Here is a 46,510-nt window from a genome sequence, read left to right on the forward strand (position 1 = left end):
ACGCGTTCCTCGACGCGCTGGCGCAGCAGCGCCGCCGCACCGGTCGGCCCGGACTGTCCCTGGCCTGGGGCCTGTGGGCGGAGGCCACCGGCATGACCGGGCACCTCGGCGCCGCGGACCTGGAGCGGATCAAGCGCGGCGGGGTCGCCGCCCTGGACACCGACCAGGGGCTCGGGCTCCTGGACGCCGCGCTCGCCCGGGACACGGACGATGCGCTGCTCCTCGCCGCCGCCCTCGACGAGCCCGTCCTGCGCGCCACCGCGCCTGGCCTGCTGCCCCCGCTCCTCGCCGGTCTGTTCCCGCCGCGCCGCCGCGTCGCCGTGGCCCGCGCCGGGCGGGCGGCGGGCGCGGACGGCCGCATGGCGCTCGACTCGCGGGACGCGGTCGTGGACCGGCTGCGGTACCGGTTCGCCGGAACCATGGGGTTCGACACCACGGAGATCGACCCCGCCGCGCCGCTCGTCGGCCAGGGCCTCGACTCCGTGATGGCCATGCAGATGCGCAGCCTGATCGAGTCGGACTTCGGCCAGGCCCTGCCCGTTGGCTCGCTGTTCAACGGCGCCAGCGTCGAGAGCATCGCCGACCAGCTCATCGCGGGCGCGGGCCGGACCGTCGACGGCCCTGACGCGAGCGGGGGCACCGAGGACGCCGAGGACATCCCGGACGTCGTACGCCACCCCGCCACCCGGGACGTCGTACGCCTGCTCCGCGCCGAGCAGCACGGCACGCCCGGCGTCACCCACCACATCGGCCTCGCCGTGCGGCTCACGGCCCCGACGACGCCGGACCGCCTGGCCGAGGTGATCGCCTCGCTGACCGCCCGGCACGCCGCGCTGCGCACCGCGATCGTCCCGGACGCCGACGGCGGGCTGCGGCTGGAGGTCCGGCGTTCCCTCGACGACGACCTGGTGCGCTGGTCACCGGTGGACGAGGGCACGGACGTGGACGAGCGGCTGCGCGCGCTGATGGAGCCGCCGTTCGACCTGTCCCTCGCCCCGCTGTGGCGGTTCGAGCTGCTCGCGTACCCGTCCGGTGAGCAGGTTCTCGTGTTCGGCGCGCACCACGCGGTCTCCGATCTGGCCTCGCTGATGCTGGTGGCCCACGGCCTCGGCGCCGGACTCGGTGGCGCCGAGCCGCCCGCAGCCGTCACCAACCGCGACATCGACCTGCTGCTGCGGGCACAGGCCGAGCGCCCGGCGGACGAGCAGGGCCCGTCGGCCGCCTGGCGCGAGGACTTCGTGGGGGCCCGGCGCCTCGACCTGGAACTGGCCGGGCCGCGGCCGGTGGAGCGGTCGTTCCGCTCGGCCATGCACCTGGCCGACCTGCCGCAGGACCTCCACGAGAAGGTGGCGGCCCGGGCGAACCGCCTCGGCATCACGCCCGCCGCCTTCTGGCTCGGTGTCCTGACGGTGCACCTCGCCCGGCTGCGCGAGCGGAACAGGTTCGTCCTCGCGGTCCCCGTGGACACCCGCCTGCACGTGTCCGCCCCGGACGCGGTCGGGTACTTCGGCCTGCCCATCCCGTACGCCGCCCAGGTGGAGGCGGGGGAGGCGGCAGTCGACGTACTGCGGCGCACCGACAGCCGGCTGAGCCGGGTCCTGGAACGCGGCGTCACGTTCTTCGACGCGATGTCCGCCCTCGTCGAGGAGGGGCTGTACCGCAAGGACGCGCCGCTCGTCGAGGTCTACTTCAACTACATGCCGCCGCACGCCGGTGCCGCGGAGGGCCTGCGGATCGTCCCGGCGGGCACCGGCTACTCCGACCTCGACCTGATGGTCACCGTGATGCCGGGGCTCGGGAAGGTCGGCCTCGAATACAACGCCGACGTCCTCGACGAGGCGAACTGCGCGGACCTCGCGCGCGGCTGCCTCGCCCTCGCCGCCGAGATCGCCGACGGCCCCGACACCCTCCTCGCGCTACCGGAAGGACCCACCACCGTGGCCCCCGAGCCCGCGACGGCCATCGAGCCCGCCGTGGCCCCCGAACCCGCGCAGCGGATAGCCGTCGCGGCCACCTTCGCCCTCGGCAATCTCCCGGCCATGCTGTCGGTCGCCCTGGAGGACGCCGGTGTCGACGGCGGGCCCTTCGACGTGGCCGAGGCCCCCTACCACCAGGTCCTGGCGAGCCTGCACGACCCGGGCAGCGTCCTCGCCCGGACGCCGACGGTCGCGAGCCTCGTCCTGCTGCGTCCCGGCGACCTGACGCGCTTCGCGGACACCGGCGACGGCGGCGACCTGCTCGCCCAGCTCGCCGACGAGTACCCGACCGCCCTGCGCGCCCTCGCCGACCGCACCCGCACCCCGCTCGTCGTGGCCTTCCTGCCGGAGCGCTCCGACGATGAACGGCTGCGCGCGTGGGAGCGACAGGTCACGGCGCGCCTCGCCGACCGGCCGGGCATCGCCGTACTGCCCTCGGACACGTGGAACGACGACGACTACCCGGTGGCCGACGTGTTCGACGCGCACACCGACACCATGGCCCACCTGCCGTTCCAGGACGAGTTCCAGGCGGTCGTGGCGCTGCGGCTCGCCGATGTCGTCTGGAAGGTCCGCCGCCGGGCGCCCAAGGTGATCGTCGTCGACGGCGACGAGACGCTGTGGAGCGGTGTGGCCGGTGAGATCGGCCCCGGCAACGTCGACCTGACCGGTCCGCGCGCCCTGCTCGCGCAGCGGCTGCTCCAGTGGCGGGAGGCCGGAGTGCTGCTCGCCCTGGTCTCCAACAACGACGAGGACACGGTGCACCGGATCCTCGACCGTCCGGACAGCCCGCTGCACCGGGAGCACTTCGCCGCGATCTCCGCGGCGTGGGAGCCGAAGTGGACGCGGATCGTGAAGATCGCCGAGGAGCTGCGGCTCGGCCTCGACAGCTTCCTGTTCCTCGACGACAACCCGGTGGAGATCGCCGGGGTGCGCGCCCAGTTGCCCGAGGTGCTGTGCGTCACCTGCCCGGGCGCCGGCGAACTCGCCGACTTCGTCGCCCGGCTGTGGCCGATGGTGCCGCGGGCCGCGACGGCGGAGGACTCCGCCAGGGCCGAGTTCTACCGGCAGGAGCAGGTGCGCGGCGAGGCCCGGGCGCACCTGGGCTTCGCCGAGTTCCTGGAGAACCTCCAGCTCGAACTCGACATCGAGCCCGTGTCCGAGGAGACGGCCGAGCGCACCGTCCAACTGAGCAGGCGCACCAACCAGTTCAACCTGCGGCCCCGCCCTCTGGACGCCGCCGGACTGGAGCGGCTGCGGGAGGACGGCGAGGTGTGGACGGCGACCGCACGCGACCGGTTCGGCGCGTACGGGCAGATCGGCGTCCTGGCCGTCACCGCGGACAACGACGCACTCGAAGTGGTCGCCTGGATGATGAGCTGCCGCGTGCTCGGCCGGGGCGTGGAGGACCGGCTGCTCCAGTGGCTGGCCGACCGGGCCGAGGCCCACGGATGCGGCACGGTGCGTCTCGTCGCCGACCACACGCCCCGCAACATTCCTGCCCGGCGCCTGGTCTCCCGCCTGGGCGGCGGCGACGTCGAGGCACCGCGCCTGGAGGTGGCGGTGCCGGTGGCACAACTCCGGGAGTTCCGTTCCTGGGACCTCGGATCCGAAAACGCAGCGGAGGTCAGCAATGCCTGAGGCGGGCAGCGGCACCAGCCGCAACCGCAGTGTCAACCGCCGTCCCGAGGAGGAGGTGATCGAGCGGCGCGGCCCCGGCCGCGCCCAGGCCACCGACCTCCTGGCGCGCTTCCGGAAGACGGCCGAACGCGCCGCCCCGGAACCGGCACCCGCCGACGGGGCGGGGGCCCGCGGTGTCATGGAGGTCGCCGCGGACATCGTCGCCCGGGCCGCCCGCTTCCTGCCGGGGAACACGCCCGACGCCGAGACGGACCTGTTCGACGCCGGTCTGTCGTCGGTCGACGCGGTCGAGCTCGTCGCGGTCATGGCCCGGGAACTGGACGTACGGGTGAGCCTGGACGACGTCTTCGCGGACGCGCGGCCCCGACGCCTCGCCCAGCGCTGGGCCGCCGCTGCGGGGCTGCCCACCGCGGTGCCCGACGCCCGGCCGGACGCCCCGTCACCGAGCACGCCGACCACGTCGTCGTCGAACGGTTCGCCGTCGATCGCGCCGGTCGTCGTCCGCGCGTCGGACGGCGGGGCGGACGAGGACCTGGAGATGATCCTGGCCGACCTCGCGCTCGCCGACCGGCTGCCGTTCAGCCACCAGGCCGACCGGGTTCCGCCGCGCCGCATCCTGCTCACCGGCGCCACCGGCTACCTCGGCAGCCACCTCCTGCTCGACCTGCTGCGGCAGCGCGACGCCCATGTGGTGTGCCTGGTGCGCGCGGCGGATGACGCCGCCGCCGAACGCCGCCTGGCCGACGCCCTGGCGAGCTTCGACCAGCCCTGGTCCAGCGAGGTCCGGCGGCGGGTCACGGTGCTCGCGGCGGACCTCAGGCAGCCGCGCCTCGGCCTGTCGCCGGAGGGCTGGGAGAGCCTGGCCCAGGAGATCGACGCGATCGTCAACGTCGCCGCCGCGGTCGACTTCCTGCGCGGCTACCCGTCGCTGCGCCAGACCAATGTGCTCGGCCCGCTGGTCCTCGCCGAGCTGGCGATGACCGGGCGGCCCAAACCGCTGCACCACATCTCGTCGGTCGCCGTGTTCAACGAGGTCGGCATCGAGAAGATGGGCGAGGACGACCCGGTCGCCCACATCGACCGGCTCGTCGCGGGCTACGACAAGTCGAAGTGGGCCGCCGAGGCCGTGCTGCGGCGGGCCCGCGAGCACGGCCTGACCGTGACGTTCCTGCGCCCGGGCGCGATCGGCGGCCACACCCGGACCGGTGTGTACAACCCGCGCGACCTCAGTACCGGTCTGATCGGGGCGTTCTCCCGGTACCGGACCGTCCCGGCGTTCAAGTTCATGAACCTGGCGCCGGTGGACTGGATCAGCAAGGTGGTGGCCGCGGTGGTCTTCGATCCCCAGGCATGGGGCCAGAACTACAACGTGACCGGCCGTGCCGAGACGCTGCCGGAACTGGTCAAGGACATGAAGCTGGCCGGTATGAACGTACGGGTGGCCAACTGGCGGGACTGGCGCGACGACCTGCTTCAGCGGCATGCGGCCGAGCCGGTGCCCGAACTCGACTTCCTGGTCCGGATCTTGCGCAGCCCCACCGCGATGAAGCTGTTCGAGGCGCTGATGTTCGGCCCCGAGGCCGGATCGGAACGCACCGAGACGTTCGTGACGCGGCACCGCCTGCCGATGGCCGAACGGTACGGCGGCCAGGCACAGTTGAAGGCATTCGAGCGGATGGCGAAGGACGGCGTGGCGCGGCTGCCCAGCCGCGAGGACCCGCCCTACCTGTCGTTCCGCGAGCGTACGAAGGGCCATGTGGGCCCGATCGGGGAGGATCGCGACACCAGGTGCCGGATGGCCCTCACCCTGTCCATCGCGAGCATGTACCAGGTCGTACGGCACCGGAAGATCGACGTCCGAGGCGAGGTGACCTGCGAGCGGCTGCACCCGGAGCCGCTGACGGTGGAGGCGGGCGAGATCTGGGTCCGTCCCGACGAGGGCGTTCCGCTCCGGCACGGCAGTGACCACCCCCTGCTGCGCTACCGCCTGGTGCTGGTGGACCGGGACGGCGGCCGCTGGTGGCTGGAGGGCTGGAAGACGGCCCGCGCCAGCCGTGACTTCTGGAAGCAGACCCGGACCATCGAGGTCACCATCGGGCGCGAGGGCGAGCCGGCCGGCCTGTCCGGTGTGGTCAAGGTGCCAGGCAAGAGCTACGTCCCGGACCAGATCGACGGGATCAGGGTCGATCCGCGGCTGTCGTCGCAGGAGCAGCGGCTCGCCAAACTGGCCTGGCTGTCGTGGTTCTTCGTCCAGGTGGGCATGGGGCTCGCCGAGCCTTCCCTGCGCGTCGCCGCCGAACTCCTGGACCTGCGCCGGGACGCGATCGACCGGGACAAGGACAAGCTGCAACGCAAGATCAGGAAGCTGATGATCAAAAGGGAGCAGACCCGATGACGCTGAGGCCCCTCCACCACGCGCTCGGGGACCGGGTCGAGGAGATCCCCTTCACGGCCTCCGACGGCACGGAGCTCGGCCTGTGCCGGGTCGCCCCCGAGGACGGTGCCACCGACCGCCCGGCCGTGCTGATCCTGCACGGTCTCACCGCCTCGGCGGACATGTTCACGCTGCCCGAGACCCGCAACCTGGTCGACGTCCTGCTCGACGCGGGCTACGAGCCCTGGCTGCTCGACTGGCGCGGCAGCTGCCGTCTTCCGTACAACGAGGGCCGGGTGCGCTACACCTTCGACGATGTGGCGCTCTACGACATCCCCGAGGCGGTGTCGCTGATCAGGGAACGGATCGACGGCCGCGAGCTGCTGGTCGTCGCGCACTGCATCGGGGCGATGTGCCTGTCGCTGAGCATGGCGGCGGGGCTGGTGCCCGGCCTGGCCGGCGTCGTCGCGCAGGGGGTGTTCCTCACGCCGAAGATGTCCTGGAAGACGCGGGCGCGCCTGCACTTCGGCGGGGAGCTGCTCCGGTCCCGGCTGGTCAACATCCCCACCGACTTCAAGAAGGTGGGCCTGTGGTCGAAGCACTCGCTGATCTTCGCGGAGGTCTCGCTGGGCGCCGAGTGCAAGGACCCCAACTGCCAGATCCTCAACAACGACTCGTGGGGCGTGGGTGGTTCGCTCTTCGAGCACGACAACCTCGATGACGTAACCCACGACCGCCTGGCCGATCTGTACGGTACGGTGCCGATGTGGATATTGCCGCATCTGCGCAGCATCGAGCTGGCCCACACGATGATGCGGTACAACGACGCCGACGGCCGTTACGACGCGCTGCCGAAGAACGCGCTCGACAACGCGGGGAAGTTCGACATCCCGCTGATGCTTCTGTCCGGCAGCGACAACCGCTTCTGGTACGACTCCAACGAGCTCTGCCACGACGTCCTGACCCGCCGGTACCCCGAGATGGACGTCCGCTATGTGGAGGTTCCGGGATACGGCCACCTCGACACGTTCATCGGCCGCAACGCGGCGCTGGACGTGTTCGGCCACATCGTGGACTTCCTCGACGAGTGCCGATCGGTCAACGCCACTGCGGTGCGGGAGTAGGTAGACGCATACGATGACGTCCGAAATCGAGCAGTCGGGTGCCGCGCCGTCCGGTGCGCGCCTGGTGATGCCCATCATCTTGCTCACCATCTTCACGGTCCCCTTGTCGATATCCGGGACAGCCGTGTCCCTGGGCGACATCGCAGACGACCTGGGGTCCTCGTCGACCGGCGAGCAGTGGGCTCTCAACGGATACACACTCACCTTCGCCTGCTCGACCCTCATCTGGGGCTCCATCGCGGACATCATCGGGCGATGGCGAGCCCTGATGTCCGGGTTGGTGATCTTCGGTGTCGGCTCCGCGATGAGCCTGGTCGCCGCGAACTACCTGGTGCTGGACGTGGCCCGGCTGGTCGCGGGGGCCGGCGCGGGTGCCGTCTTCTCGGTGGGTACGGCGGTGGTGTCATCGAATTTCGAGGGTGAGCGCCGAACCCGTGCCTTCGCCCTCCTGGGATCGGTCGCGGGTCTGTCCCTGGCCTTCGGCCCGTCCCTGTGCGGTCTGTTCACCCAGGTCGTCGGCTGGCGGTTCGTCTACGGATTCCAGCTGGGCTGCCTGGTCATCGCGTGCCTCGGCATGCCGTTGATCCGCCGGGCGGCCGCCCACGAGAAGCGGTACGCGGCCCGGATCGACGTGGCCGGAGCGGTGCTCTTCTGCGTGGCGACCACGCTGACGCTCGGTGGTTTGGCACTCGGTTCGGCGACGGGGTGGCTGTCGCTCCCCTTCCTGCTGTGCACGGCCGCCGGGTTCGTCGCTTACGGACTGTTCGCATGGCGGGAATCCACCGCGCCGAGCCCCCTGCTGAGCCTGCGCACTCTGCGGAACAAGCGCTTCTCCGGAATGACGTTGGTGGTGGCGGTGTCATCCTTCACCTTCACCAACGCGGTGGCCTACCTGCCGGTCTTCTTCCAGGGCGCCTATGGCTCCTCACCGGGCGCGAGCGGCGCGTTCTTGATGTTCCTGACCATGCCGGTGCTGATCTCCCCGCTGATCGCCGGACGTCTGGCTGCCCGGGGGACGGCCGTGGACACGATCCTGATCTGGAGCATCGCGCTGATGGTCGTGGGTCTGGTGGCCACGGGCGCGGTCGCGGAGCAGGGCCTCGCATGGATGACGTTCCCGATGGTGGTCGTCGGCGCCGGATTCGGGCTCCAGGCCGGTCTGATCGACGGCGAGGCATTGGCGCAGGTGCCCGCGAAGGAGGCGGGCATGGCGGCCGGATGGATCAATACCGTCCGGCTGGGAAGCGAGGCCATCGCGGTGTCGCTGTTCGGCTCGCTGTTCGCCAGTTTCGCGGGCAACGCCGACCACGCCTCCCGTCAGGGCTTCGCGGGCATCACGATCGGCTCCACCTTGTTCGCGGCGGTGATCGGTCTGCTGTCGATACTCCTGCTGCGCCGAGGCCGGCAGAGCGAAACGCCACCGCGGGAGCAGCGTCTCATCGCCCGGGGCTCGGGGCCTGCGCCGCGGCGCGGTGCTCGGTCGGAGTGATGCCGCGGAGCCGTTTGAAGGCGACGCTCAGCGCGAAGGTGTTGGCGTAGCCGACCTTGCGGGCGATCGAGCCGACCGTGGCGTCCGTCTCGCGCAGCAGGTCGGCCGCCACGTCGACGCGCCAGGAGGCGAGGTAGGTCATCGGTGGTTCGCCGACCTGTGCGGTGAAGCGGCGGGCGAGCGCGGCGCGGGACACTCCCGACGTGGCCGCCAGGCTCGCCACGGTCCATGGGTGGGCCGGATCGTCGTGGAGCAGTTGCAGGGCGTGGCTCACCGCCGGGTCGTCCATCGCGCGGTACCACGGCGGTGCGTGGGCCTCCGACTGGTCGAACCAGGTCCGCAACGTGGAGAGGAGCATCAGGTCCAGCAGCCGGTCGCGCATGGCCTGCTGCCCGGGTCTGTCCCTGGCGATCTCCTCGATGACCAGATCCCGCAGGGGGCGGTGGCAGTCGGCGTCGGGAAGCACCGTGACGTCGGGCAGGGCGTGCAGCAGCCGTTCGCTGATCTCGCCCCGGCCGGTGTAGGCGCCGCTGAGCAGGAGGGCCGAGCCGTCGGGGTCCTCGGCGGTCTCGTTCTTGTCGGCGTCGCGTACACAGTAATCAGCGCTGGTGATCACGGTCTGCGGTGGCGTGGCCGGGTCGTCCGCAACCGTGTACGGCGCCCGGCCGCGGAGGATCGCGATGTCTCCGGGGCCGACCGGCACCGGTTCGCCGTTCTCGGGGACGATCCACGCCCGGCCGCGCAGCATCGTGGCCAGCGTCAGAGGTGAGCCGCTGGCGAACCGCAGGGACCACGGCCGGTTCATGACGGTCCGTTGGAACAAGGCACCGCGTGCCCGCACCCCGTCCAGCAGTTCGGAGAGCACATCCATGCCCCTACCGTAGACGCGCGGACATCGAAGTGAGTCTCTGAGCCATGGACCGTCTCACGCGAAGTGGCTTGGCTGGTCTCATGACCAAGCATCCGATTCTGGTAACGGGCGGCACGGGCAAGACCGGCGGCCGGGTCGTGTCCCGCCTGCGAGCGCAGGGGGCGCCGGTCCGGGTGGCGTCGCGCTCCGGCGAGCCGCCGTTCGACTGGTTCGACCGCGCCACCTGGGACGCCGCGCTGGACGGCGTGAAGGCGGTGTACCTCGTACCGATCGACGGGGAACTCCTCACCCGCCCGTTCATCGAGCGCGCCGTCGAACTCGGTGTCGAGCGCGTCGTGCTGTTGTCGGGCCGCGGCGTGGATGTGCCGGGGTACTCCGGCGAGGCCAACATCGCGGGCGCCACCCATGTGGACGGTGAGACCGCGGTGCTCGACAGCGGTATCGCGTGGACGATCCTGCGGCCCGCCTGGTTCGCCCAGAACTTCAGCGAGGGCAGCTTCCTGGACGCGATCCTCGCCGGTGAGCTGAGACTGCCCGCCGGGGACGGCGCGGCCTCCTTCGTCGATGCCGAGGACATCGCCGCGGTCGCGGCCGCGGCCCTCACCGAGGACGGCCACGGTGGGCAGATCTACGAACTCTCCGGGCCCCGGGCCCTGACCATCGCCGACGCGGTCGCGGAGATCTCCGGGGCCACCGGCCGCGATATCCGCTACGTGCCGCTGACCCCCGAAGAGTTCGTCGCCGAACTCACCGGACAGGGATGGTCGTCGGCCGAGGCGGAGGACTACGCGGAGGCGGTGAGCCCGATCCGGCGCGGGATGGACAGCCACCTGTCCGACGGAGTGCGGCGCGCACTCGGCCGGCAGCCACGTGACTTCACCGACTACGTGAAGGCGTCCGTCAAGGCGTGGCCGTAGCACTGTCGCGCAGGAAGCCAGCGAAGGACTGGGCGGCGGGGGTGAGAGCGTGGTCGGCCATGCGCACCAGGAGGATGCGGCGCACCGGGGCGGGGGGTTGCAGGGGCAGGACGCTGACGCCGCCGCGGATGCCCTCCAGGGCCAGGGTGGGGGCGAGGGCGACGCCGATTCCGGCGGCGACCATGGCCTGGGCCTCCTGGTAGTCGTGGGCCTCGTAGGCGATCTGCGGCTCGAAACCGGCGGTGTGGCAACTGCGGGCGAGGGCCTCGGCCACCGGGTGGTGGTCGGCACGGGTGATCCAGGGGTCGTTCGCGAAGTCGGCGAGGGCGGCCATGGGGCGGTCGGCGAGGGGGTGGTCCTTGCTGACCAGGAGGGCCGGGGGGTCGTCGGCGAGTGAGGTGACGACGATGTCCTCGCGGTCGATGCGGTTCCAGTCGTAGTCCCACATCAGGGACATCTCGACTTCCCGGTTCTCCAGCATCGCCCACAGGCCCGCGATGCGCGCGCTGCGCACCGTCAGCCGTACGTCGGGGTGTGCTTCCCGGAAGGCGATCACGGCCCGGGGGAGGAGGGAGGCGCCGACGGTGGGGAAGGTGCCGATGCGGAGGGTGCCCGCGCGGAGCCCCGCGAAGTCGGCCAGCTCGTTCTCCGCGGCCGTCAGTTCGCGCTCGATCCGCTCCCCGCGCAGCGCGAGAGCGCGCCCCGCGTCGGTGAGCGTGACGCCCCGTGCGTGGCGCTCCAGCAACGGTTGCCCGGCCTCCGTCTCCAGGCGGCTGACCTGCTGGGATACCGCTGACGGCGTGTAGTTGAGCGCCCGCGCGGTGGCGGTGACCGAGCCGCGGCGGGCGACCTCGGTGAAGAGCAGGATGCGTCGTACGTCGAGCACCGCGCCGCCTCCAGCGTTAACTCCAACTTAATACCCGTGCAGATTTCCGAGATTGTACTTCACGCTCTCTGCGCCCACCGTGGATCACACCCCGCACGGAAGTGCCGTCGGGGTATCCATGAGGAGTCTGTTGTGTTGCGTCTGCAGGGCGAGATGATCCGCGGAGGAACCAGCAAGTGCTGGATCTTCGACCACCACGATGTGGTGGCGACCGGTGTGGACGCCGACACCCTGCTGCTCGCCGCCTACAACGCCGCCGACCCCCGCCAGATCGACGGCGTCGGCGGTGCCTCCTCCACCACCTCCAAGGCCGCGATCGTCCAGGCCTCGGCCGAGCCGGGCGTCGATGTCGAATACGCCTTCGCGCAGGTCGGCATCGGTGACGAGCGCGTGGAGTGGACCAGCAACTGCGGCAACTGCGCCACCGCCGTCGCCCTGTACGCCGTCCACAACGGCCTGGTGCCGATCACACCGGACACCACCACGGTGCGGATGCTCAACGTCAACACCGGCGCCCGCCTCACCGGCACCATCCCCACCCCGGGAAGCACCGCGCCCCACGAGGGCACAGCCGGGGTGCCGGGCACCGCGGCGCTCGGTGTGCCGGTCCTGCTCGGCTTCGAGGACCCGGCCGGTACGACCACGGGTCGCGCCCTGCCGACCGGCCGCGCCCTGGACACCCTGACCGGGCCCGCCGGTCCGGTCGAGGCGTCCCTGATCGACGCGGGAGCCCCGGCCGCGCTGTTCGAGGCCAAGGCGTTCGGCCTCGACGGCACCGAATCCCTCACCGAGTTCGCAGCGGCGGTTCCCGCGCTCACCGCGCTGCGCCGCGAGGCCGCCCTGGCCATGAGTCTGGCCGACCAGGGTGAACCGGTGAGCCACGCCGTTCCGAAGGTCGGCGTTGTTGCCCGATCTGTCTCCTATCACACCACTCATGGCACTCTGGTCGCACCGGACGAGTACGACCTGGCCGTGCGCATGGTCTCCATGCACGCACCCCACCCGGCGATCGGCCTCACCTCGGCCGTCGCGCTGGCCACCGCAGCCGCCATCCCCGGCACCCTCGCCCACCGCGTTGCCCGGCAGACCGCCGACGGCACGCTGCGCCTGGGCACCCCGGCAGGTGTCATCACCGCCCAAGCCGTCCCCGCGACGAACGGCGCGTGCCCCACGGTGCTGCTGCACCGCGCCGCCCGACGCATCGCCCGAGCCGAACTTCTCGTTCCCGTCCTGGAAGGACGCCCCGCATGAGCCGCAACGATGCCGCCCCGGGTACCGTCACCGCTCCACCGCACCGCATCCGCCGGCTGCTGTCCCTGCTCTACGTCCAATGCCTGGTCGGCGTCGTCGCCGGGGCTGCCGTCGGTTGGCTGTGGCCGTCCTTCGGAGCCGATCTGAAGCCCCTCGGCGACGGCTTCATCGCGCTGGTGCGCATGATGATCGCGCCGATCATCTTCTGTACCGTCGTCCACGGCATCGCCTCCATGGGCAACGCGCGCGCCGTCGGCCGGGTCAGCCTCAAGGCGCTGCTCTACTTCGAGGTGCTCACCACCGTCGCCATGGTGATCGGTCTGGTCGTCGTCAACGTCGTCCAGCCCGGCAGCGGACTGCACGTCGACACCTCCACCCTCTCCACCGAGGGCCTGCCTCCGGAGGCCACCGCGAGCCACGAGAGCTTCGCCGGCTTCGTCCTCGCCATGATTCCGGACACCCTGCTCAGCGCGCTGACCGGCCACGAGATCCTGCCGGTGCTGGTGATCTCCGTACTGTTCGGCTTCGGTCTGCACGCCAGTGGCGAGGCGGGACTGGGAATCGCCCGGGGCATCGAGAAGCTGTCCAAGGTCCTGTTCACGCTCATCCGCTGGGTCATGCGGCTGGCCCCGTTGGGTGCCTTCGGCTCCATGGCCTTCACCATCGGCAACTACGGCCTGGACACCCTGCGCCACCTCTTCCTGCTGGTCGGCTCCTTCTGGCTCACCGCGCTGTTCTTCGTCCTGGTCGTCCTGGGCACGGTCATGCGCCTCAACGGCCTGCGCCTGCTGCCCTTCCTCCGCTACATCAGGGAGGAGCTGCTGATCGTCCTGGGCACCTCGTCCACCGAGCCGGTGCTGCCGCGCATGATGGGCAAGCTCCAACACGTGGGCGCCTCCAAGCCGGTGGTCGGCATCACGCTGCCCGCCGGGTACTCCTTCAACCTCGACGGCACCGCGATCTACCTGACCATGGGCTCGGTCTTCCTTGCCCAGGCCCTCGGCATCGACCTCAGCCTCACCCAGCAGCTGTCCATGCTCGCCGTCATGCTGCTCACCTCCAAGGGCGCCGCCGGGGTCACCGGTTCCGGCTTCATCGCCCTGGCCGCCACCCTCAGCGCCGTTCCGCACGTGCCCGTCGCCGCCCTGGCGCTCATCTTCGGCATCGACCGCTTCATGTCCGAGGCCCGCGCCCTGACCAGCCTGGTCGGCAACGGTGTCGCCACCCTGGCGGTGGCCAAATGGGAGGGGCAGCTCGACGAGGACCGTGCCAAGGCCGTCCTCCGCGGCGACATCCCGTACCCCTCGGGTCCCGAGGCCGGGCCCGTCCCCGGTGAGAAGCCCGTGGACGACGGCCCGAAGGCAACGGCCGGAACCGACCGCGACCCCGTGGCGGCCGTCGGCTAAGGGGAGCCGTCGGGGCGGAGGACCAGGTCGAGCAGCCCGGGGAAGCGCGCGTCGAACTCCTCGCGGCGCAGCCGGTTGACCCGCCTCGGCCCCTGGTCGCGCTGTTCCACCAGACCGGCGCCGCGCAGGACCGAGAAGTGGTGGCTGAGCGCGGCCTTGCCGACGGACACGTCGAAGCTGCCGCAACTGCGCGTCCATTCGGCGGAGCCCGCCAGCTCGCGGACCAGCTGGATCCGTACCGGATCGGCGAGCGCGGACAGTGCGGTCAGGACGGACACCTCGGCGGGGTCGGTGTGCACCGGTGCGGCGCGGTGACCGCTCCCCGTGGCCTGGCTCGCCATGTGCCCCTCCGATCACCTTGCCCGGTGTTCGATGAATATCTTACAGTCCCCAGTGTTCGCTTTTCATTGAACACCAGCTTTTCATCGAACACTGCCGGAAGGGTGTGTTCCGTATGCGTACGGTCGCGTTCCAGGAATACGGAGGCCCCGAGGTGCTTCAGGTCGTCCGGGCCGAACCCCCGGAGCCGGGGCCGGGCCAGGTCACCATCGACGTCGCCTACGCGGGCGTGAACTTCGCGGACCTCAAGGCGCGCGCCGAGGGGTACCGGGTGGCGTCGCTGCCCTACGTCCCCGGTCTGGAGGTCTCCGGGCGGATCCGGGCCGTCGGCCCCGGTGTCGAGGGGCTGCGCCCGGGGCAGGACGTCGCCGCCCTCGTCGGCGGTGGCGCGTACGCGGAGGTGGTGGCCGCCGAAGCCGCCACCGTCTTCCCGCTCCCCGAGGGCCTGGACCTGCGGACCGCGGCCACGCTCCCCACCGTGCTGCCCACCGCGCACGCGCTCCTCCACGAGGTGGGGCGGCTGCGCGCCGGGGAGAGCGTGCTGGTGCACGGCGCCGCCGGAGGCGTCGGCACGGTGGCCGGACAGCTGGCCCGGGCGGCGGGCGCGGGTGCGGTGTACGGCGTGGTCTCCTCGGCGGCCAAGGCCGGGCACGCTCTGGAGCACGGCTACGACGAGGTGTTCACCACGGACACCTTCCCCGGCGACGTCCACCGCGCCACCGGCGGCAGGGGCGTCGACCTGGTCCTCGACCCGGTCGGCGGGGACACCCTGCGCCGCGGCCTCGACGCGCTGGCCGTCTTCGGGCGCCTGGTGTCCTTCGGCAACGCGAGCGGGGCCGAGCCGTGGCACGCGGGGCAGGCGGACCTCGCCGCGCGGGGCCGTTCCGTCGCGGGCTTCTCCATCCTGGCCCTCGCGCAGACCGCGCCCGAGGCGCTGCGCTCGCTCACCGAACGCGCCTTCCGCACGGCCACCGACGGCACCGTGACGCTTCCGGTCACCGCGGAGTTCCCGCTGGCGGACGCGGCCGAGGCCCACCGGCTGATGGGCGGGCGCACCTCCACGGGCAAGTTGCTGCTGCGGATGGCCGATTGAACGCGACCGCCGTGCGCAAGCCGATGGAGATGTGGACCGAGAATGACTGACAGCAGCGTGACCCGGGGCTTCACCAGGGTCGCGGGGAACATACCCGCTCCCGCGCTCGTGCTGGGCGGTGTGTGCGGCATCCAGTTCGGCGCGGCCTTCTCGCCCCAGATATACCCGCAGGTGGGCGCGCCGGGCGTGGTGTTCCTCCGGCTGCTGATCGCGGGTGTGCTCCTGTGCCTGGTGTGGCGCCCGCGGCGGCAGGCGCTGGACTCGGTGAAGGGCGCGTGGGGGACGGTGATCGGCGCCGGGGCCCTGCTGGCGGGGCATCACCTCGCGTTCTACGAGGCGGTGAACCACATCCCCCTGGGGGCGGTGGCTACGATCGAGTTCCTCGGCCCGTTCGCCATCGCCCTGGCCGGATCGCGGCGAGCGGTCGACCTCCTGCCCGCCTGCCTGGCGGCCGCCGGTGTCCTCCTGCTCGGCGGTGGCGGCGTCCCCCTCGACCCGGGTGGCCTGGCCCTGGCCGCGGTGGCGGCGTGCTGCTGGGGCGGCTACATCCTGGTCTCCTCCCGCATGGCACGACGCCTCAGCGGCGGCCAGGGTCTGGCACTGGCGGTGCTGTGGGCGGCGCTGCTGAGCACCCCGTACGGCCTCGTCCGCGCCGGGAGCGCCGTCCTGGACCCCCATGTGCTGTGGGTGGCCGCCGTGGTGGCGGTGGCGTCCAGCGTGCTCCCGTACTCGCTCAACCTGGAGGCGCTGCGCCGGATCCCGCCACGGGTGTTCGGCGTGCTGACAAGCCTGGAGCCCGCCGCCGGTGCCCTCTTCGGACTCCTCATCCTCGGTCAGCGGCTCGCCTGGCCGCAGTGGCTCGGCATCGCCGCGGTCGCCTGTGCCTCCGTCATCGCGACGTTCCTGGGGGCCGGGGGACGGCGGAACTCCCGGGTGAGGGCCAAGAGCGCCTCGCCGGATGCCGGGCAGCCTGCGCTGTGTGAGACCGGCCCGGCGAGGTGATGCACGGCGCGCCGTCGACACCCGCGTCCATGATCGCGGTCATGGTCGAGCGGGGTGGCGTGCGGCGGCCTCCCGGACTTCTTCCGTAAGGCGCTGGCGCGTCGAGGAGCGCCTGACGGTCGATGAAGTGGCTGCGGGGCGCGCCTCCGCCATCCCCGACGCGCTCGCCTTCGAGCAGGCGGCCGTCCTGCCGCTCACCCTCTCGACCGCGGCCACCGGCCTGTTCCAGCAGGACCACCTCGGACTCGCCCGCGGGGGGACAACGCGGTCGGTCCCGCGATCTACGCCGGCTTCCTCCCGGCGGCTCTCGCCACCGGCGCCTATCGCGCCGCACCGGACGCGGTCGTCGTCGGCGTCGGCCACGGACTCGACCGCAGATCGGAGAGGTCACCCGGAGCCATCAGGATCCGTACTACAGGCATGGGTCTTCCTGATGTGCCCTTCTTTCCCGGGCCGCGCCGGACCTAGTGTCCAGCGGAACACGGTCCATGCCGGACCGGTTCGCGTGAGCGTCCGACGCCGTTCGGACGTCGTCCCGACCCCTGCGGGAAAGGAGCCTCACTGTGCCTGTTGTCGATCTGGTGGCCGACCTCGGAGAGAGTTTCGGGGCCTACACCATGGGCAATGACGCCGAGCTGCTGGATCTTCTCACCTCGGCGAACGTCGCGTGCGGATTCCACGCGGGCGATCCGCGGGTGATGGACGCGACGGTGCGTTCCTGCGTGGAGCGTGGCGTCGGCGTCGGCGCTCATCCGAGCTTTCCCGATCTGGTGGGCTTCGGGCGCCGGGCGATGGACCTGGCGCCGAACGAGGTGCGCACCGACGTCCTGTACCAGATCGGGGCGCTGTCCGCGTTCACCTGCGCGCACGGCACCCGCATCAACCATCTGGCACCGCACGGCCGCCTCGGCAACCTCGTGGTCGTCCGGCGGGACTACGCCGAGGCGGTGGCGGACGCGGTGGAGGCGTTCGACCCGTCCCTCGTGATCCTGATGCAGGAGGGCGAGATGGCGGCCGTCGCGCGTGAGCGGGGTCTGCGGATGGCCATGGTGGGCATCGCGGACCGGGCGTACGAGGACGACGGCACCCTGGTGTCCCGGTCCGAGCCCGGCGCCGTGCTCCACGACCCGGACGAGGTCACCCGCCGGACCATCCGAATGGTGACCGAGGGCGTGATCACCAGCCGCCACGGTACGGACCTGCCGGTCCGCACGGACTGCGTCCAGCTGCACGGCGACGGTCCCGCGGCGCTGGAGCTGGCGCGGCGCATCCGCGGCGAACTGCTGGAGGCCGGAGTCGGACTGGCGCCACTGGACGAGGTGCTGGATGCCCGCGCTCAGGCGGCATGAGCCGAGCGCCATGACGGTCATGCGGACGACGGCCAAGATCGACATATCGCCGTGCGGTGACGCCGCGCTGCGGGTCACCGTCGACGGCGACGACACCGACGTGGTGTGGGCGGCCGTGCACCGGCTCGCGGGATGGCTGAACCGTGGCGACATCCACCCCACGGTGTCCGCCGTGCCGACGTACGACGCGGTGCTCGTGGAGTTCGACCCGTACCACACCACGGGCGACGCGATCATGTCGTACATCCGCTCCTGGGACGCCGCCCCCGACGTGGCGAGCGCGGTGCCGTCCGGGGTCATCGACGTGCCGGTGCTGTTCGGCGGCGACGCGGGTCCCGACCTGGAATGGGTCGCCGGTGTGGTGGGTGCGTCGGTGGCGGAGGTCGTCCGCCTCGTCTGCGCGAAGGAGCACCTCATCCGCTGTCTCGGCGGGCCCGCCGCGTCGGCCATGACGGACGGGCCGGAATTCGGGGTCCCCGTTCCCCGGCTCGCCACGCCCCGGCTGCGGGTGCCGCCGGGCGCGATCTCCGTCGCGGGACGTCAGGCGGTGATCGGGCCCGTCGCCGCGCCGAGCGGCTGGCGGCAGATCGGCCGTACGCCGCTGACCATCCTGCGGACCGATGGGAGCGGCCACACCGGCAGCGACTCCGTCGTGCCGTACCGGCCCGGGGACCGGGTCCGGTTCTTCCCGGTCGACGAGGGCACGTACGCCGCCCTGCTCGGCGTCCCGATGCGGTACCGGAACCATGACTGACCGCCCCGAGCTGTCCGTGGAGGCCGCGACGGCGTGCGTGGTCACCGACCTCGGCCGCACCTCAGGACCCGCGCGCGGTCTCGCGGTCAACGGCGCGCTCGACCAGTTCGCCGCGCGCGCCGCGAACGCCCTGGTCGGCAACGCGCCGACCGCACCGCTCATCGAGGCCACCGGTTTCGGTGTCACGCTCCGGCCCAGCCACGACATCCTCCTGGCCGTCACCGGCGCGCCCGCCGAACCGGCCGTCGACGGACTGCCGCACCCCGCGTGGTCACCGCTGTCGGTGCGGGCGGGGGAGACGGTGCGGGTGGGCATCTCCGATGCGGGGCTGCGCGCGTACGTCGCCGTGCACGGGTCGTTCGACGTGCCGATGCTGATGGGGAGCTGCGCGCCGGACTCGATGATCGAGTTCGGCACCCCGGTGACCGCCGGTATGTCCCTCACCCTGCACCGCTCCCACCCACCGCTGGTCAACCGGCGTTTCGGGGCCACGGTCTTCGACTTCGGCATCCCCCGCGACATCGGCCGGGTGCCCGCGGTGCTGGATGTGATCGAGGGACCCGACGCCGCGGAGTTCGGCACCGGGCTCCAGCGGCTCTTCGACTCCCCGTACACGGTCACCCCACGGATCAACCATGTCGGCCTCCGCGTGGCCGGGCATGTGCCGCAGCGCACCGTCACCGGGGAGGTGCTGTCGCGGGGCGTGCCGGTCGGGGCGGTCGAGGCCCCCGCGGGCGATGAGCTGCTCGTCCTGATGCGCGGCCGCGGGATCACCGCGGGCTACCCGGTGCTCGCGGTGCTCACCTCGCGCGCCCTGGATGTCGCGGCGCAGCTCAGGCCCGGGCAGGAGATCCGCTTCCGCCGGACCAGCGCCACCGCAGCCACCGCCGCCTATCTGGAGCGGCGGCGGCTCCTGGACCGGGTCGCGCTCCGCGCGCGCACCGCCTTCGCCGCACTCTCCTGACCACACCACTCCGCTGACACCACCATCCACTGCACACGCACCATCGAAGGAGGAAAGGGATGTCCTTTCCCGACGTACTGCGCACCCCCGTGCTGGCCGAGCGGATGTCGCGCGTCAAGGAATCGCCCAGTTCCCGGGTCGCGGACCGGGTGCGCGCTTTTCAAGCGGCGGGCCGCAAGGTTCTTCCGCTGACGATCGGTGAGCCCGATTTCGATACGCCGGACCATGTGAAGGACGCGGCGATCAAGGCAATTCGCGAGGGCGAGACGAAATACACCTCGGCGAACGGCACGCCCGCGCTCCAGAAATCGATCATTTCCCGGCTGGAGCGCAAGACCGGACAGTCCTACGGCACCGGCGAGATCTGCCTGGGCGGCGGCGCCAAGCAGCTGATCTTCCTGGCGTTCGTGGCGACGCTCGACGAGGGCGACGAGGTGATCGTCCCGGCGCCGTACTGGGTGTCGTACCCGGACATGGTCACGGTCAACGGCGGGCGTCCCGTGGTCGTCGACACCACCGCGGCGGACGGCTACAAGCTCACCCCCGGCGGGCTGCGCGCGGCCCTCGGCGACCGGACGAAATGGGTCGTGCTCAATACGCCCAACAACCCCACCGGCGCGGTCTACAGCGAGGAGGAACTGCGGCAGCTCGCCGATGTCCTGCGCGCGCATCCGCACGTCTCGCTGCTGTGCGACGAAATCTACGACGAGATCAACTTCGGTGCGGACCCGGTCCCCAGCGCCGTGACCGTCGCCCCCGACCTGCGGGACCGTATCTTCCTGGTCAACGGCGTGTCCAAGGCGTACGCCATGACCGGCTGGCGCATCGGCTACGGCGCCGGGGCCGCGCCGTTGTGCGCGGCGATCGGCACGCTTCAGTCGCAGAGTTCGTCGTGCCCGTCGTCGGTGAGCCAAGCGGCCGCGGTTGCCGCGCTCGACGGCGGCCGGGAGTTCATCGACCGTACGGTGCGGATCTACCGCGAGCGCCGGGACCTGCTCGTGTCCGGGCTCGACGCGATCGAGGGACTGCGCCCGTCCGTCCCCCGGGGCGGCTTCTACGTATGGACCGACGCGTCCGCGCTGACGGGCGCCGTGACCCCCTCGGGGTCGACGATCACCTCCGACGCCGACTTCGCCGGGCACCTTCTGGAAACCTCCGGCGTCGTGGTGATCACGGGTGACGCCTATGGCTGCCCGGGCCATTTCCGGGCCAGCTTCGCATTGGACTCCGACACCATTCGAGAAGCGGTCTCCGGACTCGCGCATTCGGTATCCCTGCTGCGGCACCCATGAATTCCTCCCGCCTCCTCCCTCCGGCGGCCCGACGGCCGTAAATTTCCTTCCGGTGGCGGTGACGTCACCCATGAGAAAGGTAGTCCTCGTGAACAGCAAGGTCTCCGAAGCCCCGCCGCCCGTACCCATGTCCCCGGCGCCGAAGACGAATGCCACGAAAGCAACGAGAGCATCGATCTTCGGTGGCCTCATCGGCGTCTTCGTCGAGCTGTACGACAACGCCGTCTACGGCTTCGTGGCCGGGACGCTCGCGGTCGTGTTCTTCCCCAGCGATGCCCCCGCCACGAGTGTCCTGCTGACGTTCCTGGCCTTCGCCATTCCGTTCTTCTTCCGCCCGCTGGGCGCCGCGGTCGCCGGGTCGTGGGGCGATCGGATCGGCCGCAAGAAGGTCCTGCTGGTGCTCATCGTCCTGATGAGCCTGTCCACCGGCCTGGTCGGCGCCCTGCCGAGCTACGCCGTGGCGGGCGTCTGGGCGCCGGTCATGCTGGTGCTGCTGCGCTTCGTACAGGGGTTCGCGATGGGCGGCGAGGTCGGCAACGGCAACTCGTTCCTCGCCGAACACGCCGGAGAGGGGCGCCGGGGCAAGGTGGTCGCGTACGCCAACGCCGCCACGTTCATCGCGATGCTGCTCGGCACGATGTTCACCGCCCTGCTGACCGCGGTGCTCAGCACCTCGTCCATGGAGGCGTGGGGCTGGCGGCTGCCGTTCCTCCTCGCCCTGCCCCTCGGGCTGGTGGGCCTGATCGTGCGCCGACTGGCCGACGAATCGCCCGAGTTCGCCGAGGCCGAGGAGGAGGGCCAGGTGACCCGCAGCCCGCTCCGCGAGGCCTTCTCCTCCCGCGAGAACATCCGCGCGATGGCGATGACGGTCGTGCTGCCGCTGTTCAACAGCTCCGGCTACTTCATCCTGTTCATCTTCATGCCCTCGTTCATGAAGAACGACATGCACTTCTCGGCGCTGGAGGGCCTGCTCGTCACGGGCATCATGCTGGCCGTCGGCACGTTCGCCGTGCTCTACGCCGGGCGGCTCTCCGACCGGGTGGGCCGCAAGAGGATGCTCTCCATCTCGGCGTTCGGCATGGTCGTCATCGGCTTCCCGTGCTACTGGCTGCTGACGCAGGGCTCCTTCGCCGTGGCGACGGTCGGCGCGGTCCTGATGGCCCTGTGTTTCGCCGGTACCAACGGCGTGATGCAGGTGACGCTCGCCGAGCTGTTCCCCACCCGCATCCGCACCGTGGCGTACGGCTTCGGCTACAACATCGGCACCGCGATCTTCGGTGGCGCCGCCCCGCTGCTCGTCTCCGCGCTCATCGTCGCGACCGGCAGCACCTGGATCCCGGCCATCTACCTCGTCCTCACCTCCGCCGTCGCCGGGTTCGCCGCGCTGCGCATCCGTGAGACGGCCTTCGAACCGCTCAAGCGCTGACCCGCCCCCCGCAGATCCCCCGCAGATTTCCGAAAGGACGGTGGTCCCGTGGCGACAGCGGCCACGAGCCAGGCCGGAGCAGGGCTGGACCGGCTCCGCGAACAGATGGACAAGGCGGGCCTCGCCGCCCTGCTGCTGACCTCGCCCGGAGGACGCCGGTACGCCCTCGGGTCGGCTCCCCGCCTCGCCGACGGGTCCGCCGTCCTGGTCACCGCCGACGGCACGGTGGCGAGCGCGGCGGACGGCGACCTCACCATCGCCGTCGCGGCCGCGCTGCACGCCGGTGGCGTCGCGGACGGTGCCGTCGGTGTCGATGCTTCCGGGCCGTGGGAGGTGGGCCCCGCCGGGATACGGCTGCGCCCCGCCGCCGACCTGCTCTTCGCCGAGCTGGCGAGCTACGAGCCCGGCGAACTGCCCGCGGTCGCCGCGGCCGCCGAACTCGCCGCCGTCGGCTACACCGCGGTCATGGACCACCTGTGCGTCGGCATGGACGTACGGGAGCTGTCGGGCAACGTCGACCGCTCGATCCGCCGGGCCGGTGGCCTGCTGGGGTGGTACGACCCGTACGGCACCGACGGCCTCCTCGGCGGCGACGCCACGGACGACCGGGCCGCCGGATCGGACCTGGTGACCGTCCGCGGCCACGACCCCGCCACCGCCCGGCTGATCGCCGGGACACCGGTCCGCTACGTGCTGCACCCCCTGCTGGCGGGCGTCGCCGGATACGCCGCCGCCAGCGCCGTACTCGGCAAGCCGGACGGCCCGCTGCGCGCCGCCGGGGACGCCTGCGCCGCCGCGACGGCCGCGCTGCTGGCCGCCCTGCGGCCGGGCGAACCGCTCCGCGAGGGCTACGAGGCGTTCGACCGCGAGGCCGCCGGGCACACCGCGGCCTGCCGGATCGTCACGCTGCGCGGCGGCGCGGCGGCGCCACCGCTGCTCCGCGACAGCGCGGTGGTCGCCCAGCCCGGCATGGTGCTCGGCGTACGCACGCAGGTCGCGGCGCCGGCGGTGGCGCGGATCGATCTGGCGGAGACCGGTCGTGGGGACCGGCTCGGTTCCTCCCCCCAGGCGCGGACGCCCGCTGCGCTGGTCGAACTGTACGGACCGACGACCCGCACACGAACGAGGAGAACCGTCATGGATACGACCCTCCAGCCCGGAGCGGGCCGGATGCCCACGGCCGACGCGGGCGGCCGCGTCATGCCCCTGCTCGGCTTCGGCACCCATCCGATGCGCGGCGAGACGGCCACCGAGGCCGTGCTGACCGCGCTCTCGGTCGGCTACCGGCTCGTCGACACCGCCACCCGCTACCGCAACGAAGCGGCCGTCGGAGCGGCCCTCACGGCGTCCGGCCTGCCCCGCGCCGACCTGTTCGTGACCACCAAGATGCCGCCCGACCAGGTCGGCCGGGAACGGCTGACGCTGGAGGAGAGCCTCACCGCGCTCGGCTGCGACTACGTCGACCTCTGGCTGATCCACTGGCCACCGGGCGGCTTCCCGGGCGTCACCAGCTGGCGCGAATTCCTCCGCGCCCGCGACGAGGACCTCGTACGGGCCATCGGCGTCAGCAACTACTCCATCGACCTCATCGACGCCCTGCACGACGCCACCGGGGTGTACCCGGCCGTCAACCAGGTGCAGTGGGGGCCGGGCGACTACGACGCGGACTTCGCCGAAGCCCTGCGCCGGCGCGGCGTGGTGCTCAGCGCGCACAGCCCGCTGCGCAGCACCGACCTCGACCATCCGGTGCTCACCGACATCGCGGGGCGGTACGGCCGTTCGGCACGCGACATCGTCCTGGCCTGGAACCTCCACCACAAGGTCGCCGTGACCGTGAAGTCCGCACACCGGCAGCGGATGGAGCGGAATCTGTCGGCCGTCGACCTCGTACTCGGCCCGGCGGACATCGAGGCGATCGACGGTCTCTCGACCGTCGCCGGGCCTCAGGGAAACGGGTGACATCGTGGTGTATCAAGTCGTGGTCACCCGGGGTTATGCCGATCCTGACGGGACCACCATCTTCGGCGACATCGGACTCTCCCGGCTGACCGGCGCAGGGCTCGCGTGGCGGGTGCTGGACGAGGAGGTCGAGGAGCTACGCCCCGACCAGCTCGACGAGGCGGACGCGGTCCTCGTCCTGGGCCATGAGCGGGTTACGGCAGAGTCGATACCGGACAACGGGCGGCTGCGGCACGTCGCGCGCTTCGGCGCGGGCTTCGACGCCGTGGACACCGATGCCTGCGCCCGGCGCGGGGTGCTGGTGACCAACACGGGCACCGCGGTACGACGGTCGGTGGCCGACTCCGTGATCGCGCTGCTGTACGCGCTGTCGCACCACCTCGTCGTCAAGGACCGCCTGGTGCGGGAGGGGCGATGGGCGGAACGCGGGGCGTGGCGCGGCTCGGGGCTGACCGGCGCGACGGTGGGCATCGTCGGACTGGGCGGCATCGGCCTGGAGACCGCGCGCCGGGTGCGTGCGCAGGGGCTGCGGGTGCTGGCGTACAACCGGAGCGACCGCAGCCGTGAGGCGGCCGAGGTCGGCGCCGAACTCCGTTCCCTGGAAGAGGTGTTGGCGGAGAGCGACTATGTGGTGGTCACCGTCGCCGCGAACGCCGGTACGCGCCATCTCATCGGGGACCGAGAACTCTCGCTGATGCGGCCGACCGCCCGGTTGATCAACGTCTCGCGTGGCGTGGTGGTCGACGAGGGGGCGCTCACCGCGCGACTGTCGGACGGACGGCTGGCCGGGGCGGGCCTGGACGTGTTCACCGAGGAGCCGCTGAAGGCGGACAGCCCGCTGACCGCGCTGGACAACGTCACCCTCGCCCCGCACTCCCTCTGCTGGACGGATCAGTACACCGCCGCCGTCTCGGCGAGCGTGATGGCATCGCTGATCGCCGTGAGCCGTGGCGAGCAGCCCGACGAGACGGTCAACGGGCCTTTCCCGAACGGTACGTGGCACGGCAACGAGAGGGACAGCACATGACGGACGACCCTGGCCGCCGCGGCACGGCGGTCATCACCGGAGCGGCGTCGGAGCGCGGCATCGGCCGCGCGCTGGCGGCCCGGCTGGCCGCCGCGGGCTGGAGCCTCGGCCTGCTCGACGTCGACCCGGAGGTCGAGAAGGTGGCCGCCGCGCTGGGCGCCGAACACGGTGTCGCGGCGGTCGGAGTGGCCGCGGACATCGCCGACCCCGCCTCGGTGGACACCGCAGTCGCCACGTTCGAGGCGGAACTGCCGCCCGTCACCGCGCTGGCCAACATCGCGGGCATCAGCTCGCCGGTGTCCTTCCTCGACGTGGACCTGGCCACTTGGGAACGCGTCCTGCGCATCAACGCCACCGGCACCTTCGTCGTGAGCAAGCGCGTCGTGCCCGGCATGGCGGAGCGCGGCTACGGCCGGGTGGTGAGCCTCGGGTCGACGGCGATGCAGAACGGTGGCGGTACGTACAGCAAGTCCACATACGCCGCGTCCAAGGGCGCGATGGAGGCGTTCAGCCGCGCGCTCGCGCTGGAAGTGGCCTCGTACGGAGTGACCGTCAACGTGGTCGCACCGGCCACCATCGACACCGACATCATGGGCGGCCGGATCACCGACGACCGCAAGCCCGCGTTCCTGGCGCAACTGCCGGTCGGGCGGCTCGGGACGACACGTGATGTGGCCGCGCTGATCGAGTTCCTCTTCGGCGAAGAGGCCGGGTACATCACCGGCGCGACCTACAACATCAACGGAGGTCTTCGCATTGGATAGGTCTCCCGCGCCCCCGGTGTCCGCGGTGCACACCGAGCGGCCGTCCCTGGTCGTTCCCTCCCGGCTCCCCGCGCCCCATACGCCCGAGGAATGGCCGATCGCCGCCGCCATGCTCCAGTTCGCGCCGCACGCGGCGGACGGCACCCCGGTGGAGAAGCTGGACCCCGACGAGTGGCGCCGTCTCCTCCAGCCCGTCGTCGACGAGGGGTTCACCCACCTGGAGCTGTCCACTGCCTGGCTGCCCCTCGGCGACCTGGACCGGGCCCGGCTGACGGCGCTCGGCGACGTCCTGGACGACGCCGGGCTCGCGGTGCCCGGGGTGGGTGTGGTCCGGCAGAGCGTCATCCACCCGGAGCGGGGCGAGCGCAACCTCGCCTTCTCGCACCGGACCATCGACGCGGCCGCCGCCCTCGGTGCGGACATCGTATGCCTCGGACTCCACGACACCCTGACCCCGGAGCAGCAGCGGGCGCTGTGGTTCTGGACGGTGCCGGGGGACGTGGCACCGCGTGATCCCGACGTGCGCGACCTGGCCGTACGCCGCTTCCGGGAACTCGGCGACCATGCCGCCGACATCGGCGTGGAGTTGTCCCTGGAGCTGTACGAGGACACGTACCTGGGCAGCGCCGACGAGGCGATCCGCTTCCTCGACGACATCGGACACGAGGCGGTGGGGCTCAACCCCGACCTCGGCAACCTCATCCGGCAGCAACGGCCCATCGACACCTGGGAGTACCTGGTCTCGGTCACCCTGCCGCGCACCAACTACTGGCACATCAAGAACTACGCGCGCCTGGAGGACCCCGCCACCGGCACCGTCCTCACCCACCCGGCCTCGCTCGAACTCGGCATCGTGAACTACCGCGCCGCCGTCCGCTACGCGATCGCCCACGGGTTCGGCGGCGCGTTCGTGGTCGAGCACTACGGCGGCGACGGCCTGAGCGTGGGCGCCACCAACGCCGCCTACCTCCGGCGTGTCCTGCCGCGTTCCAGCTGACCGCCCGCCCCCGACGTACGACAGGAGAACTGTGACATTCCCCCGTGAACGCACCGCGATCGTCACCGGAGCCCGCCTCCGAGCGAGGGATCGGCCGGGCGACCGCCTCCTGGCTCGCCGCCGAAGGCTGGTCGGTCGCCGTGTTCGACCTGGACGAGGCGGCCTGCCAGGACCTCGCCACCCGTCTCCAGGACGAGCACGATGTGCCCTGCCTGGGCATCGGCGTGGACATCCGCGACCGGGAGGCGGTCCGGGCGGCCGTGGACCGGGTGAACGGGGCGCTGCCGCAGCTCGTCGGCCTCGTCAACAACGCCGGGGTGAGTTCGCCCGTACCGTTCCTGGAGGTCACCGAGGCCGAATGGCAACGGGTGATCGACGTCAACCTGAACGGCACCTTCCACGTCACCCACGCCGCGGCGCAGATCATGGCCGGGCACCGGCTCGGCCGCATCGTCAACGTCTCGTCCGCCTCGGCCGAGCGCGGCGGCGGGGTGTACGGGCGCGCCGCGTACTCGGCCTCGAAGGCGGCGCTGCTGGGCTTCGCCCGCACGCTCGCCCGGGAGCTGGGACCGTACGGCATCACCGCCAACTCCGTGGCGCCCGGTTCCATCGACACCGACATCATGGGCGGCCGGCTGTCCGACGAACGCAAGGCGGTGCTGCTCCAGGAGCTGCCCGTCGGGCGGATCGGCACCGTGGACGACGTGGCGGCGGTCATCGCCTTCCTGCTGGGCGAGCACGCCGGATATCTCACGGGCGTCACCTACGACGTCAACGGCGGATCGCACATCGCATGACACACGACGACACCACCACAGAGGACACCACCGTGGACAACGACGTTCCGTTCACCGCCGACCTGACCGGCAGGACCGCCGTGGTCACCGGAGCCAGCAGCGGCATCGGGCATGCCATCGCCGACCTCTACTTGCGCAACGGCGCCACCGTGGTGGGCATCCACCGCCGCAAGGCCACGGAGCATACGGGGCGTTACGTCCCCGTGGTGGCGGACCTCGGCGATCCGGCGCAGGTACGCGCCGCCGCGGCCGAGGTGCTGCGGGACCACCGGGTCGACATCCTGGTCAACAACGCGGGGCTCAACCTCCGCCACCCCGTCGAGGACTTCCCGGTCGAGGACTGGGACCGGGTGCAGCAGCTCAACGTCCGGACGGTGGTGGAGCTGACGCAGGCGTTCGGCCGCCCGATGCTCGAACGCGGGTCAGGGGTGATCATCAACCTGGCGTCGATGCTCTCCTTCACCGGCGGGTTCACGGCCTCCGCGTACGCCGCGTCCAAGGGCGCCGTCGGGCAGTTCACGAAGTCGGTGGCCAACGAATGGGCGCCGAAGGGCGTACGGGTCAACGCGATCGCTCCGGGGTTCATCGCCACCGAGATGAACACCGCGCTCGTCGCCGACGAGACCCGCAACCGCCAGATCCTCGAGCGCATCCCGGCGGGGAGGTGGGGCACGGCGCAGGACATCGCCGGGGCCGCGCTCTTCCTCGCGTCCGACGGCGCCCGGTTCATCCACGGAACGGTGATCCCCGTCGACGGCGGCTACCTCGGCCGCTGAACCCGCTGACGTACCGCTGAAAGGAGCTTCACCGACATGAAAGCCGTCGTCGTCCACGGACCGGGGGATCTGCGCGTGGACGCGCTGCCCGACCTCCAGGTGGCGCCGGACCGGGTCGCGGTCCGCATCGTGTACGGAGGCATCTGCGGATCGGACCTGCACTACGCGGCGGACGGCCGCAACGGGCCGTACACCGTCACCGAGCCGCTGGTGCTCGGCCACGAGGTGGTCGGCGTCGTCGCGCGGTCCGGCCGGGACGTACGGGACGACGCCCCGGCCGTCGGCACCCGCGTGGCGCTCCACCCGGCGACGCCCTGCGCGCCGCCCGATGCCACCGGCGCCACCGGACTGCATCTGCGCCCCGGCGGTACGTACCTCGGCAGCGCCTCGACCCAGCCGCACACCCAGGGTGGTTTCGTCGAGCTGCTGGAGGTGCTGCCCGGGCAGCTGCGGCCGCTGCCCGACGGACTCCCGCTGCGCCGGGCCGTGCTCGCCGAACCGCTGGCCGTCGCCCTGCACGGGGTGACGCAGCTGGGCGAGCGGGTACGAGGCGCACGGGTGCTGGTCAGCGGCGCGGGCCCGATCGGCGCCCTCGCGATCGCCGGACTCCGGCACGCCGGTGCCGCCGGGATCGTCGCCGCCGACCTCCAGGACTTCCCGCTCACGGTCGCGGCGGCGGTAGGCGCGGGGGAGACCGTGAACCTGTCCGCCGGAGATTCCGTCCCGGAGTCCTCCTTCGACGTCGTGGTCGAGGCGGCGGGGGGCCGTGCCCTCGCTCGGCACCGCGTTGAGCGCGGTGCGCCCCGGCGGCGCCGTGCTGCATGTACGGCATGCTGCCGCGCGAACCGGAGCCGGTCGCCATGGCGACCGTCATCGTCAATGAGATCGCGCTGTTCGGCTCGCAGCGCTTCGACACCGAACTCGACACCGCGATCGCCGTCCTCGCCGCGGATCCGTCGCTCGACGCGGTGCTGAGCCATGAGTTCGCCATCGACGAGGCCGCGGCGGCCTTCGGCTGTGCGGCGGACGCGTCCCGGTCGTCCAAGACGGTGCTGCGGATGTCCGCGGACCCCCAAGCCTGACCCCACCGAACGAAGCCCCGAACGAAGGGAAGCCCGCCATGATTCATGTCCGTACCAAGATCGACCGCCCGTCCGCGGACGTGGTGGCCGCGCTCGGCCAGTTCTCCGCCGCCACCATCCACGAGGCGCAAGGGCGCAAGGGCGCGCTGGCGCACCGGCTGAAGCCCGTGGACCGCGCCATGTCGTTCTGCGGCCCCGCCTTCACCGTCGAGGCGCAGGCGGGCGACAACATCATGGTCCAGGTCGCGATCTCGTACGCACAGCCCGGCGATGTCGTGATCGTCGCCGGTTCGGAGTTCGAACAGGCGGGCTCCTTCGGGGATGTGCTCGCCACCGCGTGCAAGAGCAAGGGGCTGGCCGCGTTCGTCACCGACTCCGGTGTGCGCGACAGCGCGGACCTGCGGACCCTGGGCTTTCCCGTGTTCTCCGGCTCGGTCTGCATCGAGGGAACGGTCAAGGAGACCCTGGGCCCGGTGAACCGGCCGATCTCCATCGGCGGCCGGATCGTCCGGCCCGGCGACATCCTGCGCGGCGACGCCGACGGCATCGTCGTGGTCGACCCGCTGGAGGCGGAGGAGGTCGTACGGCTCTGCCAGCAGCGCGAGGACCACGAGGCCGGAATCCGCGAGCGGCACCGGCGCGGTGACGCCACGCTGATCGAGGTGCACGGCCTCGTGGAGAAGCTGAAGGCCAAGGGTCTGGTCGTCGAGGAGTAAGAGGGGTGAGAGGAGTGAGCGGCCCCGCTGTCGGTGTGATCGGCCTCGGCCCGATGGGTGCGCCCGTCGCCGGACACCTCGCCCGCGCGGGCTTCCCGCTCCAGGTGTGGAACCGGACCCGTGCGAGGGCGGACGCGTTCGGGGACCGGGCCGTCGCCCACCCCGAGGAGCTTCGCGCGGAGATCGTGCTGTCGGCGCTGCCGGACATCGACCACTTCGACGCGGTCGCCCCCGACCCGGTGGTGCGCCGCTGGGCGGAGCACGGGACCACGCATGTGGTCGTGCTCAGCACCACGTCCCGGGAGAAGGTCCGGGTGCTCGCCGAACGGCTCGGCCGGTCCGGTGTCACGCTGGTCGACGCGCCGATGAGCGGGGGTGACGCCGGGGCCCGGGCGGGCACGCTGAGCCTGATGGTCGGTGCGAGCCCGGAGGCGTACGGCCTGGTGGAGACGGTGCTACGGTCCTTCGCCACCACCGTCGAGCACATGGGCCCACCCGGGGCGGGCACGGTCGCGAAGCTGTGCAACCAGGTGATCGTGGCGGCGACGCTGGTGTCCGTCGCCGAGGCCCTCGACCTGGCCCGGCGGGCCGGACTCCAGGGCGAGCAGCTGGTCCGCGTACTCCAGGGCGGCCTGGCCGCCGGTGCCGTGCTGGACGCCAAGGCCACGAAGATCCTCCACCGGGAGTACAGCCTCGGTGGAAGCGCGGCCAACCAGGTCAAGGATCTCCGGTACGCGGCCGAACTCGCCGATGAACTGGGCGCCGGGCTGCCGCAGACGCGACGTACCGGCGTCCTGTTCGAGGAGGTGCTCGACGCCGGGCTCGGCGGCGCGGACCACGCCGCCGTCTACGAGGTGATCTCGCGTGCGACATGCGCGCCCGTTCCGCGGACCGATCGCGAAGGGTAGGTTCACCAGCGTGCTTCGTGCCGCGTGGCCGGGGCCCATGGTCGGGGTCGTCGACCGGCGAGGAGGAGCGCGATGGACACCCGCAGACTCGCCTACTTCGTCCGGGTGGTGGACATCGGCAACATCACCCGGGCCGCGGACTCGCTGCACATCACGCAATCGGCGCTCAGCCAGCACATCTCGGCGCTGGAGAACGACGTCAAGACCCGCCTGCTCGAACGCACCGGGCGCGGTGTGGAGGTCACCCCGTCCGGACGCTCCCTCTACCGCTACGCACAGGGCATCCTCCGTCTGGAGAAGGCCGCCCGGATCGATCTGCACGCCGGGAGCGACACCCCGGCCGGACTGGTGACCGTCGGCCTGGCCTCGTACAGCATGGCGCCGGGCCTGGCCGTGCCACTCCTGCGGATGGTGCGCGAGCGGTATCCGAACATCCACCTCCAGCTGATCCAGAACCTGACGGTGGTCATGAGCCAGGCCGTGCTGCTCGGCCAGGTGGACATGGCGCTCATCTACGACCCCGGCTATGTGAAGGGGCTGGGGGTCCAGCAGGTCCTGGAGGAGGACTTCCACCTGATCACCAGCGCGAAGATCCCGCCGATCGCGAGCCGCGGTGACACCGTCACGCTCAAGCAGGCGAGCCGGCTTGGCTTCATCCTGCCGAACGAACTGCACACCGTGCGGCGGATCACCGACGCCGCCTTCCACGCCGCGGGACTGCACTGCTCGGTCGTCGCGGAGGTCGAGACGGGCATGGTGCTGCGAGACGCCGTGGTGAGCGGCCTCGGCGCCACGGTGCTGCCGCTCAGCGCCGCCAAGACCCACTTCGCCCCCGACGAGATACGCGCCTACCGCTTCGCCGACGGCCGGCTGCGTACCGCCATGTCCCTGTGCACCCCCGAGGTGCAGCCGCTCTCGGACGCCGCCGCGCTGGTGGCGGACCTGCTGTGCCAGTCGCTCCAGGAGAGCCGGGACTGCCAGGCGCCGGTGACGACGCGCATGAAGGCGACGGGCCCGGCCTCCTCGTTGCGGACCTGATCCGGGGCGGGGCTCGTCAGCCGACCAGGCGTTCCACCAGCAGGAACACGCCGATGGCGATCATCATGGCACCGGAGACGCGGGTGACGGCCCGGGCCGCCGAGGGCCGGGTCTTCAGGACCGTCCGGGCGAGGACACCGACGCCGAGATAGACCAGGGCGCAGGCCGTCATGTGGAGCGTGCCCAGCAGACCGGTCTGCGCGGCGACGGGCCAGCCGCCCGCGGGGTTGATGAACTGCGGGAACAGCGAGAAGTACAACAGCAGCGCCTTGGGGTTGAGGCCGCTGATCCCGATCCCCTTGAGCATGATCTGCAAGCGGGAGGACCCCATGGCCTCATCGGAGGCCGTCAGGGTGGCGGGCTGCCGCAGTACGCCGCAGCCCAGCCACACCAGATAGCCCGCCCCGGCGACGGTCAGCGTAGTGAGCACGGTCGTCGAACTCGCCACGATCACCACCAGGCCCGCGACGGCGAGCAGTGTGTACCCCACGTATCCCCGCTATCAGCCCGGCGACCGCCGGAACCACCGACCGGTCCCGCAGCCCGGCCGAGATCGCGTACGCCCAGTCGGCGCCCGGGGTGAACACCAGCAGCAGATCCACTGCCAAGAAGGCCGCCAGCGTCGTCATGTCCATCGATCGATCCCTCGCATTTCGTGCTCTGAGAGGGAAGGCTAGGCGGAAATGCCCCAAAGGTGTTTGCGTTCTTGCCCCGTAATGGCGGGTGTCGGGGGAGAAGTTTTTGTACAGGTGTCATGTGTTGGGAGATTCTTGCGGAGCCGCCTGTGTGCTCAGGGCGGCTCCGGCTGGATCACTCGTCGGAAACCTTGTGCACGGTGGTGTCGCCGGGGTTCAGTCGCCGCCCGTCCGCGGACAGCACTTCCAGCGCGCGCAGGGGGTGTCCCTGGTGGCGGTCGACCAACTCCGAATGCGGTTCGCCGGGTTCGAAGAAGTTCTGTTCGCCCCACTGCCGCAGCGCCACGATGACGGGGAAGAGCGCCTCGCCCTTCGGGGTCAGCACGTACTCGCGGTAGGCGCTGCCGTCCGAGGCGGGGACGGATTCGAGGACGCCACCGGCGACCAGGGTGCGCAGCCGCGCGGAGAGGATGTTCTTCGCCACGCCGAGGCTGCGCTGGAACTCCCCGAAGCGTCGGCTTCCGTCGAAGGCGTCCCGCACGATCAGCAGGGACCACCAGTCGCCGATCGCGTCCACCGATCGGGCAACAGGGCATGCGCTGTCGTCGAAGCGCGTCCTGGTCACCATGGGTTCCTCACTCTCACGACGGTTGCAACATGCTACCAAGCGGGATACCGTCCGCCACTGGTAGCAAGATGAAACCAGAGTGTGGGGGAGTGCTGATGCCCGGCAACGGTGATGCGGTGACACGACGGGCCGAGGCCCGAAGCGGGGAGGGTGCCGCGTTCGTCCTGTCCCGAGGCGTCGTCCTCCTGTTCGCCGTCGCCTGCGGGACCGCGGTGGCCAACGTCTACTTCGCCCAGCCGCTCCTGGTGACCATGGGCCACGACCTCGCCATGAGCCCGGCGCTGGTCGGCAGCGTGGTCACTCTCACGCACGTCGGATACGGGCTGGGGCTCTTCTTCCTCGTACCGCTGGGCGACGTGGCCGACCGCAGACGGCTCATCGTGGGCCAATTGCTGCTGCTGGTGGTGGCGTTGGTCGTGGTGGCCACCGCCCATACGGCGGCGGTCCTGCTCGCGGGTATGGCCGCGACGGGGCTTCTCGCGGTCGTCACACAGACGTTGGTGGCCTTCGCGGCATCACTGGCCCCTCCCGCCGAGCGCGGACGGGTCGTCGGCCTGGTCACCAGCGGTGTGGTCATCGGCATCCTGCTCGCCCGCACCGCGTCCGGCCTCATGGCCGACCTCGCGGGCTGGCGCTCCGTCTACCTCGCCTCGGCGTCGCTCTCCGCCGTGCTCGCCCTGGTCCTGCACCGAGTGCTGCCGCGCCACGGTGGTGCTCCGCCGACAACCCTGGGCTACGGACAGCTCCTGCGCTCGACGGTCACCCTGTTCGCACGGGAGCGACTGCTGCGGCTCCGGGCCCTGTTCGGCCTGCTGATCTTCGCCGCCTTCAGCACCCTGTGGAGCAGCGTCGCGCTGCCGCTCAGCGAGGCCCCGTACTTCCTGCCGCACAGCGCGATCGGGGCGCTGGGGATGATCGGTGTCGCCGGTGCCCTGGCCGCGACGGTGGCGGGTCGCCTGAACGACCGCGGGCTCTCCCGGCGGACCACCGGCATCGCCCTGGCCCTGCTCGCCGTCTCGTGGCTGCCCCTGGCCTTCACCCGCGGCTCGCTCTGGGCCCTGGCCCTCGGGGTGGTCCTTCTCGACCTCGCCGTGCAGGCGGTCCATGTCACCAACCAGACCCTGATCTACGCACTGCACCCGGAGGCGGGCAGTCGGCTGATCGGCGGATACATGGTCTTCTACTCGATCGGCAGCGCCACCGGCGCCATCGCCGCGACCTCCCTCTACGCGGTGGCGGGCTGGGGCGCCGTCTGCGCCCTGGGCGCCGGGTTCAGCTGTCTCGGGCTCGCGCTCTGGGCGCTTATGACGGACTGATATGCAGACCGTGCACTCGGTCGGCAGCCGTGGTGCGACACCACGATGGCCCTGGCGGCCCGAGTGTTGGGTGAACCCCCGCCGACCGACGGCGCGCTCGCCAACACCGAGGGCGCTGTGCCTGGCGCTGCGAGCGCGCCGACGCCACCATCGACGACGTAATGGTGCGCCGCACCGGGCGCCGGGCCCGGTCAGCCCCCGCGAACCGTGCGGAAGTGTTCTTCGATCTGCTCGAGGCTGCGGTTACGGGTCTCGGGCAGGCAGCGGACCAGGAAGACGACCGTGACGACGTTGACGGCGGCGAAGAGGAAGAACGTCACGCCGCCGAGCGCGTCGATGAGGGAGGGGAAGGTCAGGGTCACCGCGGCGTTGCTGAGCCATTGGGCGAAGACCGCCAGGCCCGTGGCCAGGCCGCGGACGCGCAGGGGGAAGATTTCCGACATCATCAGCCAGAAGACCGTCGCGACCATGCTCTGCATGAAGAACAGGAACACCAGCATCAGCGCGAGGACGAGGTAGCTGCGGAAGGACGAGTCGGGGAGGCGGAAGGCCGCTCCGAGCAGCAGCAGCGCGCCGACGAGGCCGGTCTGACCGGTGATGATGAGGCGCCGTCGGCCGTGGCGGTCGATGAGTTTCATGCCGATCAGGACGGCGAGTACCGAGACGACTCCATTGCCGATGGTGGCGGTGAGGGCGGCCTGGGTGCCGAGTCCCGTGCTCTGGAGGATCGTCGGGGCGAAGTACATGATCGAGTTGACGCCGGTGAGCTGGACCGTGATCCCGAGGGTCACCCCGATCACGACGATGCGGCGGATCCAGGGGGTGCGCAGGTCGCGCAGTCGGGCGCGGGTCCGGTCGGACCGGGTGGCCAGGTCGCGGATCTCGGACAGTTCGTGCTCGACGTCGCCGCCGCGGATGCGGCGCAGCACGGCGCGGGCGTCGTCCCCGCGGCCGCGGCCATCAGCCAGCGCGGTGACTCCGGCAGCAGATGACGCCGAACCAGAGCAGCACGGCGGGGACGTGTCAGGTCCAGCATCCACCGCCAGGCGTGTTCACGGTCACAGACCGGCGATCACGGCATTGCTGGTGTACGCCAGCAGCTGCCCGACCACGATCATCAGCTCGTTGCGGGTGACCAGCCGTCCGCGCGCCGCCGCGGGCGCCAGCTCGGCGATGAACATCGGCACGGTGGTCGAGGCGCCGCCGACGGCGAGACCGAGCACCAGCCGCCAGGCGATCAGTACGCCGGTGGTCGGGGCCAGGGCCGTACCCAGCGAACCGATGAAGAACAGGACGGCGAGCAGCCGGATCGTCCGGCGGCGGCCCCAGCGGTCCGCCATGCGGCCGCCCCCCACCGCCCCGAGTGCCGCGCCGAAGATGACCGCCGACGCCACGACGCCCTCGGACGCGGGGGTCAGGCCCAGCCCGCCTTCTTCCGGCGTCCGGGTCAGGAACGGCAGCGCACCGGATATCACCCCGGTGTCGAAGCCGAACAGCAACGCTCCCAAGGTGGCGACCGTCGCGATCAGCCGTATGTGTCTGGTCTCCTGAGTGTTCGGGGTCTCCTGCCGGGTGACGACCTGCGACATCGGTTCTGCCCTTCCTGGACGGCACATGGGGTGAGGGGCCGCGTCCGGGTGGGTGCGGCACGGGCCGCGCCGCACCCACCCGGCTCGCGTGCATCGCGTGTTTCGCGTGTGAGGCGGCGTCAGCGGCGGTGTCCGCCGAGACCCTGCTCGGTGTAGTAGCGGCAGGTACGGGTCTCGACCGGCAGCGGGGTGCCGGGCGGGGCCGGGTACATGTCGTGTTCGACGATGGCCGTGAGCGGGACGCCGAGCGCGTCGAGGTCGGCGAGCAGCGGTGGCATCTCCGGTTCCCCGCCGGGCGGTTCGACCATGGCCCCGTGTTGTACGGCCTGCGCGAAGGACATGCCCTCGGCGCGCACGCGTCGCAGCACATCCGGATCGACGGACTTGAGGTGTACGTAGCCGATGCGGCCGGGGTGCTCGCGGACGATGGTGCGGTTGTCGCCACCTGCGTACGCGACGTGTCCGGTGTCGAGACAGAGCGAGACGGTGTCGGGGTCGGTGACCTGAAGGAAGCGCTCGATCGTGGGTTCGGTGTCGACGTGGGCGTCGGCGTGGGGGTGGAACATCTGCCGCACCCCGAACTCCTCCTGAAGGACGCGCCCCAGCTCGGAGTGTCCCTCGCCGAGCACCTGCCACTGCTCGTCGGTCAGCTCCGCGGGTTCGACCAGCCGGCCGGTGTGCAGGTCGGTGTACATGGCGGGCAGGGTGATCAGGAACGGGGCGTCCAGGGCGGCGAGCAGCGCCGCAATCTCGCGGCACTCGTGCACGGCGGCCTTCAGCGAGTCCCCGCCGCGGTGCAGATGGGTGCCCGCGGTCGCGCCGGTCAGGATGAGGCCACGCCTGCCGAGTTCGTCGCGCAGATGCTCGGGATGGGTCGGCAGATAGCCGTACGGGCCCAGTTCGACGGCGGTGTATCCGGCCTGGGCAGCCTCGTCGAGGAACTGCTGCCAGGGCACCTGCCGCGGGTCGTCGGGGAACCAGACGCCCCAGGAGTCGGGCGCGGTGCCCAGACGCAGATTGCTCAGTGCGGATGGGGTGGGTGAATGGACTTCGTCGCTGTTCATGGCGTTCCCTGTGGTCCGGAGATCAGGCGGCCACTGCCGACGTGGTGTTCCGGGTGGCGGAGCGGGTCACGGCCTCCAGAACGTCGAGGTTGTGCAGCCCTTCGGCGAAGGCGGCGCAGCGGGGGATCTCCTCCAGCCCGGCGACCTCGTCGAGGAACGCGCGCGCCTGGTACACGAAGCTGTCGTTGTGGCCGACCCCGATGCCATTGGCGTCCATGGCCATCCCACCGGCGATGTACGGATGCTCGACACCGACGATCACCCGCCGGAAGCCGTTGACCCCACCGGGCAGATCGCCGGTGGCGATCGCGAACTCGCCCGGCCGGCTCTGGTCGTAGGAGAGCGCGCCGTTCTCGCAGAACACCTCGAACTTGAGGGTGTTGGGGTGTCCGAAGGCGATACGGGAGACGCTCAGATCACCGGTGGCGCCGCTGGCGAAGCGGGCGCAGTAGCTGGCCCAGTCATCGTTCCCGACCGGTTCGCGCTCGTCGCTGACCTCGACGTGTGCGTGTCCGACCACATGACCCAGCGGCAGTGGCCGCTCGGTGATCGTGGTCGAGAGCGCCGCACCGTGGACGGTCTCCACCGGTCCGAGCAGGAACTCGGCGACGTCGGTGAGGTGGCTGCCGAGGTCGGCCAGCGCACCCGAGCCAGGACCGCCGCGGTAACGCCAGCTCATCGGGGCCTGCGGGTCGCTGCCGTAGTCCGTCCAGTACTGCGCGCTCACGTGCAACGGGCGGCCCAAGCGGCCGGACCGCAGCTGCTCCCGCACCGCGCCGATGCCCGGGGCCCGGCGGAAGGTGAAACCCACCCGGGCCACGATGCCCGCCTTCTCGGTGTCGGTGATCATCGCGCGGGCGTCCTCGGGGGAGGGGGCCAGGGGCTTCTCGCACAGCACGTGCTTGCCCGCCGCCGCGAGCTCCCGGACGATCTCCCGGTGCAGGTCGTTGGCGACGACGACGCTGACCACATCGATGTCGTCGGCCTTCACGACCGCTTCCCAACTGGTGTCGGCGCGCTCGAAGCCGTAACGGGCGGCGGTGTCGCGCGCCAGGTCCCCGTTCAGATCCGCGATGGAGACCAGCCGTACGGGAGGCAGCCCGGCCGAGAAGACCGTGCCCGCGGACCGGTAGCCGTGAGCATGGGCCCGGCCTGCCATTCCCGCTCCGATGACGGCGACGCCGATGTCCTGACTCATGTGAACTCTCCACGTTGCAAAGGCAGTGAGACCGGTGGTCCACCGGTCTGGATCGATCTACTAGATCGAGCTACTAGCTCGATCTAGTTTTGGTAGTCTGAGGAGCGTTCCCCCGGGCGTCAAGGGGTGAGCGGAAGGGAGTTCGTCCGATGGCCGGGCAGGACCGAACGCGCGGCAACGCCCCGGGCGGCCGGGAGCGCAAGCCGACGATGGCCGACGTGGCCAGGCATGTCGGGGTCTCCCGCGCCCTGGTGTCCATCGTGTTCCGCGGCGCCGAGGGCGCGTCCGAGGCGACCAGACAGCGGGTCCTGGAAGGTGCCGCCGCACTCGGCTACCGGCGGGACTCGCTCGCCCGGGGGCTGCGCAGCAACCGCACCCGCAACCTCGGAATCCTCTTCGACCTGCGCCGTCCCTTCGAGGTCGAGTTCGTCGAGCACACCTACCCGGCCGTGGAGAAATACGGCTACCACCTGCTCCTCGGCGCGGTCACCCCCCATCGGAACCAGGCCCGCGTGGTGGAAGAGCTGCTGACGTACCGCTGCGAGGGGCTGATCGTGCTGGGGCCTGAGCCCGACGGCGACCGCCTTGAATCCATCGCCGACGAAGTACCCCTGGTGGAGGTCGGGCGCGGGGTCACTCCGGGGCGGGTCGACGTGGTCCGCAACGACGACGCGCTCGGCACGCGGCAGGCCGTGGACCATCTCGTCCACCTGGGCCACCGCGCCATCGCCCACATCGACGGCGGCACCAACCCGGGAGCGCGGGACCGTCGCGCCGGATACCGCGAGGCGATGACCGACCACGGCCTGGCCCACGAGATCCGCGTGGTGGCCGGTGGCTACACCGACGAAGCCGGGGCGACGGCGGCGCGCCAACTCCTCGCCGAGGGGCTGCCGACCGCGGTCATCACGGCCAACGACCAGGCGGTCATCGGCCTGCTGGACGTCGCGGTCAGGGCCGGTCTGCGCATCCCCGAGGACCTCTCGGTGATCGGATACGACGACTCCCGGTTCCTCAGGCTGCCCGGGATCGACCTCACGTCCGTCCGTCAGGACATTCCCGCGATGGCCGAACTCGCGGTCCAGGCAGCGGTCGAGCGGATCGAGCTGCCGGAGACGGAACCGCGGAGCGTCGCCCTGCCGCCTCAACTCGTCGTGCGCAATACGACGAAGACACCGAAGAACGCCGAGTAGGGACGGAGCGCGTCAGCCGACGTGGACGTGAGGGCGGCGGGCGCGGTCGGGTTCGGCTTCGCGGAGGACTTCGCGGGTCACGGGGGCGACCTCGCCCTGGCCGAACAGGAAGAACCGCAGGAACTGGGCGAAGGGGCTGCCTTCGGTCCACTCGAAGTAGATGTGCGGCCTGCACCCGGTCTCGTCGCGTACGTGCAGCAGCAGGGCGGCCAGTGAGTTGGGGATGCTGGAGCCGTCGAGGGTCAGGACGCGGTAGCGGCCGTGCAGCACCTCGCCCCGTACCCGTACCGCGGATTCGAAGTCGGAGGGGTCGCGGACGGTGACCTCGACGAAGACGAGGTCCTCTTCCGCCGGGATGTCGTTGTCGGCGCGTATCTGCTGGGTCTTGTCGCGGTACTCGGCCGGGTCGCGGTTGTCGGGCTCGTTGGCGATGAACCGTATCCGGCGGGTGGCGGTGTCCCGGACGAAGCGCTCGGCCAGGTCGTCCAGCTCCATGTCGGTGACCCGCAGCTCGAAGGCGCGGGCGAGCCGGGACAGCAGGGACACCGCGATAATGCCCGCGATGAAACACGCGCCGATCTTCACACCGTCGGGGCGTTCCACGACGTTGACGGCCGTGGTGTAGACGAAGACCACGGAGATGGTCCCGAAGGCGATGGTCCAGCCCCGCTGCCGGGCGCGGCGGGCGGCGATGGTGACGGCGACGGCGGCGGAGGTCATCAGGACCAGCACTCCGGTGGCGTAGGCGCCGCCCTGGGCGTCCACGTCGGCGCCGAAGATCCAGGTGACCAGGAAGGCGATCAGGGTGAAGACGAGCACCATGGGGCGGACCGCGCGGGCCCAGTGCGGTGCCATGCCGTACCGGGGCAGATAGCGCGGCATGAGGTTGAGCAGTCCGGCCAGCGCGGAGGCGCCCGCGAACCACAGGATGCCGATGGTGGCGGCGTCGTAGACGGTGCCGAACACCGAGCCCAGGTACTGGTGGGCGAGGTAGGCCAGGGCGCGTCCGTTGGCCGGGCCGCCCGCCTTGAACGCGTCCTGCGGTATGAGCAGGGTGGTGATGAAGCTGGTGCAGATCAGGAAGCCGCTCATGATCACCGCGGCGGTGGTGAGCAGCTTCCGGGTGTCCCGGATCCGGCCGGTGGGCCGCGCCTCGGTGTCGCCGGGGTCGCCCTGGACGTGGGGCATGACCGCCACGCCGGTCTCGAACCCGGACAGGCCGAGGGCGAGCTTGGGGAAGACCACCAACGCCAGCCCGACCATGACCAGGGGGTTGCTGTGCTGGGCGGTCAGCGCCTGCGACCAGTCGGTGACGACGTGGGCGGCGGTGGCCACATGCCACAGCCCGACGATCACCACGACCGCGTTGAGCGCGAGATACGCACCCACCAGGGCCACCGCCACGCCGATGGCCTCGGTGAACCCCTTGAGGAAGACGGCGCCGAGCAGGGCCACCAGACCCATGGTGATGGCAACCTCATGGCCGTGGAGGAGGCTGGTGAAGTGCGGGTTCTCCACCAGGTGGGTGGAGGCGTCGGCCGCGGAGAGGGTGATCGTGATCAGGAAGTCCGTCGCGGCGAAGCCCAGCAGCGTCAGCACGAAGAGCTTGCCCTGCCAGAACGACAGCAGCCGCTCCAGCATCGCGATCGACCCCTCGCCGTGCGGGCTCTCCTTGGCCACCCGCCGGTACACCGGCAGCGCCCCGGCCAGGGTCACGGCCACCAGGACGAGCGTGGCGATCGGGGAGAGCAGCCCGGCGGCCAGGGCGGCGATACCGGGCTGGTAGCCGAGCGTGGAGAAGTAGTCCACGCCGGTCAGGCACATCACCCGCCACCAGCGCTTTCCCTGGTGTCCCTCGGAGGGCTGGGCGTGTGGGCCCGGCTGGCGCTTGGCCATATCGGCCAGGCCCTCCAGCATCCAGGACCGCAGGCGACCACCGGAAGGGTTCTCCGGAGGGGTCTCCACATCGGTGGAGGTTGCCATCGTGCACTCCTGTCACATCACAAGGAACAAGCCGCTCAAAGAGCGGTCCGGCCAGCGTAAGCGCCGCTGTCCGGCATATGGGGGTCAGGGGGGTTGCGTTACGGAACGTCCTCGGCGGGTCACAGGTGCCGAGCGCCGTCAGCTTTCGCAAGTGCGAGGGATTGATGGCCTGTTGGCTTGCACAAGCTGGGTGATCAGGCGGCATGGGTCGTATGTGCGTTTGGGCGGGAGGTCGGTTCGGGTACGGTCACCCGGGAGTACGTGAAGAACATCAGGAGAGGCTCATGAGCGCGCCAGCACGCCGTACGGATGCGGTGCAGAACCGGACCCGCATCGTGGAGGCCGCCCGCGCAGCCCTCGCCGAGTCCCGCCACGTCCACCTCAACGAGATCGCCAAGCGCGCCGGGGTGGGGCAGGGAACGCTCTACCGGAACTTCCCCAACCGCGAAGCGCTCCTGGCCGAGGTCTACCGGCGCGACGTCGAAGAACTCGTGAGCGCCGCCTCCGCCCTGCTGGCGGAGCACGAGCCCGTGGAAGCCCTGCGCCACTGGCTGGACCGGGTGATCGACTACGCCGAGATCAAGCGCGGCGTCCTGGCGGCGCTGGAGCCGGTGGCCTGGCAGGATCTCGTCGCCCACAGCCACAACCCCATCGAAGGCGCCCTCGCTCAGCTGCTGGACGCCGGGAAAGCGGCCGGTTCCCTCCGCACGGACGTGGACGCCCACGGGGCCCTGCTGCTCATCGCCTACCTCGGCCGGCTGGAGCGGGGTGAGTGGGAGTCGACGGCACGGCCCCTGATGAACGTTATCCTCGACGGCCTTCGCCGACCGGACGCGGACCGGTGAGCGCGTTCCGTCAAAGGATGTACATGCGTTTCCTCCCCTAGGACGACGGTCATGACGTGGCGGCAGGTGAGGCTGGAGAGCGCCTGAGACGCCCAGCCGCGAGCCGAGAGCCGGGAGAACCATGTCCGCACTTCGCCACCGAGTATCCGTGTCCGACCGTGGCGGGGCCGTGGCCCGGGCCCTGGGCGGTGGCCTCGTGATGGCCGTGGCGCTTGGTGTCGGCACCGGGCTCGGCCCGGCCCTCGCCGACGCCTGCGGGGTCGGCGGCTTGTCGGCTCGGCTGGTCCCCGCAGCGCTCGTCAGCGCTGTGGCCGTACCCCTGATCCTTCGCGTGGCACGCCCCGGTTCACTCGGTTTCGGAAACGCGGGCTCGCGTCTGCGTGCCTTCCTCATCGGCGTCGGCGTGACGGCCGCCGCGGCGGCGCTCGTGCTGGGCGCGGGCACGGCCGCCGGGATGCTGGAGTGGGCGCGACCCGATCCCGCGGCCCTCGTCGGCTTCGTCGTCTCCAACGCACTGGTCGCGTTCCTGCTCGAAGCGCTGCCCGAGGAGACCACGCTGCGCGGCTACGCCTGGACGTCACTGCGCGAGCGGTTCGGGGCGATGGGCTCGGCGCTGGGCACCACGGCAGTCTTCCTGTTGGTGCCCGGTGTCTCGACGGTGGTGGAGGCCGGGGTGGCGCGGCTGGTCGGCGAGGAGCCTCCGCCGATCGGGCCGGCGCCTTCCGGGCCAGCATCCGGTCGACTATCTCGTCCTTCTGACCGTGTTCGGCCTGATGCTCGTCGCCGCCAGGACGGCCGTGGCCGGGGCTCCGCTGTGGGCCACGATAGGCGCACACCTCACCTTTCTGACCATCAACCGGGCCGTGCTGGAAGGCAACGAGCGCGATGCGGGTGTGTCCGTGGACCAGACGACACCGGACGCGGTGCTGCTCGTCCCCGCGTATCTGCTGGTCGCCACCGTCGCGTTCCTCGCGTATGGCCGCATCGCACGTCGGGGCTCCCTCACGGCCTCATCCGATTTGCCGCGGCCTGATGGGCAACCGTACGTTCGCCACCATGGCGGATGACGAACACACGCGCGCGGCGCGGTTGCTGGAAGCCCAGGCGAAGGCGGAACGGCTCTTCGCGGAGGTCGAGGAGCGTGGGCTCCTCGCGCCCGGCGAGGGCGAGCGGGCGGTCAGCGACCGGATCCGGGATCTGGCCAACGAGATGTTCGGTACGACCCGCCACTGGCACAAGCGAATCGTGCGCTCGGGGCCGAACACGCTGATGCCGTACCGGGAGAACCCGCCGGACCGCGTGATCGGCGCGGACGACATCGTGTTCGCCGACTTCGGGCCGATCTTCGAGGAGTACGAGGCCGACTTCGGGCGGACCTTCGTCCTCGGCGACGACCCGGTCAAGCAGCGCCTGCGGGACGATCTGGCCGAGGTCTTCGCGGCGGGCAAGCGTTACTTCGAGAGCGACCCGGACATCACCGGGAAGCGGCTGCACGCCGAGGTCGAGCGGCTGGCCACCGAGGCCGGATGGGAGCTGGGCGGCTGGCACGCCGGACACCTGGTCGGCGAGTTCCCGCATGAGACGATCGACGGCGCGGACACGGAGTCGTACATCACCCCCGCCAACGACACCCCGCTGCGCCGCACCGACAAGTCCGGGCGCCACTGCCACTGGATCCAGGAGATCCATCTCGTCGACCGGGAACGGGGATTCGGCGGCTTCTACGAGCAACTGCTCACCCTGAGCTGATCCACCTCTCTACGCCCCTCCGCCCCGCCCGCGGGAGCGGGCCTGATGGAGCCGGACCTTGGCGCGGTTTCCGCAGCGGTCATCGAGCACCAGCGCCGGTTTCGACGACTACCGCGCCTGAGGCGGGTGGATTCAGGCGTTCGAGCCGGTCGCGGTGCGCCGGAACTCGCTCGGGTTGGCGCCTCGTACCCGCTTGAACGCCGCGCTGAACCCGAACGGGTCGGCGTACCCCACGGTGCGGGCGATGTCCGCGATGGTCGCGGCCTCCTGCTCGACCAGGAGGTCGGCCGCGAGCGTCATGCGCCAGCGGGTGAGGTAGGTCAGCGGCGGTTCGCCGACCAGGTCGGCGAACCGCTTGGCCAGCGTCGAACGCGACACCCCGGTGCGGTCGGCCAGCGCGGCGACCGTCCAGGGTGCCGCCGGTTCGGCGTGCAGCAGGCGCAGCGCGTCGCCGACCACCGGGTCCCGCTGGGCGGCCCACCAGGCCGGGGGCTCGCCGCCGGGCCGGTCGAACCACTCCCGCAGCGTGCAGACCAGCATCCAGTCCAGCAGCCGGTCGAGGACGACCTGTTGGCCCGGCGTGTCGACGGCGACCTCGGCGGCGACGTGGTCCAGCACGGCGTCGGCCGTGCCCCCGGCGCCTACGCGCAGTACGACGGGCAGCGCGTCCAGCAGTCGGCGGCTGATCTCGCCGCGCACCGGATAGGCGCCGACGATCAGGGTCGTCGCACCGCGGCCGTCACCGGCGTCGTCCTCGCCGCAGTCGTTCCAGCCGAGCCGGTGCCGGGTCCCGCCCTGTTCGGGCGTCGCGCAGTGCTCGCCGCATGCGAGCGGTTCGGCCGGGGTGTGGAGCTCGTCGACGAAGGTGAACGTCGCGGGGCCGCGTACGACGATCGTCTCGCGGGCGCGAAGCAGCTCGGGCGGACGCCCCTCCGGCACGATCCAGCCCGCCCCGGTGAGGACGGTGCACAGGGTCAGCGGCGCGCCGTCCACGAAGTGGAGGGCCCAGGGCGGGGTCAGGGTCGAGCTGCCGAACAACGAGCCGTGGGCTCGTACCCCCCGGATCAGATCACTGAACGCGTCCACCTCAGCGAGTCTAGACGCATACGTTGAGACGAATACACAGGCGATCCGGCTTCTTGCCCATGGGATCGTCCGAGTCGGCCGTGTTCAATCGACGTCATGAGCAACAGCAACGACACCACTCTCGTCCTCGGCGCAACCGGCAAGACGGGGCGGCGGGTCGCCGCCCGGTTGCGGCTGCGCGGCACGCCGGTGCGCGCCGCCTCCCGATCGAGCCGGACCCGGTTCGACTGGTCCGACCCCGGCGGCTGGGACGCGGCCCTGCGGGATGTGGCCGCCGTCTACGTGGTGGCCCCGCAGGTGCCGGGCCCGGTGCACGAGTTCGTGGCCCGGGCCGAGGCCGCCGGAGTGCGGCGGCTGGTCCTGCTCTCCGGGCACGGCGCGGACACCTGGGGCGACTCCACGTTCGGGCTGGACATGCGGTCGGCCGAGGATGCCGTACGCGGCTCGGCGCTGGAGTGGACCGTCCTGCGGCCGTCGAACTTCGCCCAGAACTTCGACGAGGACGTCTTCCACGCCCCGCTGGTCGCCGGGGAACTGGCGCTTCCGGCCGGTGCGGTTCCCGAGCCGTTCATCGACGTGGAGGACGTCGCCGACGCCGCGGCCGCGGTGCTGACCGAGCCCGGTCGGCACGCCGGACGGATCTACGAACTGACCGGACCGCGTGCGATCACCTTCGGCGAGGCCGTCGAGCTGATCTCCCGGGCGTCCGGGCGGGCCCTCACGTACCGGCGGATCTCGCCCGCCGAGTACGCCGCGACGCTGGTCGGGGAGGGCTTGAGCGAGGACGACGCCCACCACGTCGCCGAGATGTTCGTGATGATGGAACGCGGACTGATCGCCGCGACGACGGACGACCTCGCCACCCTGCTGGGACGGGCGCCCCGGACCTTCGAGGACTACGTGGTGCGGGCCGCGGCGGCGGGGGCCTGAGGGCGATGATCGGCAACTAGGGAGAGACCTCAGTCGGGCAGTTTCCGGAAGGACCCGTGCAGACCGACCCCCGAGA

At 71.3% G+C, this 46,510-nt stretch carries 40 protein-coding genes and 1 pseudogene; 30 read left to right on the forward strand and 11 right to left on the reverse strand.

All coding sequences use genetic code 11. The features are described 5' to 3' along the window. The 4 genes from SSOG_RS38170 to SSOG_RS38185 all read left to right on the forward strand — a co-directional run. A partial coding sequence (locus SSOG_RS38170) for an HAD-IIIC family phosphatase (protein ID WP_039939679.1) occupies positions 1-3,617 on the forward strand: 3,617 nt, incomplete at its 5' end. After that, positions 3,610-6,012, forward strand: coding sequence for a thioester reductase domain-containing protein (locus tag SSOG_RS38175; RefSeq protein WP_009719657.1), 2,403 nt, complete (start codon positions 3,610-3,612; stop codon positions 6,010-6,012). The genes SSOG_RS38170 and SSOG_RS38175, both read left to right, overlap by 8 nt. After that, entirely contained in the window at positions 6,009-7,115 is a 1,107-nt protein-coding gene (locus tag SSOG_RS38180; protein WP_009719658.1) for an alpha/beta hydrolase, read from the forward strand. The genes SSOG_RS38175 and SSOG_RS38180 overlap by 4 nt, the downstream gene beginning before the upstream one ends. Before the next feature lie 13 nt (positions 7,116-7,128). Next, positions 7,129-8,604 carry an MFS transporter gene (locus SSOG_RS38185; RefSeq protein WP_009719659.1) on the forward strand — a complete coding sequence of 492 codons (1,476 nt, stop codon included), beginning with the start codon at positions 7,129-7,131 and terminating at the stop codon, positions 8,602-8,604. On the opposite strand, the gene SSOG_RS38190 is transcribed toward SSOG_RS38185, so the two are convergent. Next, on the reverse strand, positions 8,552-9,475 hold the full coding sequence (locus tag SSOG_RS38190; RefSeq protein ID WP_009719660.1) for an AraC family transcriptional regulator: 924 nt from the start codon (positions 9,473-9,475) through the stop codon (positions 8,552-8,554). The genes SSOG_RS38185 and SSOG_RS38190 overlap by 53 nt on opposite strands. Positions 9,476-9,555: 80 nt before the next feature. Here SSOG_RS38190 and SSOG_RS38195 point away from each other — a divergent pair, with 80 nt between their 5' ends. Next, the gene (locus SSOG_RS38195; protein ID WP_039939681.1) at positions 9,556-10,392 is read left to right on the forward strand and encodes an NAD(P)H-binding protein; all 837 of its coding nucleotides are present in this window, start codon (positions 9,556-9,558) and stop codon (positions 10,390-10,392) included. Here SSOG_RS38195 and SSOG_RS38200 read toward each other — a convergent pair. Beyond that, positions 10,376-11,278 carry a LysR family transcriptional regulator gene (locus SSOG_RS38200; RefSeq protein ID WP_009719662.1) on the reverse strand — a complete coding sequence of 301 codons (903 nt, stop codon included), beginning with the start codon at positions 11,276-11,278 and terminating at the stop codon, positions 10,376-10,378. The genes SSOG_RS38195 and SSOG_RS38200 overlap by 17 nt on opposite strands. A gap of 132 nt (positions 11,279-11,410) precedes the next feature. On the opposite strand from SSOG_RS38200, the gene SSOG_RS38205 reads away from it, so the two are divergent. Both SSOG_RS38205 and dctA read left to right on the forward strand, forming a co-directional pair. Next, complete coding sequence (locus SSOG_RS38205; protein ID WP_009719663.1) at positions 11,411-12,529, forward strand: PrpF domain-containing protein; 1,119 nt, start codon at positions 11,411-11,413, stop codon at positions 12,527-12,529. Further along, a complete protein-coding gene (dctA, locus tag SSOG_RS38210; RefSeq protein ID WP_009719664.1) occupies positions 12,526-13,935 on the forward strand; it encodes a C4-dicarboxylate transporter DctA in 1,410 nt (469 codons plus the stop codon). Before SSOG_RS38205 ends, dctA begins: the two co-directional genes overlap by 4 nt. Here the strand turns inward: dctA and SSOG_RS38215 are convergent. Continuing rightward, positions 13,932-14,276, reverse strand: a complete 345-nt coding sequence (locus SSOG_RS38215) for an ArsR/SmtB family transcription factor (protein ID WP_009719665.1) — start codon at positions 14,274-14,276, stop codon at positions 13,932-13,934. The genes dctA and SSOG_RS38215 overlap by 4 nt on opposite strands. Before the next feature lie 113 nt (positions 14,277-14,389). On the opposite strand from SSOG_RS38215, the gene SSOG_RS38220 reads away from it, so the two are divergent. The 17 genes from SSOG_RS38220 to SSOG_RS38300 all read left to right on the forward strand — a co-directional run bounded on the left by SSOG_RS38220 (position 14,390) and on the right by SSOG_RS38300 (position 32,218). After that, the gene (locus tag SSOG_RS38220) at positions 14,390-15,367 is read left to right on the forward strand and encodes a quinone oxidoreductase family protein (RefSeq protein ID WP_009719666.1); all 978 of its coding nucleotides are present in this window, start codon (positions 14,390-14,392) and stop codon (positions 15,365-15,367) included. 42 nt (positions 15,368-15,409) lie between these two features. Continuing rightward, positions 15,410-16,369 (forward strand): EamA family transporter, encoded by a 960-nt coding sequence (locus tag SSOG_RS38225; protein WP_009719667.1) that lies wholly within the window; start codon positions 15,410-15,412, stop codon positions 16,367-16,369. 563 nt (positions 16,370-16,932) lie between these two features. Then, complete coding sequence (locus SSOG_RS38230) at positions 16,933-17,718, forward strand: LamB/YcsF family protein (RefSeq protein ID WP_039939684.1); 786 nt, start codon at positions 16,933-16,935, stop codon at positions 17,716-17,718. A 10-nt stretch (positions 17,719-17,728) separates the two neighbouring features. Next, positions 17,729-18,472, forward strand: coding sequence for a 5-oxoprolinase subunit B family protein (locus SSOG_RS38235; RefSeq protein ID WP_009719669.1), 744 nt, complete (start codon positions 17,729-17,731; stop codon positions 18,470-18,472). Further along, positions 18,465-19,436, forward strand: a complete 972-nt coding sequence (locus SSOG_RS38240) for a 5-oxoprolinase subunit C family protein (RefSeq protein WP_050800090.1) — start codon at positions 18,465-18,467, stop codon at positions 19,434-19,436. Before SSOG_RS38235 ends, SSOG_RS38240 begins: the two co-directional genes overlap by 8 nt. A 59-nt stretch (positions 19,437-19,495) precedes the next feature. Then, positions 19,496-20,728 carry an aminotransferase class I/II-fold pyridoxal phosphate-dependent enzyme gene (locus SSOG_RS38245; RefSeq protein ID WP_039939687.1) on the forward strand — a complete coding sequence of 411 codons (1,233 nt, stop codon included), beginning with the start codon at positions 19,496-19,498 and terminating at the stop codon, positions 20,726-20,728. 88 nt (positions 20,729-20,816) lie between these two features. Beyond that, positions 20,817-22,154 (forward strand): MFS transporter, encoded by a 1,338-nt coding sequence (locus tag SSOG_RS38250; protein WP_050800091.1) that lies wholly within the window; start codon positions 20,817-20,819, stop codon positions 22,152-22,154. Between the two features lie 48 nt (positions 22,155-22,202). Further along, on the forward strand, positions 22,203-24,113 hold the full coding sequence (locus SSOG_RS55145; protein ID WP_009719673.1) for an aldo/keto reductase: 1,911 nt from the start codon (positions 22,203-22,205) through the stop codon (positions 24,111-24,113). A 4-nt stretch (positions 24,114-24,117) separates the two neighbouring features. Further along, on the forward strand, positions 24,118-25,140 hold the full coding sequence (locus tag SSOG_RS38260; protein ID WP_009719674.1) for an NAD(P)-dependent oxidoreductase: 1,023 nt from the start codon (positions 24,118-24,120) through the stop codon (positions 25,138-25,140). Then, the gene (locus tag SSOG_RS38265) at positions 25,137-25,904 is read left to right on the forward strand and encodes an SDR family NAD(P)-dependent oxidoreductase (RefSeq protein ID WP_009719675.1); all 768 of its coding nucleotides are present in this window, start codon (positions 25,137-25,139) and stop codon (positions 25,902-25,904) included. Before SSOG_RS38260 ends, SSOG_RS38265 begins: the two co-directional genes overlap by 4 nt. Continuing rightward, positions 25,897-26,901 carry a sugar phosphate isomerase/epimerase family protein gene (locus SSOG_RS38270; protein ID WP_208867404.1) on the forward strand — a complete coding sequence of 335 codons (1,005 nt, stop codon included), beginning with the start codon at positions 25,897-25,899 and terminating at the stop codon, positions 26,899-26,901. The genes SSOG_RS38265 and SSOG_RS38270 overlap by 8 nt, the downstream gene beginning before the upstream one ends. Before the next feature lie 44 nt (positions 26,902-26,945). Next, positions 26,946-27,698: an SDR family NAD(P)-dependent oxidoreductase gene (locus tag SSOG_RS38275; RefSeq protein ID WP_009719677.1), complete on the forward strand. Its 753-nt coding sequence runs from the start codon at positions 26,946-26,948 to the stop codon at positions 27,696-27,698. Continuing rightward, positions 27,695-28,474 carry an SDR family NAD(P)-dependent oxidoreductase gene (locus SSOG_RS38280; protein WP_009719678.1) on the forward strand — a complete coding sequence of 260 codons (780 nt, stop codon included), beginning with the start codon at positions 27,695-27,697 and terminating at the stop codon, positions 28,472-28,474. Before SSOG_RS38275 ends, SSOG_RS38280 begins: the two co-directional genes overlap by 4 nt. A 36-nt stretch (positions 28,475-28,510) precedes the next feature. After that, positions 28,511-29,449, forward strand: coding sequence for an alcohol dehydrogenase catalytic domain-containing protein (locus SSOG_RS38285; protein WP_009719679.1), 939 nt, complete (start codon positions 28,511-28,513; stop codon positions 29,447-29,449). Positions 29,450-29,594: 145 nt separating this feature from the next. Next, on the forward strand, positions 29,595-30,272 hold the full coding sequence (locus SSOG_RS38290; protein WP_009719680.1) for a 4-carboxy-4-hydroxy-2-oxoadipate aldolase/oxaloacetate decarboxylase: 678 nt from the start codon (positions 29,595-29,597) through the stop codon (positions 30,270-30,272). A 14-nt stretch (positions 30,273-30,286) separates the two neighbouring features. Next, a complete protein-coding gene (locus SSOG_RS38295; RefSeq protein ID WP_154686031.1) occupies positions 30,287-31,180 on the forward strand; it encodes an NAD(P)-dependent oxidoreductase in 894 nt (297 codons plus the stop codon). Positions 31,181-31,252: 72 nt separating this feature from the next. After that, on the forward strand, positions 31,253-32,218 hold the full coding sequence (locus SSOG_RS38300) for a LysR substrate-binding domain-containing protein (RefSeq protein WP_039939689.1): 966 nt from the start codon (positions 31,253-31,255) through the stop codon (positions 32,216-32,218). A gap of 16 nt (positions 32,219-32,234) precedes the next feature. Here SSOG_RS38300 and SSOG_RS38305 read toward each other — a convergent pair. Beyond that, positions 32,235-32,853 (reverse strand): annotated as a pseudogene (locus SSOG_RS38305) (LysE family translocator). Between the two features lie 175 nt (positions 32,854-33,028). Continuing rightward, a complete protein-coding gene (locus SSOG_RS38310; RefSeq protein ID WP_039939691.1) occupies positions 33,029-33,481 on the reverse strand; it encodes a winged helix-turn-helix transcriptional regulator in 453 nt (150 codons plus the stop codon). A gap of 95 nt (positions 33,482-33,576) precedes the next feature. Between SSOG_RS38310 and SSOG_RS38315 the strand changes: the two genes are divergently transcribed. Next, entirely contained in the window at positions 33,577-34,797 is a 1,221-nt protein-coding gene (locus SSOG_RS38315; RefSeq protein ID WP_208867405.1) for an MFS transporter, read from the forward strand. A 191-nt stretch (positions 34,798-34,988) separates the two neighbouring features. Here SSOG_RS38315 and SSOG_RS58000 read toward each other — a convergent pair whose 3' ends face one another. From SSOG_RS58000 to SSOG_RS38330, 4 genes are all read right to left on the reverse strand, one after another. Then, the gene (locus SSOG_RS58000) at positions 34,989-35,726 is read right to left on the reverse strand and encodes an MFS transporter (RefSeq protein WP_208867406.1); all 738 of its coding nucleotides are present in this window, start codon (positions 35,724-35,726) and stop codon (positions 34,989-34,991) included. Between the two features lie 129 nt (positions 35,727-35,855). Continuing rightward, the gene (locus tag SSOG_RS58005) at positions 35,856-36,386 is read right to left on the reverse strand and encodes an MFS transporter (RefSeq protein WP_208867407.1); all 531 of its coding nucleotides are present in this window, start codon (positions 36,384-36,386) and stop codon (positions 35,856-35,858) included. A 119-nt stretch (positions 36,387-36,505) separates the two neighbouring features. Then, positions 36,506-37,450 carry a TIM barrel protein gene (locus tag SSOG_RS38325; protein WP_009719687.1) on the reverse strand — a complete coding sequence of 315 codons (945 nt, stop codon included), beginning with the start codon at positions 37,448-37,450 and terminating at the stop codon, positions 36,506-36,508. A 22-nt stretch (positions 37,451-37,472) separates the two neighbouring features. Then, complete coding sequence (locus SSOG_RS38330; RefSeq protein WP_009719688.1) at positions 37,473-38,648, reverse strand: Gfo/Idh/MocA family protein; 1,176 nt, start codon at positions 38,646-38,648, stop codon at positions 37,473-37,475. A 149-nt stretch (positions 38,649-38,797) separates the two neighbouring features. On the opposite strand from SSOG_RS38330, the gene SSOG_RS38335 reads away from it, so the two are divergent. After that, the gene (locus SSOG_RS38335; RefSeq protein ID WP_063631614.1) at positions 38,798-39,841 is read left to right on the forward strand and encodes a LacI family DNA-binding transcriptional regulator; all 1,044 of its coding nucleotides are present in this window, start codon (positions 38,798-38,800) and stop codon (positions 39,839-39,841) included. Positions 39,842-39,853: 12 nt separating this feature from the next. Here SSOG_RS38335 and SSOG_RS38340 read toward each other — a convergent pair whose 3' ends face one another. After that, positions 39,854-41,824, reverse strand: a complete 1,971-nt coding sequence (locus SSOG_RS38340; RefSeq protein WP_009719690.1) for an APC family permease — start codon at positions 41,822-41,824, stop codon at positions 39,854-39,856. Positions 41,825-42,108: 284 nt separating this feature from the next. Between SSOG_RS38340 and SSOG_RS38345 the strand changes: the two genes are divergently transcribed. The 3 genes from SSOG_RS38345 (at position 42,109) to SSOG_RS38355 (ending at position 44,418) form a co-directional block, all read left to right on the forward strand. After that, positions 42,109-42,669, forward strand: coding sequence for a TetR/AcrR family transcriptional regulator (locus SSOG_RS38345; protein ID WP_009719691.1), 561 nt, complete (start codon positions 42,109-42,111; stop codon positions 42,667-42,669). 773 nt (positions 42,670-43,442) lie between these two features. Further along, the gene (locus tag SSOG_RS55160; RefSeq protein ID WP_208867408.1) at positions 43,443-43,736 is read left to right on the forward strand and encodes a hypothetical protein; all 294 of its coding nucleotides are present in this window, start codon (positions 43,443-43,445) and stop codon (positions 43,734-43,736) included. Next, positions 43,726-44,418, forward strand: coding sequence for a M24 family metallopeptidase (locus SSOG_RS38355; RefSeq protein ID WP_039942419.1), 693 nt, complete (start codon positions 43,726-43,728; stop codon positions 44,416-44,418). Before SSOG_RS55160 ends, SSOG_RS38355 begins: the two co-directional genes overlap by 11 nt. 132 nt (positions 44,419-44,550) lie before the next feature. Here SSOG_RS38355 and SSOG_RS38360 read toward each other — a convergent pair whose 3' ends face one another. Continuing rightward, a complete protein-coding gene (locus SSOG_RS38360) occupies positions 44,551-45,504 on the reverse strand; it encodes an AraC family transcriptional regulator (protein ID WP_009719694.1) in 954 nt (317 codons plus the stop codon). A 96-nt stretch (positions 45,505-45,600) separates the two neighbouring features. Between SSOG_RS38360 and SSOG_RS38365 the strand changes: the two genes are divergently transcribed. Continuing rightward, positions 45,601-46,434 (forward strand): NAD(P)H-binding protein, encoded by an 834-nt coding sequence (locus SSOG_RS38365; RefSeq protein ID WP_009719695.1) that lies wholly within the window; start codon positions 45,601-45,603, stop codon positions 46,432-46,434. The last annotated feature ends 76 nt before the right edge of the window (positions 46,435-46,510 follow it).

It is taken from the genome of Streptomyces himastatinicus ATCC 53653 (assembly GCF_000158915.1).
Classification (GTDB): Bacteria; Actinomycetota; Actinomycetes; order Streptomycetales; family Streptomycetaceae; genus Streptomyces; species Streptomyces himastatinicus.

Excerpts from the sequence above, each read along its gene's own strand:
- SSOG_RS38175 (WP_009719657.1), top strand. The coding sequence starts at position 3,610 with ATGCCTGAGGCGGGCAGCGGCACCAGCCGCAACCGCAGTGTCAACCGC.
- SSOG_RS38180 (WP_009719658.1), top strand. The coding sequence starts at position 6,009 with ATGACGCTGAGGCCCCTCCACCACGCGCTCGGGGACCGGGTCGAGGAG.
- SSOG_RS38185 (WP_009719659.1), top strand. The coding sequence starts at position 7,129 with ATGACGTCCGAAATCGAGCAGTCGGGTGCCGCGCCGTCCGGTGCGCGC.
- SSOG_RS38190 (WP_009719660.1), bottom strand. The coding sequence starts at position 9,475 with ATGGATGTGCTCTCCGAACTGCTGGACGGGGTGCGGGCACGCGGTGCC.
- SSOG_RS38195 (WP_039939681.1), top strand. The coding sequence starts at position 9,556 with ATGACCAAGCATCCGATTCTGGTAACGGGCGGCACGGGCAAGACCGGC.
- dctA (WP_009719664.1), top strand. The coding sequence starts at position 12,526 with ATGAGCCGCAACGATGCCGCCCCGGGTACCGTCACCGCTCCACCGCAC.
- SSOG_RS38215 (WP_009719665.1), bottom strand. The coding sequence starts at position 14,276 with ATGGCGAGCCAGGCCACGGGGAGCGGTCACCGCGCCGCACCGGTGCAC.
- SSOG_RS38220 (WP_009719666.1), top strand. The coding sequence starts at position 14,390 with ATGCGTACGGTCGCGTTCCAGGAATACGGAGGCCCCGAGGTGCTTCAG.
- SSOG_RS38225 (WP_009719667.1), top strand. The coding sequence starts at position 15,410 with ATGACTGACAGCAGCGTGACCCGGGGCTTCACCAGGGTCGCGGGGAAC.
- SSOG_RS38235 (WP_009719669.1), top strand. The coding sequence starts at position 17,729 with ATGACGGTCATGCGGACGACGGCCAAGATCGACATATCGCCGTGCGGT.
- SSOG_RS38240 (WP_050800090.1), top strand. The coding sequence starts at position 18,465 with ATGACTGACCGCCCCGAGCTGTCCGTGGAGGCCGCGACGGCGTGCGTG.
- SSOG_RS38245 (WP_039939687.1), top strand. The coding sequence starts at position 19,496 with ATGTCCTTTCCCGACGTACTGCGCACCCCCGTGCTGGCCGAGCGGATG.
- SSOG_RS38265 (WP_009719675.1), top strand. The coding sequence starts at position 25,137 with ATGACGGACGACCCTGGCCGCCGCGGCACGGCGGTCATCACCGGAGCG.
- SSOG_RS38280 (WP_009719678.1), top strand. The coding sequence starts at position 27,695 with ATGACACACGACGACACCACCACAGAGGACACCACCGTGGACAACGAC.
- SSOG_RS38285 (WP_009719679.1), top strand. The coding sequence starts at position 28,511 with ATGAAAGCCGTCGTCGTCCACGGACCGGGGGATCTGCGCGTGGACGCG.
- SSOG_RS38290 (WP_009719680.1), top strand. The coding sequence starts at position 29,595 with ATGATTCATGTCCGTACCAAGATCGACCGCCCGTCCGCGGACGTGGTG.
- SSOG_RS38300 (WP_039939689.1), top strand. The coding sequence starts at position 31,253 with ATGGACACCCGCAGACTCGCCTACTTCGTCCGGGTGGTGGACATCGGC.
- SSOG_RS38310 (WP_039939691.1), bottom strand. The coding sequence starts at position 33,481 with ATGGTGACCAGGACGCGCTTCGACGACAGCGCATGCCCTGTTGCCCGA.
- SSOG_RS38315 (WP_208867405.1), top strand. The coding sequence starts at position 33,577 with ATGCCCGGCAACGGTGATGCGGTGACACGACGGGCCGAGGCCCGAAGC.
- SSOG_RS58005 (WP_208867407.1), bottom strand. The coding sequence starts at position 36,386 with ATGTCGCAGGTCGTCACCCGGCAGGAGACCCCGAACACTCAGGAGACC.
- SSOG_RS38325 (WP_009719687.1), bottom strand. The coding sequence starts at position 37,450 with ATGAACAGCGACGAAGTCCATTCACCCACCCCATCCGCACTGAGCAAT.
- SSOG_RS38330 (WP_009719688.1), bottom strand. The coding sequence starts at position 38,648 with ATGAGTCAGGACATCGGCGTCGCCGTCATCGGAGCGGGAATGGCAGGC.
- SSOG_RS38335 (WP_063631614.1), top strand. The coding sequence starts at position 38,798 with ATGGCCGGGCAGGACCGAACGCGCGGCAACGCCCCGGGCGGCCGGGAG.
- SSOG_RS38340 (WP_009719690.1), bottom strand. The coding sequence starts at position 41,824 with ATGGCAACCTCCACCGATGTGGAGACCCCTCCGGAGAACCCTTCCGGT.
- SSOG_RS38345 (WP_009719691.1), top strand. The coding sequence starts at position 42,109 with ATGAGCGCGCCAGCACGCCGTACGGATGCGGTGCAGAACCGGACCCGC.
- SSOG_RS55160 (WP_208867408.1), top strand. The coding sequence starts at position 43,443 with ATGCTCGTCGCCGCCAGGACGGCCGTGGCCGGGGCTCCGCTGTGGGCC.
- SSOG_RS38355 (WP_039942419.1), top strand. The coding sequence starts at position 43,726 with ATGGCGGATGACGAACACACGCGCGCGGCGCGGTTGCTGGAAGCCCAG.
- SSOG_RS38365 (WP_009719695.1), top strand. The coding sequence starts at position 45,601 with ATGAGCAACAGCAACGACACCACTCTCGTCCTCGGCGCAACCGGCAAG.